Origin of the sequence: Janthinobacterium sp. OK676 (assembly GCF_900103595.1) — a bacterium.
Classification (GTDB): domain Bacteria; phylum Pseudomonadota; class Gammaproteobacteria; order Burkholderiales; family Burkholderiaceae_D; genus Janthinobacterium.
In genome coordinates, this window is record NZ_FNHA01000008.1 from 1 (window position 1) to 56299 (window position 56299).

Annotated in this window: 52 protein-coding genes (1 of these 52 cut by a window edge); 31 read left to right on the forward strand and 21 right to left on the reverse strand. The window is 63.3% G+C overall.

Annotated features, from left to right (window positions below):
* Positions 1-424 precede the first annotated feature (424 nt).
* Positions 425-2476, reverse strand: coding sequence for a TonB-dependent receptor domain-containing protein (locus BLU39_RS16350; RefSeq protein WP_175539339.1), 2052 nt, complete (start codon positions 2474-2476; stop codon positions 425-427).
* Positions 2477-2634: 158 nt separating this feature from the next.
* Here BLU39_RS16350 and BLU39_RS16355 point away from each other — a divergent pair, with 158 nt between their 5' ends.
* From BLU39_RS16355 to BLU39_RS16380, 6 genes are all read left to right on the forward strand, one after another.
* Positions 2635-3075, forward strand: coding sequence for a Fur family transcriptional regulator (locus BLU39_RS16355; protein ID WP_092714770.1), 441 nt, complete (start codon positions 2635-2637; stop codon positions 3073-3075).
* 121 nt (positions 3076-3196) lie between these two features.
* Positions 3197-5806, forward strand: coding sequence for an alanine--tRNA ligase (alaS, locus tag BLU39_RS16360; protein ID WP_092714772.1), 2610 nt, complete (start codon positions 3197-3199; stop codon positions 5804-5806).
* Between the two features lie 238 nt (positions 5807-6044).
* Positions 6045-6272, forward strand: a complete 228-nt coding sequence (locus tag BLU39_RS16365; protein WP_010395510.1) for a sulfurtransferase TusA family protein — start codon at positions 6045-6047, stop codon at positions 6270-6272.
* A 243-nt stretch (positions 6273-6515) separates the two neighbouring features.
* Positions 6516-7265: an electron transfer flavoprotein subunit beta/FixA family protein gene (locus BLU39_RS16370; protein WP_092714774.1), complete on the forward strand. Its 750-nt coding sequence runs from the start codon at positions 6516-6518 to the stop codon at positions 7263-7265.
* Positions 7266-7386: 121 nt separating this feature from the next.
* Positions 7387-8319: an electron transfer flavoprotein subunit alpha/FixB family protein gene (locus BLU39_RS16375; RefSeq protein WP_092714776.1), complete on the forward strand. Its 933-nt coding sequence runs from the start codon at positions 7387-7389 to the stop codon at positions 8317-8319.
* A 92-nt stretch (positions 8320-8411) separates the two neighbouring features.
* Positions 8412-10202 carry an acyl-CoA dehydrogenase gene (locus BLU39_RS16380; RefSeq protein WP_092714778.1) on the forward strand — a complete coding sequence of 597 codons (1791 nt, stop codon included), beginning with the start codon at positions 8412-8414 and terminating at the stop codon, positions 10200-10202.
* A gap of 199 nt (positions 10203-10401) precedes the next feature.
* Here the strand turns inward: BLU39_RS16380 and BLU39_RS16385 are convergent, their stop codons facing one another.
* Both BLU39_RS16385 and BLU39_RS16390 read right to left on the reverse strand, forming a co-directional pair.
* Complete coding sequence (locus BLU39_RS16385) at positions 10402-11028, reverse strand: glycine zipper 2TM domain-containing protein (RefSeq protein ID WP_092714780.1); 627 nt, start codon at positions 11026-11028, stop codon at positions 10402-10404.
* A 125-nt stretch (positions 11029-11153) separates the two neighbouring features.
* Positions 11154-11588, reverse strand: a complete 435-nt coding sequence (locus BLU39_RS16390) for an NINE protein (protein ID WP_092714782.1) — start codon at positions 11586-11588, stop codon at positions 11154-11156.
* A 299-nt stretch (positions 11589-11887) separates the two neighbouring features.
* Here BLU39_RS16390 and rpsP point away from each other — a divergent pair, with 299 nt between their 5' ends.
* The 10 genes from rpsP to BLU39_RS16440 all read left to right on the forward strand — a co-directional run bounded on the left by rpsP (position 11888) and on the right by BLU39_RS16440 (position 19249).
* Entirely contained in the window at positions 11888-12139 is a 252-nt protein-coding gene (gene rpsP, locus BLU39_RS16395) for a 30S ribosomal protein S16 (protein WP_076567307.1), read from the forward strand.
* A 13-nt stretch (positions 12140-12152) separates the two neighbouring features.
* Positions 12153-12710, forward strand: a complete 558-nt coding sequence (gene rimM, locus BLU39_RS16400) for a ribosome maturation factor RimM (RefSeq protein ID WP_034759867.1) — start codon at positions 12153-12155, stop codon at positions 12708-12710.
* Between the two features lie 50 nt (positions 12711-12760).
* Positions 12761-13507, forward strand: coding sequence for a tRNA (guanosine(37)-N1)-methyltransferase TrmD (gene trmD, locus BLU39_RS16405; RefSeq protein WP_092714785.1), 747 nt, complete (start codon positions 12761-12763; stop codon positions 13505-13507).
* A gap of 132 nt (positions 13508-13639) precedes the next feature.
* Entirely contained in the window at positions 13640-14023 is a 384-nt protein-coding gene (gene rplS / locus BLU39_RS16410) for a 50S ribosomal protein L19 (RefSeq protein ID WP_035825414.1), read from the forward strand.
* Positions 14024-14104: 81 nt separating this feature from the next.
* Entirely contained in the window at positions 14105-14764 is a 660-nt protein-coding gene (locus tag BLU39_RS16415) for a CoA pyrophosphatase (RefSeq protein WP_092714787.1), read from the forward strand.
* 97 nt (positions 14765-14861) lie between these two features.
* Complete coding sequence (locus BLU39_RS16420) at positions 14862-15821, forward strand: CobD/CbiB family protein (protein ID WP_092714789.1); 960 nt, start codon at positions 14862-14864, stop codon at positions 15819-15821.
* Positions 15822-16025: 204 nt separating this feature from the next.
* Complete coding sequence (locus BLU39_RS16425) at positions 16026-16361, forward strand: DUF3579 domain-containing protein (RefSeq protein WP_092714791.1); 336 nt, start codon at positions 16026-16028, stop codon at positions 16359-16361.
* Positions 16362-16442: 81 nt separating this feature from the next.
* Positions 16443-16892: a CBS domain-containing protein gene (locus BLU39_RS16430; RefSeq protein WP_092714793.1), complete on the forward strand. Its 450-nt coding sequence runs from the start codon at positions 16443-16445 to the stop codon at positions 16890-16892.
* A 78-nt stretch (positions 16893-16970) separates the two neighbouring features.
* The gene (locus tag BLU39_RS16435) at positions 16971-17789 is read left to right on the forward strand and encodes an AraC family transcriptional regulator (RefSeq protein WP_092714795.1); all 819 of its coding nucleotides are present in this window, start codon (positions 16971-16973) and stop codon (positions 17787-17789) included.
* A complete protein-coding gene (locus tag BLU39_RS16440; RefSeq protein WP_092714797.1) occupies positions 17786-19249 on the forward strand; it encodes a carbon-nitrogen hydrolase family protein in 1464 nt (487 codons plus the stop codon). The genes BLU39_RS16435 and BLU39_RS16440 overlap by 4 nt, the downstream gene beginning before the upstream one ends.
* A 190-nt stretch (positions 19250-19439) precedes the next feature.
* Here the strand turns inward: BLU39_RS16440 and BLU39_RS16445 are convergent, their stop codons facing one another.
* Positions 19440-20180, reverse strand: a complete 741-nt coding sequence (locus tag BLU39_RS16445; RefSeq protein WP_034759852.1) for a GntR family transcriptional regulator — start codon at positions 20178-20180, stop codon at positions 19440-19442.
* 388 nt (positions 20181-20568) lie between these two features.
* Here BLU39_RS16445 and BLU39_RS16450 point away from each other — a divergent pair, with 388 nt between their 5' ends.
* The 3 genes from BLU39_RS16450 (at position 20569) to BLU39_RS16460 (ending at position 27317) form a co-directional block, all read left to right on the forward strand.
* Positions 20569-23253 (forward strand): TonB-dependent receptor, encoded by a 2685-nt coding sequence (locus tag BLU39_RS16450; RefSeq protein WP_092714799.1) that lies wholly within the window; start codon positions 20569-20571, stop codon positions 23251-23253.
* A gap of 177 nt (positions 23254-23430) precedes the next feature.
* Positions 23431-26130 carry a TonB-dependent receptor gene (locus BLU39_RS16455; RefSeq protein WP_175539340.1) on the forward strand — a complete coding sequence of 900 codons (2700 nt, stop codon included), beginning with the start codon at positions 23431-23433 and terminating at the stop codon, positions 26128-26130.
* A gap of 65 nt (positions 26131-26195) precedes the next feature.
* On the forward strand, positions 26196-27317 hold the full coding sequence (locus tag BLU39_RS16460; protein WP_092714801.1) for an acyltransferase family protein: 1122 nt from the start codon (positions 26196-26198) through the stop codon (positions 27315-27317).
* On the opposite strand, the gene BLU39_RS16465 is transcribed toward BLU39_RS16460, so the two are convergent.
* From BLU39_RS16465 to BLU39_RS16515, 11 genes are all read right to left on the reverse strand, one after another.
* Complete coding sequence (locus BLU39_RS16465; protein ID WP_157808891.1) at positions 27314-28507, reverse strand: DUF5009 domain-containing protein; 1194 nt, start codon at positions 28505-28507, stop codon at positions 27314-27316. The two genes, BLU39_RS16460 and BLU39_RS16465, sit on opposite strands and share 4 nt — an antisense overlap.
* 80 nt (positions 28508-28587) lie before the next feature.
* On the reverse strand, positions 28588-29904 hold the full coding sequence (locus BLU39_RS16470; protein ID WP_092714805.1) for a tetratricopeptide repeat protein: 1317 nt from the start codon (positions 29902-29904) through the stop codon (positions 28588-28590).
* Positions 29905-30065: 161 nt separating this feature from the next.
* Positions 30066-31199, reverse strand: coding sequence for an ABC transporter ATP-binding protein (locus BLU39_RS16475; protein ID WP_092714807.1), 1134 nt, complete (start codon positions 31197-31199; stop codon positions 30066-30068).
* 14 nt (positions 31200-31213) lie between these two features.
* Positions 31214-32542: an MFS transporter gene (locus BLU39_RS16480; RefSeq protein WP_092714809.1), complete on the reverse strand. Its 1329-nt coding sequence runs from the start codon at positions 32540-32542 to the stop codon at positions 31214-31216.
* Positions 32543-32568: 26 nt separating this feature from the next.
* Complete coding sequence (locus tag BLU39_RS16485) at positions 32569-33405, reverse strand: carbohydrate ABC transporter permease (protein WP_046685314.1); 837 nt, start codon at positions 33403-33405, stop codon at positions 32569-32571.
* Positions 33406-33407: 2 nt separating this feature from the next.
* Positions 33408-34277: a carbohydrate ABC transporter permease gene (locus tag BLU39_RS16490; RefSeq protein WP_092714812.1), complete on the reverse strand. Its 870-nt coding sequence runs from the start codon at positions 34275-34277 to the stop codon at positions 33408-33410.
* Positions 34278-34284: 7 nt separating this feature from the next.
* Positions 34285-35544: an ABC transporter substrate-binding protein gene (locus BLU39_RS16495; RefSeq protein WP_092714814.1), complete on the reverse strand. Its 1260-nt coding sequence runs from the start codon at positions 35542-35544 to the stop codon at positions 34285-34287.
* A 131-nt stretch (positions 35545-35675) separates the two neighbouring features.
* The gene (locus BLU39_RS16500; RefSeq protein WP_092714816.1) at positions 35676-36689 is read right to left on the reverse strand and encodes an SIS domain-containing protein; all 1014 of its coding nucleotides are present in this window, start codon (positions 36687-36689) and stop codon (positions 35676-35678) included.
* Complete coding sequence (gene nagA, locus BLU39_RS16505) at positions 36679-37791, reverse strand: N-acetylglucosamine-6-phosphate deacetylase (RefSeq protein WP_092714818.1); 1113 nt, start codon at positions 37789-37791, stop codon at positions 36679-36681. The genes BLU39_RS16500 and nagA overlap by 11 nt, the downstream gene beginning before the upstream one ends.
* Positions 37788-38522: a GntR family transcriptional regulator gene (locus tag BLU39_RS16510; protein ID WP_052140116.1), complete on the reverse strand. Its 735-nt coding sequence runs from the start codon at positions 38520-38522 to the stop codon at positions 37788-37790. The genes nagA and BLU39_RS16510 overlap by 4 nt, the downstream gene beginning before the upstream one ends.
* A 2-nt stretch (positions 38523-38524) precedes the next feature.
* A complete protein-coding gene (locus BLU39_RS16515) occupies positions 38525-39397 on the reverse strand; it encodes a glucosamine kinase nucleotide-binding domain-containing protein (RefSeq protein WP_092714820.1) in 873 nt (290 codons plus the stop codon).
* A 336-nt stretch (positions 39398-39733) separates the two neighbouring features.
* Between BLU39_RS16515 and BLU39_RS16520 the strand changes: the two genes are divergently transcribed.
* On the forward strand, positions 39734-40021 hold the full coding sequence (locus BLU39_RS16520; RefSeq protein WP_092714822.1) for a hypothetical protein: 288 nt from the start codon (positions 39734-39736) through the stop codon (positions 40019-40021).
* A 51-nt stretch (positions 40022-40072) separates the two neighbouring features.
* Here the strand turns inward: BLU39_RS16520 and BLU39_RS16525 are convergent, their stop codons facing one another.
* Positions 40073-40351, reverse strand: coding sequence for a hypothetical protein (locus BLU39_RS16525; protein WP_139178316.1), 279 nt, complete (start codon positions 40349-40351; stop codon positions 40073-40075).
* Between the two features lie 423 nt (positions 40352-40774).
* Here BLU39_RS16525 and BLU39_RS16530 point away from each other — a divergent pair, with 423 nt between their 5' ends.
* The 8 genes from BLU39_RS16530 to BLU39_RS16565 all read left to right on the forward strand — a co-directional run bounded on the left by BLU39_RS16530 (position 40775) and on the right by BLU39_RS16565 (position 48289).
* Positions 40775-41299, forward strand: coding sequence for a hypothetical protein (locus BLU39_RS16530; protein ID WP_092714827.1), 525 nt, complete (start codon positions 40775-40777; stop codon positions 41297-41299).
* Between the two features lie 51 nt (positions 41300-41350).
* Positions 41351-42994, forward strand: coding sequence for an ExeA family protein (locus BLU39_RS16535; RefSeq protein WP_092714829.1), 1644 nt, complete (start codon positions 41351-41353; stop codon positions 42992-42994).
* A 1-nt stretch (position 42995) separates the two neighbouring features.
* Complete coding sequence (locus tag BLU39_RS29190; RefSeq protein ID WP_092714831.1) at positions 42996-43658, forward strand: general secretion pathway protein GspB; 663 nt, start codon at positions 42996-42998, stop codon at positions 43656-43658.
* A 100-nt stretch (positions 43659-43758) separates the two neighbouring features.
* Positions 43759-45219, forward strand: coding sequence for an alkaline phosphatase family protein (locus BLU39_RS16545; protein WP_092714834.1), 1461 nt, complete (start codon positions 43759-43761; stop codon positions 45217-45219).
* 95 nt (positions 45220-45314) lie between these two features.
* Complete coding sequence (mobB, locus tag BLU39_RS16550) at positions 45315-45851, forward strand: molybdopterin-guanine dinucleotide biosynthesis protein B (protein WP_092714836.1); 537 nt, start codon at positions 45315-45317, stop codon at positions 45849-45851.
* Positions 45852-45908: 57 nt separating this feature from the next.
* Positions 45909-46109, forward strand: a complete 201-nt coding sequence (locus BLU39_RS16555; RefSeq protein ID WP_034781856.1) for a YjfB family protein — start codon at positions 45909-45911, stop codon at positions 46107-46109.
* Between the two features lie 237 nt (positions 46110-46346).
* Entirely contained in the window at positions 46347-46649 is a 303-nt protein-coding gene (locus BLU39_RS16560; protein WP_092714838.1) for a BufA1 family periplasmic bufferin-type metallophore, read from the forward strand.
* A gap of 17 nt (positions 46650-46666) precedes the next feature.
* Positions 46667-48289, forward strand: coding sequence for an MNIO family bufferin maturase (locus tag BLU39_RS16565; RefSeq protein WP_092714840.1), 1623 nt, complete (start codon positions 46667-46669; stop codon positions 48287-48289).
* A gap of 4 nt (positions 48290-48293) precedes the next feature.
* Here the strand turns inward: BLU39_RS16565 and BLU39_RS16570 are convergent, their stop codons facing one another.
* The 3 genes from BLU39_RS16570 to fumC all read right to left on the reverse strand — a co-directional run bounded on the left by BLU39_RS16570 (position 48294) and on the right by fumC (position 50394).
* Positions 48294-48578 carry a hypothetical protein gene (locus BLU39_RS16570; protein WP_092714842.1) on the reverse strand — a complete coding sequence of 95 codons (285 nt, stop codon included), beginning with the start codon at positions 48576-48578 and terminating at the stop codon, positions 48294-48296.
* Positions 48579-48683: 105 nt separating this feature from the next.
* Positions 48684-48905, reverse strand: a complete 222-nt coding sequence (locus BLU39_RS16575; protein WP_035825476.1) for an RNA-binding S4 domain-containing protein — start codon at positions 48903-48905, stop codon at positions 48684-48686.
* Between the two features lie 94 nt (positions 48906-48999).
* A complete protein-coding gene (gene fumC / locus BLU39_RS16580; protein ID WP_092714844.1) occupies positions 49000-50394 on the reverse strand; it encodes a class II fumarate hydratase in 1395 nt (464 codons plus the stop codon).
* A 172-nt stretch (positions 50395-50566) separates the two neighbouring features.
* On the opposite strand from fumC, the gene BLU39_RS16585 reads away from it, so the two are divergent.
* Entirely contained in the window at positions 50567-51700 is a 1134-nt protein-coding gene (locus BLU39_RS16585; RefSeq protein ID WP_092714846.1) for a type IV pilus assembly protein FimV, read from the forward strand.
* A 415-nt stretch (positions 51701-52115) separates the two neighbouring features.
* On the opposite strand, the gene BLU39_RS16590 is transcribed toward BLU39_RS16585, so the two are convergent.
* Together BLU39_RS16590 and BLU39_RS16595 are read right to left on the reverse strand one after the other, a co-directional pair.
* Positions 52116-52367: a flagellar protein FliT gene (locus BLU39_RS16590; protein WP_314607443.1), complete on the reverse strand. Its 252-nt coding sequence runs from the start codon at positions 52365-52367 to the stop codon at positions 52116-52118.
* Positions 52368-52589: 222 nt separating this feature from the next.
* Entirely contained in the window at positions 52590-53417 is an 828-nt protein-coding gene (locus BLU39_RS16595; RefSeq protein ID WP_092715282.1) for an HDOD domain-containing protein, read from the reverse strand.
* Between the two features lie 138 nt (positions 53418-53555).
* Here BLU39_RS16595 and BLU39_RS16600 point away from each other — a divergent pair, with 138 nt between their 5' ends.
* Together BLU39_RS16600 and BLU39_RS16605 are read left to right on the forward strand one after the other, a co-directional pair.
* Entirely contained in the window at positions 53556-55631 is a 2076-nt protein-coding gene (locus BLU39_RS16600; protein WP_092715284.1) for a M13 family metallopeptidase, read from the forward strand.
* A gap of 70 nt (positions 55632-55701) precedes the next feature.
* Positions 55702-56299, forward strand: the 5' portion of a protein-coding gene (locus tag BLU39_RS16605) for a class I SAM-dependent methyltransferase (protein ID WP_092715286.1). Its footprint extends 47 nt past the window's final position; 598 of the gene's 645 nt are visible here — the first part of the coding sequence; it begins with the start codon at positions 55702-55704; the stop codon falls past the right edge of the window.

Here is a 56299-nt window from a genome sequence, read left to right on the forward strand (position 1 = left end):
TACCTTGTTACGATGCTTGCCATTGGGCAGGCGCAGCGCGCAGTCGAGCTTTGCCTTGGCAACGTCGATTCCCAGATTAAACATGCTGTGCTCCTCTTGCGATCTACCTTGTGAATGCGGGCTAACCGGCATGCCGGTGCCAAAGATACTGTCCGATCTTGACATTGAGGATGGGTAACTGGTGCGAGATCTACGAAACTGGCTCGGAGCCTAAGGGCGGATACGGCATCCAGTTACCCGGTCTTGATATGCCTACCAAGATTTTGACAGCGGTCGATACCGTTCGCAATATCACGAACGGCATGAAGGGAATAATACAAGGTCGGATTAGGCGCGCAGCGCCGTAATCCGACAACATTGTTGGCGCCGCTGGTGTTGTCGGCTTACGCGCTTGCGCGCTAAGCCGACCTACGTTTCAAACAGCTTAGAAAGTTACACGCATGCCGACCGTCAAGTTGCGCCCCGTCAACGGCGCCGCATTCTTGATGAACGAAGTGTGACTGTACGCCAGTTCATTCGTCAGGTTATTCGCCTTGATGTAGAACTGCGCCGGCGTCGTGCCGATGCGCGTGTCGTAGTTGGCGGACAGGTTCAGCATGTTGTAGCCCGGCGTTGCCGTTTCGAATGCCGCCACTTTATCCTGCTTGCCCACGCGGTGGAACTCCGCCACGCCGCTCCATGCCTGCCAGTTGGCGTCGAACTTCACGCCGAAACGCTGTGCCGGGATGCGTGGCAAGTTGCCACCGCCGTCGGCCAGCTTGGCCCGCACGTAGTCGCCGAACACGCTGGCGCCGAACATGGGGTTCAGTTGCTGGCGGATCTGCCCTTCGACGCCCGTAAACGTGGCGTCGCGCTGGGCGTACTGGATCAGCTGGAAGCCTTCGTGGTTGTCCAGGGTGGAACCGAAAATATAATTGTCCACCTTGTTGCGGTAGGCGCTGGCCGAGAAGGTCGTGGCGCCCGCATATTTGCGCAAGGTCAAGTCGATATTGTTCGACGTTTCCTTGCCCAGGTTTTGATTGCCCAGTTCATAGGTCGCCGTGGCCATGTGCACACCGTGCGCATACAGTTCCTCGGCGCTCGGCAAACGGTGCGTGCGCGAAATGGTCGAACCGAGCGAATACTGGGGCGCGAATTTCCACACGGCGCCCAGCGAGACCGAGGTGCCCTTGGCGCTGCGGTCCTGCAAGGTGGCGCTGTCGACCGTGATGTCTTGCCATTCGTGGCGCAAGCCCGCTTCGAAGCGCCATTGGTCGAGCTTGTATTCCTCGACCAGGAAGGCCGCGTGTTTCTTGGTGACCGTCGGCGCCACGTACGCTTCTTCGCCCAGGGCGGAGAAATCGCGCTTCGACGTTTGCAGGCCGACCACGCCGCGCCAGCCGAAGACGGGATGGTGTTCCATTTCCAGGCGCGCGTCGTGGCCCTTGTTCTTGAAGGTAGTGGCGATTTGCCTGCCTTCGATTTCATCGTGCTTGTAGTCGGTGAACGCGGCGCGCAGGCGCAGCTTGGCGAAGCCGGGCACGGGATCTCGCAACTCGCCGCGCACGTCCCAGCGCTCGCTCTTCAGCTTCACGTAGGGCACGCTTTCGTGTGCATGGTCGTGTTCCTCTTCATCACCGTGATCGTGGCCTTCGTGGCCGCCGCAATGCAGGTGCGTGCCGTGCGGGTGGCAGCTTTCGAATTCGTGGTTGTGGCCGGGCAAGCCGTATTCCGCGTGCTGGCTGGTGAAGGCCAGGCCCAGGAAGCCGCGCTGACCTACCCACGACACGCCCACGCTGCCCGTGTCCGTCTTGTTGTAGCTGCCGGCCACCCTGGAACCGCCTTCCCAGCCGCTGCCGACCTTGTATTCCTTGGCGTCGCGCTTGACGCCTTCCGCGTGAAAGGCGATGTTGCCGGAGCCGCCGGTCACTTCAAAGGCGCCCGCCTTTTCGCGCGCGGCCGAATTGGCGCGCACTTCGGCGCTGCCTTCAAAGCCTTTCGCCGGCACGCGCGTGGGGATTTTCTTGTCGATCACATTGACGACGCCGCCGACGGCGCCGCCGCCATAGGCCAGGGCGGACGGACCGCGCAAGACTTCAATCTGTTCCGACAGCATCGGCTCGGCCGCGACAGCATGGTCGGGGCTGATGGTTGACGCATCCTGCACTTCGGCGCCATCGGACAGCACCTTGACGCGCGGGCCATCCATGCCGCGGATGATGGGGCGGCTGGCGCCGGCGCCGAAATGGCTGGACGTGATGCCGGGCTGGCCCGCCAGGGTTTCACCGAGGGTCGCCTCGCGGGCGCGCACCAGTTCCTCGCCTTCCAGTACGGTGACGGGCGTGCTCATGTCGTCGCTGCCCAGGGCCAGCGCGCTGGCCGAGACGGTGACGGCAGGCAAGGTTGTCGCCTGCTGCGCCAGCGCGCTGGCGGGAGCGGCAAAGGCCAGCATGATGGCCAGCGCGAGGGGAGTGGGTTGCTGTGGACGTACGGACATGGGCAGGAATTCCTTATTCGCTATCGGTGTTGGCAGGGTTGGGGCAGTGCGTTGACGTGAAATGGCCTGCCCTAAGTTGATAATGATAACCCATTATCATTACTGTGTGACAGTTTTTCCGGCAGGGAGATACAGGCGGATGGTGTATTCTGTTGGCTATGGAACGCACAACACGTCAAAAAACCGCCATTCAAGCCGCCATCGAGTCGGCCCAGCGCCCCTTGTCGGCGCAGGAAATCCTCGAACAGGCCAGCTTGCAAGTGACGCAGCTGGGCATCGCCACCGTTTACCGCAACTTGAAGTCGCTGGTGCTGGAAGAAAAGGTGCACGTGGTGACCTTGCCGGGCGAAAACCCGCGCTACGAGTCGAACACGGTTGCCAATCACCACCACCACCACTTCCAGTGCACCACGTGCCAGCGCGTGTTCGACGTGCATGATTGCCCGGGCGACTTGAAGCGCATGGCGCCGCAAGGCTTTGTTGTCGAGCGCCACGAACTGACCCTGTACGGCCGCTGCGCCGACTGCAATGCGGCCGCCGGCGCCAGTGTGGCTGGCACAGCCCCGCACGCCTGCGCCAGTCACCACGACCCGGCGTGAACGGACAGGGGGGCATTGCCGGGCAGGCTTGCAACAATGCTGCCCGCCCGGCGCCAATTCCCGTACCTAGATCACGTATAATCTTCCCTTTAAAGCTGCCGCCACTCTTTGCCAAAAAAACATGAAATCAACTGAAATCCGCGACAAGTTCCTCAAATTTTTCGAGTCCAAGGGCCATTCCATCGTCCGTTCCAGCTCCCTGGTGCCAGGCAACGATCCGACCTTGCTGTTGACGAACAGCGGCATGGTGCAGTTCAAGGATGTGTTTACGGGCACGGACAGCCGCCCGTACACGCGCGCTACTTCCGTGCAGCGCTGCGTGCGCGCCGGCGGCAAGCACAACGACCTGGAAAACGTCGGCTACACGGCGCGCCACCATACTTTCTTTGAAATGCTGGGCAACTTCAGCTTTGGCGACTATTTCAAGCGCGATGCGATTCAATACGCGTGGGAACTGCTGACCAAGGTGTATGGCTTGCCGGCTGACAAGCTGACCGTCACCGTCTATATCGAAGATGACGAAGCCTACGATATCTGGGCAAAGGAAATCGGCGTGCCTGTCGAGCGCATCATCCGCATCGGCGACAACAAGGGTTCGCGTTACGCTTCGGACAATTTCTGGCAGATGGCGGACACGGGCCCATGCGGTCCATGCACGGAAATCTTCTACGACCATGGCGCCGACATTCCTGGCGGCCCGCCGGGCTCGCCTGACGAAGACGGCGACCGCTTCATTGAAATCTGGAACCTCGTGTTCATGCAGTTCAATCGCGACGAAGCCGGTGTCATGCACAAGCTGCCGAAGCCATGCGTCGATACGGGCATGGGCATGGAGCGCCTGGCCGCCGTGCTGCAGCACGTGCATTCGAACTATGAAATCGACCTGTTCCAGCATCTGATCCGCGCCGCCGCGCGCGAAACGGGCGCCACGGACCTGGAAAACAAGTCGCTGCGCGTGATCGCCGACCACATCCGCGCCGCCGCCTTCATGATCGTCGACGGCATCATCCCGGGCAGCGAAGGCCGCGCGTATGTGCTGCGCCGCATCATCCGCCGCGCCTTGCGCCACGGTCACAAGCTGGGCCAGACGAAACCGTTCTTCTACAAGCTGGTGGCCGACCTGGCCATCGAGATGGGCGGCGCCTATCCGGAGCTGGAAGAAGCGAAAGACAACGTCGCCAACATGCTCAAAGCCGAGGAAGAGCGTTTCGGCGAAACCCTGGAAACGGGCATGAAAGTGCTGGAAGCGCAGCTGGCCAAGGATGCCACGGGCATCGACGGCGCCACCGCTTTTACTTTGTACGAAACCTACGGCTTCCCGCCGGACCTGACGGCCGATATCTGCCGCGAACGCAATATCACGTTCGACCAGGCCGGCTATGACGCGGCCCTGAAGGAAAGCCAGGAGCTGTCGCGCAAGGGCGGCAAGACGCACAAGGACAGCAAGGTCGAGTACACGGGCGAGAAAAACACCTTCGTCGGCTACGATCAACTGACGTTCAGCAGCAAGGTCGTCGCGCTGTACGCGGCCGGCACCTCTGTGCAGGAACTGAAGGCGGGCCAGGATGGCATCGTCGTGCTCGACACGACGCCGTTCTACGCGGAATCGGGCGGCCAGGTGGGCGACCAGGGCGTGATCGCCTCGGGCGCCGGCAGCTTTGCCGTCAGCGACACCCTGAAAATCCAGGCCGACGTGTTCGGCCACCACGGCGTGCTCGAGTCGGGCGTGCTGAAGGTGGGCGACGCCGTCTCGGCGCAAGTCGACACGGCCAAGCGCGCGCGCACGATCCGCAACCACTCGGCCACGCATTTGATGCACAAGGCCTTGCGCGAAGTGCTGGGCAGCCACGTGGCGCAAAAGGGTTCGCTGGTCGATCCGGACAAGACCCGTTTCGACTTCAGCCACAATGCGCCGATGACGGCCGAGCAGATCGCCGCCGTGGAAACCATCGTCAATAAAGAGATCCTGGAAAACCGCGCCACGCAAGCGCACCTGATGTCGTTTGACGATGCCGTCAAGCATGGCGCGATGGCCCTGTTCGGCGAGAAATACGGCGACGAAGTGCGCGTGCTCGACATCGGCAGCTCGAAAGAGCTGTGCGGCGGCGTCCACGTGCAGCGCACGGGCGACATCGGCCTGTTCAAGATCACGGGCGAAAGCGGCGTTGCCGCCGGTATCCGCCGCGTGGAAGCGGTGACGGGCGAGGGCGCGCTGGCGCTGGTGCAAACCATCAACCGCCGTCTGGTCGAAGCGGCCAACGCGCTGAAGGCGCAGCCGGAAGAACTGACTGCCCGCATCGGGCAAGTGCAGGACCACGTGAAGGCGCTGGAGAAGGAACTGGCCGCGCTGAAATCGAAACTGGCCTCGGGCCAGGGCGATGAACTGGTCACGCAAGCCGTCGACGTCAACGGCATCAAGGTGCTCGCCGCCGTGCTGGACGGCGCGGACGTGGCCCGCTTGCGCGAAACCATGGACAAGCTGAAGGACAAGCTGAAAACGGCCGCCATCGTGCTGGCCAGCGTGGCGGACGGCAAGGTCAGCCTGATCGCCGGCGTGACGGCGGACGCGACTGCCAAGGTCAAGGCCGGCGAGCTGGTGAACTTCGTTGCACGGCAAGTGGGCGGAAAAGGCGGCGGACGCCCCGATATGGCGCAGGCCGGCGGCACCGATCCGAGCGGCCTAGCGAACGCCCTGGCCGGTGTCCCGGCCTGGGTCGGCGAACGCGCGTAATAAGGCGTAAGCTAGAGGGCATGCGGGGTTTTCGCCCCACAGCCCCTTGAAAACGGCCCGCAGACGGTGTTTGCGGGCCGTTTTGCCGTGTGGAATCTCGTTGTGACACCACAACAGCCGATGAACTATTTTGGTGCAGCGCGTCAATGCCCCCGATTTAGAGTAGTATGTCGAAAATCAGTACAACAAATATGGTGGGATATTGATGATGAGCGACACACTACTTGATACCGAGATTATGGAATTTCACAAAGAACTCGACGCGCGGGGCTTGAATTGCCCCTTGCCGATTCTGAAGGCGAAAAAGGCTTTGTCAGAGCTGCAAAGCGGCGAAGTGCTGCGCATCATGGCAACCGATCCCGGTTCCGTGCGCGACTTCCAGGCTTTCGCCAAGCAAACGGGCAATGCCCTGCTGTCGCATGTGCAGACGGGTACCGAATTCGTCTTCCTGATGCAACGCAAATAATTCTGCCAGCCGGGGCCGCCGTGGCGCGGCCTGGTTTTCCTTCCCGCGCCAGCCCTTTTGCTGCCTTGCAGCGTAGCGGCGCACTCCCCTGAAATCCCCGAAGCTGGACAGTTTAGATGGATTGCTCTAACAAAAAATCGCACGATCGTGCTTAAATTCGGTCCAGGATTCAAATTTCTCTTATAATCGAACGCACAATCAGCACTTGATCCGTCATTTTTATAATTTCCCAAAGGCATAGCTATGAAAGTCTTGGTACCCGTCAAACGCGTGGTCGACTATAACGTCAAAGTCCGCGTCAAGAGTGACGGCACTGGCGTCGATACCGCCAACGTCAAAATGTCGATGAACCCTTTCGATGAGATCGCGCTGGAAGAAGCGATGCGCCTGAAAGAAGCCGGCAAGGTCACTGAAGTGGTCGCCATCTCCTGTGGCGTGACGCAGTGCCAGGAAACCCTGCGCACGGCCATGGCCATCGGCGCCGACCGCGGCATCCTGGTGGAAACGACGACCGAACTGGAACCGCTGGCCGTGGCCAAGCTGGTGAAATCCCTGGCCGAGAAAGAACAGCCGCAACTGATCATCCTGGGCAAGCAAGCCATCGATGACGACAGCAACCAGACCGGCCAGATGCTGGCAGCCCTGCTGGGTTGGCCGCAAGCCACGTTCGCCTCGAAAGTCGTGCTGGAAGACGGCAAAGTCACCGTCACCCGCGAAGTCGACGGCGGCCTGGAAACCCTGGCATTGACCTTGCCAGCCATCGTCACCACCGACCTGCGCTTGAACGAGCCACGCTACGTGACCTTGCCGAACATCATGAAGGCAAAGAAAAAGCCGCTCGAGACCGTCAAGCCGGAAGACCTGGGCGTCGACGTTGCGCCACGCCTGAAGACCCTGAAAGTCGTCGAGCCAGCCAAGCGCTCGGCCGGCATCAAGGTCCCGGACGTCGCTACCCTGGTCGCCAAGCTGCGTACCGAAGCCAAGGTTATCTGAGCGGTTTTGCCGCCAAAACATAAAATCTGGGGTCAGACCCGACGGGGGTATCAGTTCCAATGGAACTGATACCGATCTCGAAGAGACTGACCCCGGCACTTGCTAACTATTAGGAATAATCATGGTCGCATTAGTTATTGCTGAACACGACAACGCTACCTTAAAGGGCAGCACCCACCACACCGTGACCGCGGCTGCCCAGTGCGGCGGCGACGTGCACGTGCTGGTCGCAGGTTCGAACGCCTCGGCCGCTGCCGCTGCCGCCGCGCAAATCGCCGGCGTGACGAAAGTCATCGTCGCCGACGCGCCATACTTTGCCGACGGCCTGGCCGAAAACGTGGCCGAGCAAGTGCTGGCCATCGCCGGCAACTACAGCCACATCCTGGCGCCAGCCACCGCCTACGGCAAGAACATCCTGCCGCGCGTGGCCGCCAAGCTGGACGTGGCGCAAATCTCGGAAATCACCAAGGTCGATTCCCCTGACACCTTCGAGCGCCCGATCTACGCCGGTAACGCGATTGCCACCGTGCAATCTAGCGACAAGGTCAAGGTCATCACCGTGCGCACCACCGGTTTCGACGCCGCTGCCGCCACCGGCGGTTCGGCTGCCACGGAAACCGTTGCCGCCGTTGCCGACGCGGGCAAATCGGCCTTCGTGGGCCGCGAACTGGCCAAGTCCGACCGTCCTGAACTGACCGCCGCGAAAATCATCGTGTCGGGCGGCCGTGGCATGGGTTCGGCCGAGAACTTCCACATCCTGGAGCCGCTGGCCGACAAGCTGGGCGCCGCCATGGGTGCCTCGCGCGCCGCCGTCGACGCCGGCTTCGTGCCGAACGACTGGCAAGTGGGCCAGACGGGCAAGATCGTCGCGCCATCGCTGTACATCGCCGTCGGTATCTCGGGCGCGATCCAGCATCTGGCCGGCATGAAAGACTCGAAAACCATCGTCGCCATCAACAAGGATCCGGAAGCGCCGATCTTTGCCGTGGCCGACTACGGCATCGTGGGCGATCTGTTCGAGATCGTGCCGCAACTGGTCAAAGAACTGGGTTAAGTCACACCCCTTCCGGTTTTGTTACTGACAAAGCCACGCCGGCCCGCCCCACACGGCGAGCCGCGCGTGGCTTTTTTCTTGGAGAAAAGAAGATGAGCTATCAAGCCCCGCTGAAAGACATGTTGTTCGTGATGAACGAACTGGCCGGCCTGGCCGAAATCCACACTTTGCCCGGCTGCGAAGACGCCACGCCCGACACGGCCGAAGCCGTGCTGGAAGAGAACGCCAAGTTCTGCGGCGGCGTGGTGGCCCCCTTGAACGGCCCCAGCGACAAGGAACCGAGCTTCTGGCACGACGGGCAAGTGACGACCTCGAAAGGCTTCAAGGAAGCGTTCAAGGCGTATGGCGAAGCGGGCTGGCAAGGCGTGCAGCATCCGACTGAATTTGGCGGCCAGGGCTTGCCCAAGCTCCTGGCCACGCCCTGCATTGAAATGCTCAACTCGGCCAGCATCTCGTTCGCCCTCGTGGCCCTGCTGTCGGACGGCGCCATCGAAGCGCTGTTGACGGCCGGCAGTGACGAACAGAAAGCCGTCTACCTGGAAAACCTGGTGTCGGGCAAATGGACGGGCACCATGAACTTGACGGAGCCGCAGGCCGGCTCCGACCTGGCCGCCGTGCGCACGCGCGCCGTGCCGCAGGAAGACGGCACCTATAAAGTGTTCGGCACGAAGATTTTCATCACCTACGGCGAGCACGACATGGCGGAAAACATCGTCCACCTGGTGCTGGCCCGCACGCCGGACGCGCCCGCCGGCGTGAAAGGCATTTCGCTGTTCATCGTGCCGAAATTCCTCGTCAATGCGGACGGCAGCCTGGGCGCGCGCAACGATGCCCATTGCGTGTCCATCGAGCACAAGCTGGGCATCAAGGCCAGCCCGACGGCGGTATTGCAGTTTGGCGATCACGGCGGCGCCATCGGCACCCTCGTGGGCGAGGAAAACCGCGGCCTCGAATACATGTTCATCATGATGAACGCGGCCCGCTTCGGCGTGGGCCTGCAAGGCATTGGCCTGGCCGAGCGCGCCTACCAGCAGGCCGTGGCGTTCGCGAAAGACCGCGTGCAGTCGCGCGACCTGGCCGGTTCGCCCGGCCCCGTGTCCATCATCCACCACCCGGACGTGCGCCGCATGCTCATGTCCATGCGTTCGCAAACGGAGGCGGCGCGCGCGCTGGCCTACGTGGGCGCGGCCATCAGCGACGTGGCGCACCACCATCCGGACGCGGACGTGCGCGCGGAAAGCCTGGCGACGTATGAATATCTGGTGCCCGTCATCAAGGGCTGGTCCACGGAAATGTCGCAGGACGTCACGCGCGACGGCGTGCAAGTGCATGGCGGCATGGGTTTCATTGAGGAAACGGGCGCCGCCCAGCATTACCGCGACGCCAAGATTCTGACCATCTACGAAGGCACGACAGCCATCCAGGCGAACGACCTCGTGGGTCGCAAGACGGTGCGCGACGGAGGCGCCGTGGCGAAAGCCATCATTGCCCAGGTGCGCGCCACGGAAGCCCAGCTGGGCGAGCTGACCGGCGCCGACTTCCAGGCCATGCAGCGCCACCTGGCCGAAGGCAGCGCCGCGCTGGAAGCCGTGGTGGAATACGTGGTGGCGAACATGAAGTCGGACATCAAGGCCGTGTTTGCGGGCAGCGTGCCGTATCTGAAACTGGCCGGCATCGTGCTGGGCGGCTGGCAAATGGCCCGCGCGGCCGTGGCTGCGCAGCAAAAGCTGGGCGAGGGCAGCGGCGACGCGGCGTTCTATAATGCAAAAATCGCCACGGCCCGCTTCTTTGCCGACCACATCCTGTCGCAAGCGCCGGGCTTGCGCGCCACCATCATCGACGGCAGCGCCGGCGTGATGGCGCTGTCGGAAGAGCAGTTTTAACCGGGGTTAGACCCCTCGTCCGCTAACGCCGAGCTTCGATGTTAGCGTTGGCGAGGGTCTGACCCCAGCAGTTTGCTGAAGGCAGTCTGAATGCAAAAAAGCGCTGGAGATCACTCTCCAGCGCTTTTTTTAACCCCAAACGTAAGTGCCGGGGTCGGACCCTGAGGGTCCGACCCCAGTCCTTGCTCTTGGGTTCAGCTTACCTTCTGGCAATACCATTACCCGAATTGCGCACCAAGTCGCCAGCAGCCAGCCCTGGATCCTGGTCAAACGCGAAGTCGGCCTTGGCGCCCGTTTCGTATTGCACGGTCACGGTCCACGTCTTGGCGTTCTTCATGTGGCCTTCAACTTGCTTGCCGGCATATGCGCCGCCAGCGGCGCCGGCCAGGGTGGCCAGATCCTTGCCGCGTCCGCCGCCGACCTGGCGGCCCAGCAGGGCGCCGGCCACGCCGCCGCCGATCATGCCCAGCGCGCCGCCTTCACCGGCTTTTTCGGTGACGTTCACTGCCAGCACCTTGCCGCATTCGGCGCAGATCTGGTGTTGCGGCTGTTTGTTTTGCTGGGCAACACCGGAGTTGCCGGCCTTTTGCGCGGCCTTGGCGTTGATGATGGCCTGGTCGTATTCGCCCTTGGCGTCGCGCAGGCATTGCATGCGGGCTTTCGAGCTGCTTTCTTCGGCGCACAGTTTCTTGTCGTCCGCATAGCGCGTGTTGGCTTGTTTCGTGTCGTACGCGTATTGCGCCTTCGGCGACAGGTTCTGTGCAAAGGCGGAGGTGCTGAACAGGGCCGTGATGGCGACTGCGAGGATGAGTGGGCGACGAATCATGATCTTCTCCTGTGGGGTGTTAAATGTGCCAGTAATGTCGACATTGTGAATGCAGTATAGAGGAAAATCATGATTGCTTACCAACACTTACATGTGCGCGCGTTGCGTTGATTCCCGCGCGGGAGTTAACCGTAGGCGCCGCCCGTGTACAGCAAGTCGAACAGGCGCGCCATGGTGGCGATCAGCACGCCCGCGCCTAGCATCAAGGTAGCGACCAGCACGACGGCCAGAGGCCAGCCCGTGTCCGACTGGCGGCTTGATGCGGCGTTGTAGCGCGCGTCCCATTTGTCGTCCGGCATCAGTCCCAGTACCAGCGCTTCCAGGAAACCGCCCAGGGCGGACAGGGTCAGCGGCAATATTTGATAAAACCAGTCGGCGTCTGGAAACAGCTGGCGCAGCAGCAGGCTGGCGGGCAGGGCGGCCAGATGTAGCCAGCCCCAGCGGTCCTTGGCGCCGTGCAGGTAGAAGCGGTGCGCGCCCAGCATGCCCAGCAAAAAGGCCAGCAGGCTGGTGAATGCCTTGTTCTTGTGCGACTGTTGCAAAATGGTAGCGGTGGTCATGGGACTCCAGAGTTGCTCATCGGTAAAGATTGCCAGTATCGGTCATTGCCTGCCGCAACGATAGCACTTTCGTGCCGTGTTCAGGCGATGCTGTCGCGCAATATCATGGCCTGGTCGCCGCCTGGGCGTGGCATCGGCGGCACGATAGACGCACGCGCCTATTGCGTCTTCGGCCATGACTGGTCATAATGTTTGATTAGCCCAAATTACACGCCCGTCATCATAACGCTTGCTGCATGGCGGTAAAGCGCGCTATAATTTGCGGCTTTTTCCGCCTCAGCACACTTTTTGGAAATATTATGGTCGTTATTCGTTTAGCTCGTGGAGGCGCCAAGAAGCGCCCGTTCTTCAACATCGTCGCTACTGATTCGCGCAATCGCCGCGATGGTCGCTTCATTGAGCGTATCGGTTTTTACAACCCGATGGCGCAAGGTGGCGAAGTTCCACTGCGTATCACCGCAGACCGTCTGGCCTACTGGCAAGGCGTTGGCGCACAATTGTCGCCAACCGTTGCTCGTCTGGTTGCCAGCAACGGCAAAGCAGCAGCTTAATTAGATCACTGGTTTGACGGTCAAGACTGCATCCGGGGTGAAAGTCCCCGATGACCTGGTACAGGTAGGCTATGTCTCCGGTGCCTATGGCATTGCTGGCGGAGTCAGGATCACTCCTTTCTCCGACGACGCGGATGCATTATTAAGCGTCAAAACCTGGTGGTTTGATAAACCGACCTTGCATGATGTTCAAGTCAGGCAAGCGAAGTTACACGGCGGCGACGTCGTGGCCCAGCTGGTGGGTGTGGTCGGGCGGGATGCCGCAGAAGCGCTGAAAGGCGTCTCTGTGCAAATTCCGCGTAGCCATTTCCCGACGCTGACGGCCGATGAATTTTATTGGTCCGATCTGATCGGACTGACAGTCGAGAATTTGCAAGGCGAGTGCCTCGGCACAGTGCACGACATGATGAGCAACGGTCCGCAGTCGATCTTGCGCGTTACGCCCGTCGCCACTGCCGATGAGACCGTTGAAAAGGCGCCTGAGCGCCTGATCCCGTTTGTCGGCCAGTTTGTCATTAACGTTGACAAGGCTGCCAGCAAGATCACGGTCGACTGGGGCCTCGATTATTAAACCGCCTGCGCTTAATTTTGCGCCGGGCAATGTTTTCAGGATGGTGAGCGATGCAATTTGATGTCGTGACCCTGTTCCCGGAAATGTTTGCCGCGCTGACGCAGTCGGGTGTGACCCGGCGCGCCTTCGAGCAGGGGAAATGTGGCTTGTCGCTGTGGAATCCCCGTGATTTCACGACCGACAATCACCGTACCGTGGATGACCGCCCCTATGGCGGCGGCCCTGGCATGGTGATGATGGCCCGTCCCCTCGAAGCGACAATTAATGCCGCGAAGCAACGCCAGACCGATCTCGGCCTGGTGGCGCCCCGCGTGGTGTTCATGTCGCCGCAAGGCCGTCCGTTGACGCACGAGCGCGTCACGCAGCTGAAAGCCGAACCTGGTCTGGTGATCCTGTGCGGCCGCTATGAAGCCGTGGACCAGCGTTTGCTGGACCGTTGCGTCGACGAGGAAATCAGCGTCGGCGACTTCGTCCTGTCGGGCGGTGAATTGCCTGCCATGGCGCTGATGGATGCGGTGATCCGCCTGTTGCCGGGTGTCTTGAACACCGAGGCATCGGCCATCGAGGACAGCTTCGTCAATGGCTTGCTCGATTCGCCGCACTACACGCGGCCGGAAACATATGAAGGCATGGCCGTGCCGCCCGTCTTGATGGGCGGCAATCATGCCGAGATCGTCAAGTGGCGCCGCCAGCGCATGCTGGAAGCGACCGCGACAAAGCGGCCTGACCTCTTGCTCAGTGCGCGCGCCGCCGGCTTGCTTAGCAAGGCCGACGAACAATTCTTGGCCAGCCTGTAGGCCGTCTTCGGACGGCCGGCAGGGTGGCCAGTAGTGCCGGGCATGTTGCCCAAATTGGTAATACCCATCCTCTACCGGGCGGATACTTGCTATCCACAGTGCGCCGGCATGATGGTTTTCGGAGTGTTAAAAATGGACTTGATTCAACAATTAGAGCAAGAAGAGATCGCCCGTCTGGGTAAATCGATTCCTGACTTCGCACCAGGCGATACCGTTATCGTCAGCGTCAACGTAGTCGAAGGTACGCGCAAGCGCGCCCAGGCTTACGAAGGCGTCGTTATCTCCCGTCGTAACCGTGGCCTGAACTCGAACTTCATCGTTCGCAAGATCTCGTCCGGCGAAGGCGTTGAGCGTACGTTCCAACTGTACTCGCCGCTGATCGCTTCGATCGAAGTGAAACGCCGTGGTGACGTTCGCCGCGCCAAGCTGTACTATCTGCGTGAGCGTTCGGGTAAATCGGCGCGTATCAAAGAAAAATTGCCAAATCGCCGCGTTGTGGCGAAAGCAAGCGCGTAATATCAGCGTCTGCGTTGGAAAAAGGGGTGCCTCTGATGGTGCCCCTTTTTTTATTCTGAATTGCTATTGAGGCAAGCTGCCATGGCCACCATTGCATTTGATCCAAAACAATTAGCCATCGATTCGATCGCCGGCGAAGCGGCGCTGGACGCCGCGCGCCTGACGCCCGAGTGGCTGCGCCAGCGCCTGGCCGAACAGCCCGACTGGCAGCCCGAGATTACCCAGGATTTTCTTTCCGCCCGCGCCGTGCCCGTGCGCGCCGCCGTGCTCATTCCGCTCGTGCAGCGCCCGGACGGCCTGACCATCTTGCTGACCCTGCGCACCGACCACCTGAGCAGCCATGCGGGCCAGGTCAGCTTTCCCGGCGGGCGCAGCGAAGCTTTCGATGCGTCGCCCGTCGCCACGGCCCTGCGCGAAACGGAAGAAGAGGTGGGCCTGGCGCGCGAGCACATCGAGGTGCTCGGTTGCCTGCCCGATTACCTGACGGGCACCGGCTACCAGGTCACGCCCGTGGTGGGCCTGGTGACGCCGCCGTTCGAGCTGCGCGCCGACCCGTCCGAAGTGGCGGAAATCTTCGAAGTGCCGCTGGCCTTCCTCATGGATGGTCTCAACCATCAGCGCCTGTCGGTGGAATTGCCCGGCGGGCGGCGCTCGTTCTACGCCATGCCCTACGAACGCTTCTATATCTGGGGCGCCACCGCCGGCATGCTGCGCAATCTGTTTCACCTCTTGCGCGCGTAAAATGGCGCCCCGCACGTAATAAGTTTGATTCCAGCACTGCACTGCGCTATCGTAGCGGGCATTGCGGTATTGCTGAAAAAGACAAAAAGGACGTTTGATGACATTTCTCTCCATACTTTGCGCATTGCTGATCGAGCAGCTCAAACCTTTGCGCGCGGACAATCCGATCTACGCCGAAATCAAGAGCCTGGCAATGCGCATGGAGACCTGGTTCAATGCCGGCCACGCCAACCACGGCCGCATGGGCTGGTTCCTCATGATCGGCGTGCTGATGGTGCCGACGGCAGGCATCTACTGGCTCTTGCTGCATTATCAGCTGACCCTGCTGGCCTTTGCCTGGAACGTCCTCATCGTCTACCTGACCCTGGGCTTCCGTCACTACAGCCATTACTTTACCTCCATCCAGCTGGCCCTGAGCGCCGGCGACGAAGCGACCGCGCGCACCTTGCTGGCCGACTGGACCAAGCTCGACACGGTGGGCATGGAAGCGAGCGAAATCGCCCGCATCGCCGTGGAAAAAGCCCTGGTCACCACGCACCGCAATGTCTTTGGCGTGTTTTTCTGGTTCCTCATGCCGCTGGGCCCTGCCTGCGCCGTGATGTACCGCGTGGCCGAATACCTGGCGCGCGCCTGGAACGAACCCGAGCACATGCGCAATGAAGCGTTCGGCCAGTTCGCCGCGCGCGCCTTTTACTGGATCGACTGGATTCCCGTGCGCCTGACGGCCGTGGCATTTGCCGTGGTCGGCAATTTCGAGGACGCCATCTATGCCTGGCGCAATTTCGCCCAGCGCTGGCAGGACGAGGCCATCGGCATCATCCTGACGGCCGGCGGCGGCGCCATGGGCGTACGCCTGGGCACGCCAGCGGAAACGGCGGCCCGCGTGCTCGTCACGCCGGACATGGCCGTCGATGACAGCGACAGCGAAAGCGATATCCTGCCCGGCGAAGAGCCGGGCGCGCGCGCCTTGCAGAGCACGGTCGGCCTTGTGTGGCGCGCCTTGCTGCTGTGGATGCTGCTGCTGTTGCTGATGTCGGGCGCCGTTTTCCTCGGCTGACGCGGGGCCTGGCGCGTGGAACAGGGTTAAAATAGGGGCTGGCGCGCAAGCGTGCCGGCCCCTGTTTGCATCGTCAGGGCAGATCGAGGTAGAACCCAAGTCTTCTATAAGATATAATACTGGCTTACCGCAGCAAACGTAGTTGAATTACCAGCCCGGCCTACCCGCCGGGGCCATTCACGCAATCCAGTCCCGACAAGCCACATGGCCGAGTTATCTCAAAAAACAGGGGAACTCTCAGACGAGTTCTTCATCCTTGGTCTCACCAGCAATGGCAAGCAATTCCGACCCAGCGATTGGGCCGAGCGCCTTTGTGGAGTGATGTCCTGTTTCAATCCCGAAGGCGGCGGGCGCAATGCGCACCTCCAGTATTCGCCCTACGTGCGCCCGACCGTCGTCAATGGCGTCAAGTCGGTGGTGGTCAACACCAAGCTGCGCGAGATCGAGCCGATGGCGTTTCACTTCGTGCGCGAATTTGCCAAGGATAACGACCTGCAGATCGTCGAAGCCTGCTTCCTGCCGCCCCCCGAAGATAAGTAAGATCGTTTCAATTGATTTGCCTCAAACCCGCCACGGCGGACTGGCGTAGCGTGGACACTCTGCCTCTAACGGAGTGGCGACATGCGCATCGGCGACATCTGTACCCTGCATACCATCCATTGCCAGCGTGACACCAGCGTGCAAGACGCGGCGCTGCTGATGCGCCAGCACCACGTGGGCGACCTGATCGTGGCCGAACAGCCGAACGGCGAGCGCGTCCCCATCGGCATCCTCACCGACCGCGACATCGTCATTTCCGTCATCGCCCTGGGCCTCGACCCCGCCAGCCTGCTGGTGGGCGACATCATGAGCGAGCAGCTGCTCACGGCCAGCGAAGACGAAGACGTCTACGACATCATCGAACGCATGCGCGTTAACGGCATCCGCCGCCTGCCCGTCGTCAATAGCCTGGGCGCGCTTTCCGGCGTCGTCAGCATCGACGACCTGCTTGCCTTCCTGGCCCAGGAAATGGCCGAACTGGCACGCATCAGCAGCGGCCAGCTCGTACATGAAAAGCGCACCAGAAAGTAGGCCTGCATTGCGCAATTCCGGTCAAGTCACGCCTGCCTGAAAATGCTACAGTCGCTGCTCGTTCAACGGGAAGCGTTCATGCACACTCTGGCCAAGGCACTCTGGTATATCGAATCGCATTATGCGGAGAATATCTCGCTCGGCGATATCGCCCGCGTGGGCGGCGCTTCACCGTGTCACCTGACGCGCGCGTTCGGCCTGGCCACGGGCCACTCCGTGATGCGCTATGTGCGGGCGCGCCGGCTCAGCGAGGCGGCCCGCGCGCTGGCCCAGGGCGCGCAAGACATCCTCGCCGTCGCGCTGCAGGCCGGCTACAGTTCCCATGAAGCATTTACGCGGGCCTTTCGCGACCAGTTCCAGGTCACGCCGGAAAAGGTGCGGGCCCGGCGCCACGTCGCCAACCTCGCGCTGGTCGACGCCATCAAGATGGATGTGGCGCGGGGTATGCCTTTGGAAGCGCCCCGTTTCGAACAGGGACCCGCCTTGCTCGTGGCGGGCCTCGTCGAACGGTATCGCGCAGAAACGGCCGCCGGCATTCCCGCCCTGTGGCAACGCTTCCTGCCCCATGTGGCGCCCGGCCAGCTGGTGTATGGCGTGTGCTGCAACAATGACGACGCAGGCAATTTCGATTACCTTTGCGCCATGCCGGTGAGCGACTTCTCCCAGGCGCCCGACGACTGGATGCGGCTGCGCATCGTCCCGCAGCGCTATGCCGTGTTCCAGCACCGCGGGCATATTTCCACCATCCGCACCACCTGGCATGCGGTGTGGAACGAGTGGCTGCCCCAGTCGGGCCTGGAAGTGGCCGACGCGCCCGACTTCGAACGCTACGACCGGCATTTCGATCCCACCAGCGGCAACGGCGGCGTGGAAATCTGGCTCCCCTTGAAAGCATGAGCATGCTCAATACCTTGTCTGCACCAGCCCTGTTCGCCGGTGGCGCCGCGCTGCGCCAGCGTCTGTTGCAAATTGCCGCCGCGCTGGCGGCGGGCTTGCCCCTGTACTGGGTGCTGGGGCCGCAGCCGCTGGGCCCGCTGGCCTGGTGCGCGCCGCTGCCCGTGCTGTGGCTGGCCCTGCGTTCGTCGCGCCGCGATGCGGCCTGGATGACGTTGCTGGCCGCCATGCTGGGCTTGTCATCGAACTTTACTTATTTCCGCCTGCTCATGCCCTTGCCGGCCGTGCTGGTCGTGATGCTCGTCAAGGCACTGTTGTGGATGCTGGTGGTGCTGGCCACGCGGCGCCTCGTGCTGCGCTACCGGGCACCCTGGACGGTGCTGGCCTATCCCGTGCTGTGGGTGGCCATCGATACCCTGATGGCGACCCTGCTGCCGGACGGTAACTGGGGCAGTCTTGCGTATTCGCAAGCCGATAACGTTGCCGTGCTGCAGGTGACGGCCCTGGCGGGCGTGCCTGGCCTGCTGTTTTTGCTGTGCCTGGCGCCCTCCGCGCTGGCCTTGCTGCTGGCGGGAGGCCGCGCGTATGCGCCAGCGGCGGGCATGACCGTGTTGCTGCTGGCGGCCGCGTTCGCCGGCGGCGCCTGGCGCGTGCACGGTGCGCCGGCGCCAACCGGCCCGCTGGCAGGGCTCGTGGCCATCGATGACTTTATCGGTCCGGCCACGCCGCCGGCGCGCGCGCAAGCCATCTGGGACCAGTACGCGCGCCATGTCGAACGATTGGCGGGGCAGGGCGCCAGGCTGGTGCTGCTGCCGGAAAAGATCGCCGTGCTGGCGCCCGCGCAGGCGGACGCCGTGCGGCGGCGTTTCCAGGCGCTGGCACGCGACACGGGCGCGTGGATCACCGTGGGTATCGGCGTGCAGGACGCTGCCGGCCGGCGCAATCTGGCCTGGCTGTTCGCGCCCGATGGGAGCGCGCCCGTCAGCTACCAAAAACACCATCTGGCGCCGCCCGAGCGCGAGTTTCTTGCCGGCAGCACGTATGCCGTGCAGCCGGTGGAGGGGCTGGCCATGGGCCTGGCCATCTGCAAGGACATGCATTTCGCTGCCCTGGGGCAGGCGTATGGCGCGGCCGGCGCGCAAACGATGCTGGTACCGGCTTGGGATTTCCAGCTCGACGCCTGGATGGGGGCGCGCATGACGGTGGTGCGTGGCGTGGAAAACGGTTATGCCGTGCTGCGCGCGGCGCGCGAGGGCGTGCTGACGGTCAGCGATGCGTATGGACGGGTGCTGGCGGAGCGGGCCAGCAGCGCCATGCCGGGCGGCACCTTGCTGGCGCCGCTGCCGGCACACCCGTCCGTCGCCACCCGGGCAGGATGGCTGGGGCCGCTGTTCGGCTGGTCGTGCGTGGCGCTGGGCGTGCTTTTGCTGTGCGTCGGCCGCCGCGCCGCGCCCGCCACCTGACGAGATTATCTATTTTGCTGCGGAGCACAAAAAACAGCTGGCGCGTGCATTTTCATATTATTCGCAGCGCAGCCATATAATGGCCGATCACCATTTCACCATTGCAGTGCATATACAGGCGCGATGCCCGTTATATATTGCACTGCAATAAGTGGTTTTCTCTGGTATTGAGAAATGCGTGAAACTGGTATTAATTGGTACTTAATTCCGCCACGAAGTCATACATATCGCCGCGGAAGTAGGAGCGGCAAAATTCCACGGCGCGTCCATCGCGCAAAAAGCCCAGCCTTTCCACCGACAAGCCCGCGTCGCCTTCCTCCGCCTGCAGCAGGCTGGCCTGCTCCCCCGTCAATAAAAGCGCGCTGAGCCGCTGCAAGGCGCGCACGGGCCGGTTGCCCGCCTGTTCCAGCGCGTCATACATCGATACGTCGACGGCGTCGAGTGCCGGCAGGCAGCTGGCGACGATGGTCGCGTACTCGAGGCACATCGGCACCTCGTCCGCATAGCGGATACGGTGGAAGCGGTACACGGGCGCGCCCGGCGACAGCCGCAGGCGCAGGGCCTCTTCCGGCGTCACGGTGCCCTCCGCGCGCTTGAGCCACACGCTGCGCGGCGTGCGTCCGCGCGCCCGCATGTCCTCGGAAAACGACGTCAGTTTGGCGAAGTTTTTCTCGATGCGCGTATTGATGAAATTGCCCGAGCCGGGACGGCGCACCAGCAAACCCTCGTTGACGAGGCCATCGATGGCCTTGCGCACGGTGATGCGCGAGACGGCCAGGTCGCTGGCCAGCTGGCGTTCGGCCGGCAGGGCTTCGTCGGGGCCGAGGATGCGCTTGTCGATCGCTTCGCGCAGCGCGCGCTGCAGTTGCTGGTACAGGGGCAGACTGCTCGTCTGCCCCAGGCCTTGCATGATGTGAGCCAGGGTTGTCATACGCTGAGGGTCTCCGTTACGGCGCGTTGCAGACGCGCTCTGTATCTGTTTTGTGTCGCTGGATAATACCAAAAAAGACCGTTGTAAAACCAATTTGAATTATCAGGCCGGCAATTTATACCTGCCCTCGCTGGTATTTACCCCGGCCATACGGGCTATAGATTGATTCAGCTGAAGTGGTCTGTGTGATTCAAACAACGTTATAAAAAAAAAGTTGCAACTGGTAGTATTCTGGTATTGGATAGTAGTATATTGGCGTTGAATTGGTTTTGTAAGTGGTTGTGCCGAAGGGTCTGCAGCGTGCTGGCAAGAATGGGCGGGCTGGAAAGAAGACCTACGTTAAAAATGAAAAGGTTCCAATCCTGGAGCCTAAATCAAGGGGGAGTACATGAAACGCAATTTGACACCTGCAGCTGCCGTCGTGAAATCGGGCTCGCGTAGCCGTACGCCGATCGCTGCGGCCGTTGCCGTGATGGTCGCCGGTCTGTCCTTTTCGGCACAGGCGCAGCAAGCAGCCGCCGAAGACGTGGCCACCGTGGTGACGGTGACCGGCGTGCGTGCCTCGCTGGAAAAATCGCTGAAGCAAAAACGTAATGCGGATTCCGTGGTGGAAGTGGTCACCGCCGAAGATATCGGCAAGATGCCAGACCGTAACGTGGCTGACGCGATCCAGCGCCTGCCAGGTGTGAATACCCAATCGTCCGCCGGTGGCGAAGGCGGCTTCGGCGAAAACGACCGCGTCAGCCTGCGCGGCACCAGCCCCAGCTTCCAGCAAACCTTGTTCAACGGCCACGCCATCAGCACGGGCGACTGGTTCGTGCTGAACCAGTTCGGCGGCAACGTCGGCCGCAGCAGCAGCTTTTCCCTGCTGCCATCGGAACTGGTGAGTTCCGTTGTCGTGCACAAGAGCGCCACGGCGGACCTGCCTGAAGGCGGTGTCTCGGGCGTGATCGACGTGATCACCCGCCGTCCGCTGGAATTCAAGAACCAGATCACGGCGGAAGGTTCGATCCAGGCTTTCCACAACGACCTGGCCGGCAAGACCGATCCGCAGTTCTCCGGCCTGGTGAACTGGAAGAATGACACGAATACCCTGGGCATCATGGTGCAGGGTTTCTCGCAAAAATCGACCGTGCGCCGCGATGGCCAGGAAATCCTCGGCTACACGCCGATCGCCGCAGGCAGCAACGCGGCCAAGGCCCATCCTGAACTGGCCGGCGTGAAAGTGCCGACCTTTATCGGCGCCAGCCTGTTCGAGCAAAAGAAAACCCGCGAAGGCGGCGCGTTCGACGTCGAATTCAAGCCCAGCAAGGACTTGACCCTGGACGTGAACGGCTTCTACTCGCAACTGAAGGCGCCGCATCAAAATACCAACTGGCTGGCCGCGCCTGCCAACTCGATCAACAGCACGGACGACAAAGGCGTGTCGACGGGCCAGGTGCCGACCAACTACACGGTCAAGAATGGCACGCTGACCGGCGCCACCTTCGCCAAGAACGCAGGCGAGGTCGATAATATCTACCGTCCTGATGCTGGCGGCGAATCCTACTATCTCGATTTCAACTTCAAGTACCGTGCCACCAAGGACCTGACACTGACGGGTAAACTGGGCAAGACCCACGGCGTCGGCTATGACCGCGACGATGTGTACTACCAGAACAACGTCGATGGCGGCATGGTGTATCAACTGAATGGCTTGAGCCCTGCCAGCGTTTCCTATCCGGGCGGCACCACCACCAAGCCAGGTTCGACGGCATGGGCCGGCGGCGGCGAATCGCGTTCCGTCGATCAGGAAAAATATGCGCAGATCGATGCCGAGCTGCGCCTGTCTTCCGGTATCTGGGATTCGGTCAAGTTCGGTGGCCGTCTGACCGATCACAAGCGCGATGCCGAGCATCCGTTTGAAACCCGTCCGGGCGCCCTGGGCTTCTCCAATCCTGGCCCTGCCTGGAATGGCACGATGTACCCGAGCGACTTCGCCAAGGACCTGGGCGGCAACCTGTCGAGCAACTACTTCAAGTACGACGGTTCAGCACTGGGTGCCTGGGGCGCCGCACCGGGCAACCGCCTGTTCGACTACGTGCGCCGCCATAACTGGACCGACGAGTTCAAGTTGAAGGAAAAAACTTCGGCCATCTATGCCATGGCCAACCTGACGGGCGACAACTGGAGCGGTAACTTCGGCCTGCGCGCCGTCCACACCAAGCAGTCGACCCTGGTGAACCAGGCCGGCGGTCCGATCACCGGTTCCGACTGGGGTGCGTACTCGCAGCATCTGTACGAGCGCAGCTACAACGACTACCTGCCGAGCGCCAACATCAAGTTCGACGTGCGCAACGACCTGGTCGTGCGCGCCGCCGTGGCCCGCACCATCGCCCGTCCCGACTACAGCGCGCTGGGCGGTTCGGTATCGCTGAACGACGACGCCTTGAGCGGCAGCGGCGGCAACGTCAACTTGAACCCGGTCAAGTCGGACAACGCCGAAGTCAGCGCCGAATGGTATTTCGCACCGAAGTCGGCTTTCTCGGTGGGCCTGTTCTACATGGACCTGAAATCGGTCGTGTCGAACGGTACCGTCAACGCCACGTACTTCAACAGCAAGCGTAATGCCAATGCCGTGTACCAGATCACGTCGCCATTCAATACCAGCGGCAAGAACAAGGGCGCGGAATTCAGCTACCAGCAACCGCTGTTCGGCGACTTCGGCATCCTGGCCAACTACACCTATGCCGACGGCAAGCTGGACAATGGTGATGAACTGGTCAATGCATCGCGCAGCACGTACAACCTGACGGCCTTCTACGAAGCCAACGCCCTCAGCGCACGCCTGGCCTACAACTACCGTTCCGCTTACAAGGCGGGCGTGGACCGTGGCGCCAGCCAGCACGTTGCCGGCGCGGGCGGCCTGGCCGGTTCGCTCAACTACAAGATCAACGAACACTTCACGATCACGTTCGATGCGCTTAACTTGACGAACACGACCATCAAGATGTACGCGGAAAACAAGGATCAGCCACGCGCTTTCTATAGCAACGGCCGTACCTTCTACCTGGGCCTGCGCGCCAAACTGTAAGCACGACGATCAGGCCTGATGCGCCCGCGTCAGGCCCGGTCTTCCTCGGTCTTTTCAAGGCAAGTTCCTGTTACGGGAGCTTGCCTTTTTTTTCGACGCCCGCTGACTGGGCGCCTGCCGTCTGTACTCATATAAAACCGTCCCGCCACCGTGTCGGACATCTATAACGAGGAGTCTATGAACAGTCGTTTGCACCCCGTACTACACCCCATCGCCGCCGCTGCGGCCTTGCTGTCCATGAGCATGGCGGCCCAGGCGCAGCAATCCCCCATGCAGGAAGTGGTCGTCACCGGCATCCGCGCCTCGCTGGAACAGTCGCTGAGCCAGAAGCGCAACAGCGATTCCGTGATCGACGTCGTCAGCGCGGAAGACATCGGCAAGCTGCCCGACAAGAACGTGGCCGACGCCGTGCAGCGCGTGCCGGGCGTGAACATTTCCTCGTCGGCCGGCGGCGAGGGCGGCTTCTCGGAAAATGACCGGGTCAGCATCCGCGGCACCAGCCCCAGCCTGACGCAAACCCTGATCAATGGCCACGCCGTGGGCACGGGCGACTGGTTCGTCACGGACCAGGTGGGCACCGTGGGGCGCAGCGTCAGCTTTGCCTTGCTGCCGTCGGAAATCGTCAGCCGGGTCACCGTGCAAAAGAGCGCCCAGGCGGACCTGGTGGAAGGGGGCGTGGCCGGCTCCATCAATATCGAGACGCGCAAGCCGCTCAGTTTCAAGCAGCCGTTTACGGCCGAGCTGGCCGTGCAGGCCATCTATGCGGACTTGCCGGGCAAGACCGATCCGCAAATGAATGCCTTGTTCAACTGGAAGAACGAAGCGAAGACCATGGGCGTGCTGTTCCAGGTGTTTTCCGAAAAACGCCACGAGCGCCGCGATGGCCAGGAATTCTTCGGCTATGGCGCCATCGACGCCAACAGCCCGGCCGCGCAGAAATATCCGGAACTGGCCGGCGTGCTGGCGCCGCTGGGCATCAACTCGGCCCTGTTCGAGCAAGTGCGCAAGCGCCAGGGCGGCAGCGTCGACCTGCAATTCAAACCGACTTCCGACCTGATGCTCGACGTCAACGGCTTCTATTCCAAGCTGGACGCGGCCAATTACAACCGCAGCTTTTATAATCAGCCGGGCGCCAACCTGAATGCCGTCGACAATGACGGCAAGCACGTGGGCGTGATTCCCAGTATGTTTACGGTCAAGAACAATACCCTGGTGGCGGCCGATTTTCCCGCGTCGCAGTTTCCTGCGGCCAACGCCACCACGCCGTACAACGGCCAGCTGTATCCGGCCCTGGTCGACCAGATCTACCGTCCCGGTTCGAACTCGTCGACCGCCTACATCGATGTCAACGGCAGCTACCGCGCCAGCGAGCGCCTGCGTATCACGGGCAGCCTCGGCTACACGCGGGGCATCGGCGAGACGCCCGTCGACCTCGGCTATGAGGCGGGCTTGACGGGCGTCGGCGTGTCCTACCAGCTGAACGGCCTGTCGCCGGCCAGGCTGAATTTCCCGGGTCTCGATATTTCCAGGTTCTCCAACGCGGTCACGGCATCGGCCTGGGGTTCGCATGTGGAAACCCTGGATACGGAAAAATATGGCCAGGCCGATAGCGAGCTGAGCATGGATTACGGCGTGCTGGAGTCGTTGAAATTCGGCGCGCGCTACGCGGAACACCACCGCAATGTGTCCTGGCCGGAAAACCGCAGCTGTGCCGTGTGCGACGGCACGACGAATGCGCCCTTGCCGAAGTGGAATGGCGGCACCTATCCCGGCGATTACGGCAAGGGCCTGGGCGGCAGCGCGCAGGGCCGCTACTGGCAGCTCGATCCGGCCGACCTGGTGGCGTGGGCCAACAAATACGACAATTCGGGTGGGCCGAATTCGCGCAACTGGCCGGCCGAACTGGACGTGAAGGAAAAGGATAGCGCGGCCTACCTCATGGCCAACCTGGCAGGCAACAAGTGGCGCGGCAATGTGGGTGTGCGCGTCGTGCGCACGCAGCAGACGACGGTGACGAACGTGCCGGGCGGCGAAAATCCGATCGGCCAGGAGAATATTTTCGGCACCTACACGCCCACCGTCGTCAAGCACAGTTACACGGATGTGCTGCCCAGCGCGAACATCAAATTCGACTTGAGCAAGGACTTGGTGGCCCGCGCGGCTGTGGCGAAAACCATGGCGCGCGCCGACTACAGCGCACTGGTGGGCGCCGTCAACCTGAATGACCAGTTGCTGACGGGCACGGGCGGTAATCCGGATTTGAAACCGATACGCTCGACCAACTACGACGCCACCCTGGAATGGTATTTCGCACCGAAGGCCATGCTGTCGGTGGGCGCCTTCTATATGGACATGAAATCGTACGTGACGTTTGGTACGGCGCCCGTGAGCTACTACAATAATACCTTCAAGAAATTCAACACCTACGTGATCCAGTCGCCGACGAATATCGGCGCCAAGAACAAGGGTGTGGAACTCAGTTACCAGCAGGGCTTGTGGGGCGGTTTCGGCGTGGTGGGCAATTACACCTATACGAATGGCAAGGCCGACGATGGCGCCGCAGTCGTGGGCAGCTCGCGCGGCACCTACAACCTGGAAGGCTATTACGAGGACGCGCGCCTGAGTGCGCGCCTGGCCTATACCTACCGCTCCAGCTTCCTGGCCGGCCTGTTCAGCAGCTCGCCCCAGTACGTGCACGGCGTGGGCAACCTGGCCGCGTCGATCAACTACAAGATCGACGAGCGCTATTCGCTGACCTTCGATGTGCTGAACCTGAATAACCCGGTGCTCAAGTATTACGGCGCCAACCAGGACCAGCCGACGGCCCTGTATTCGAACGGCCGTCAGTTCTACTTTGGCCTGCGCGCCAAGTTATAGGTTTTTTTTACCGGCTTTCCGCCACAAGCGGGGAGCCGGCTTTTATCTTTTGGAATTGCTTGACCATGACTATTGCTTCCCAACGCTACCTCGCCCTCGACGTCCTGCGCGGCCTGACCGTCGCCCTGATGATCGTTGTCAATACCCCTGGCGACTGGGGCAGCGTGTATGCGCCGTTTTTACATGCCGAATGGCATGGCTTTACCCTCACGGACCTCGTGTTTCCCAGTTTTCTGTTTGTCGTCGGCAATGCGCTGGCCTTTGCGCTGGGCAAGTATGAAAATCTGGGCCATGGCGCCGTGCTGGCCAAGCTGTGCAAGCGCAGCGCGCTGATCTTTTTGCTGGGCTTCCTGCTGTACTGGTTTCCCTTCTTCAAGATCGACGACGCGGGCCAGTTCGCCTGGTCGCCGCTGTCGCACACGCGCATTCCCGGCGTGCTGCAGCGCATCGCCGTGTGCTACCTGGCCGCCGCCCTGATCCTCCACTACTGGAAGACGCGCGGCGCGCTCGTCTTCAGCGCCTGCGCCTTGCTCGGTTACTGGGCCATCCTCGCGACCTGGGGCGACTACAGCTTGCACGGCAACGCGCCGGCCAAACTCGATTTGATCTTGCTGGGCGACAGCCATCTGTACCACGGCGAAGGCATCGCCTTCGATCCGGAAGGCATCCTCGGCACCTTGCCAGCGATCGTCAATGTGATTGCCGGCTACCTGGCGGGCAGTTTCGTGCGCCGCACGGCACCGGCGCAGCTGCGTGCCGCGCTGTATCGGCTGGTGGCGGCCGGCATCATCTGCGTGGCCGTGGCCCTGTGCTGGAACGAGGTATTCCCGATCAACAAGAAGCTGTGGACCAGCTCGTACGTAATGCTCGGCATCGGCCTGGACTTGCTGCTGCTGGCGCTGCTGATGTTCGTCATCGACGTGCGCAAGATCACGGGCTGGACCTACTTTTTTGAAGTCTTCGGCAAGAACACGCTCTTCATTTACCTGGTGTCGGAAGTACTGGTGATCATCGCGTTTACCGTGCGCATCGGAGGCGGCAATCTGTACCAGTGGCTGTACCAGCACTGGTTTACGGGCTGGGTGCCGGCGCGCGTGGCTTCCTTGCTGTTTGCCGTCAGCTTCATGCTGCTGTGCTGGCTGATCGCCTACGTCATGGACAAGCGCAAGATCTACATCAAGGTCTAGAATTTCAATTTCAGGCCGTAGCGCGTGGCCAGTGCGGTGAAGAGCAGCATCAGGGCGGTGACGGCCGCCGCATTCCACAGGCCGGCCGCGCCGCCCGTTTCCCAGTACGGCCACCAGAAGCGCGGCAAGTGCAGCACGGCCGCCAGTTGCTGCCACAGGTCGGGCACGATGTAGGCGAACAGGGCATTGGTGCCAGCGGGCAAGAGCACGACGGCCCAGGCGCGCCAACGCCACACGTCGATGACGACGTAAAACACGAGGAAGAGGGCCAGGATGAGGGCGCCGCACACGAGCGTGTAGGATTCCGTCGCCGCGATCTTGTTGATGTGGTGATACGGCCGCAACAGCATGCCGGCCGCGAACATGCCCAGCGCAAACCACGCCATGAAGCGGATGCGCTGCCCATGGTCCAGGGCGGCGCCGCGCAGGAAGAGCTGGCCCACCAGCGTGCCGGCCAGCACATTGGCCGTCGTCGAACCGAGCACTTGCGGCACGTTGACGATGGCGTTGATGCCTGCAGGCAGGAAATCGAGGCTGCCCGCCGTGCCGCCCATGTACAGCACGAGCAGCAGGGCAAACATACCCATCAGCGCCGTGCCGCTGCCCCGGCACGCCAGGTACAGCAGGCTGCACAGCAAATAGGACCAGCCTATCATGCCGAGGATGCCCCACCACGACGGTTGCAGCCAGGTACTGGAAAATTCCGCATTCAATTCGCCACGGAACGTCGCCAGCAGGAACAGCATCAGCGCGCCGCCGGCGGCCAGTTCCAGCTTGCCCGCGCCCTGGCGCCACAGCAGTATCATGGCCACATAAAAGAGCAGGAAGTACACAGCCTGCGGCAGCGGCGCCGCCTGCGCATCGTAGCGGTAGGCATTGGCCATTACCACGCCGGCCAGCATCAGGCTCGCGGAGCGCCACAGCAGGCGCCCCAGCAAGGCTGGCGTGACGTGGCCGCAATGGCGTTGCAAGGCCAGCGGTATGGCCATGCCGACCATGAACAGGAAGCCGGGAAAGACCAGGTCGGGCAAGGTGATGCCGTCGGCGCGAGGCCCCGCATGCTCGAGCCACCAGGCGATGCGGGGCATGCCGGCCAGGTAGTTGACCCAGATCATGATGACGATCACGCAGCCGCGGAAGGCGTCCAGGCTGGTCAATCGTTCGGCGGTGGCGGTGGTGGCTGGCGGCATGGGACAATGGCAAAGGTCGAAAAAAAAGCAGCCCCGGCGTGAGCCGGGAACTGCCTTGCGCATGCTGGCGGGAGCGGGAATTACTGTGCCGCTGCTGCCGGTGCCGCCGCTGGGGTGGCAGGACGGTTCAGCCACAGTATCCAGTAGCGGGCCAGGTCGCCCACGCCGTCGCCGCCCTTGACCGTTTCCAGTACCTTGATGGCTTCATCTTTCTTGCCGGCCATGGCGTAGGAATAACCGAGGCGCAGCTTGGCGTCTTCTGGACGCTTCAGGCCGCCCTTGGCGATGCCTTTCTGGATCAGGTCGATACCTTTGTCGAACTGGTCCATCGTGACGAAAGCGTAGCCGAGGTTGATCAAGCCCGTGCCATCCTTGCTCTTCATGGCCGATGCTTCGCCGCTGGCAATGTTTTTCGCATCGTCGGCGGCACCCTTGTTGGCCTGGTCGCGCAGTTTCTTGTGCTTGGCGGCATTCGCGCCCGTGCCCAGCACGCCTTTGGCAAAGCCCGCGTCGAGGACTTTTTTCGCTTCCGTCGGGAAGGCGTTCTGCAGGGCGATTTCAGCCATGTCGCTGTAATCTTGCGGCGGCATCGTGCCCACGGCCTTGAATTGCAGGCGCAGCACGTCCAGGGCGAAACGGTCGGAATAGCCGGCCTTGCCTTGCGTGCGGCTCAGCAGATCGCTCCAGTAGTCATCGGATGGGTAGTAGCGCACCAGGTTTTCCATGGCGACCAGGTAGGTGGCCGGATCCTTGCTTTTCGAACCCGTGTTGGCCAGCAATTGCAGTTCTTCGATCGTCGGCGTCTTGCCGGCCGCTTGCTTGGCCGTCAGGTCGGCCATCAGTTCCTGTTTCGCGCGCGCGAAATCATTGCTGAAGTAGTAGGCGCGGATGATGTACTGGCGCACGCCAGCGACGTCACCGGTTTCCGTCTGGTAACGGGTGAACCATTTGATGGCGTTCGGATAATCCTTGGCGTTGTAGTGGTAGTTGGCCAGCGCCTGGATGAAATCGCCTTGTACCTTTTTTTCCAGCTTGCCCGATTCGATGACCGCTTCCAGCGCCGTCATGGCCATCGGCGCATTGTTGGTGGTCGACGCCAGCGCCACGCGCAGGCGGTTCAGCACGAACAGTTCGTACGGTGTCAGGGCGGGAATGGCGGCAGCCTGGTCGATGCGGCTTTGCACGTCGGCGTAGTTTTTCGCATCCATCGACGCTTTCACGGCGTCCGGATCGAGCAGTTTGAACACTTCAGGACGCACCGTGTCGGCAGGTACGGCGGCGGGCGCACCGGCGGCAGCGGCCGGCTTGGCATCCTGCGCGTGCGACACGGCTGGCAGGACATTGAGGCCGATGGCGGCCAGGAGCAGGCTAAGGCGTGCAAGACGGAATTGGGACATGGGTTACCCTTCAATCAATAACAAAAATACGCACCGGCACTGGCAGCCGCAACAATCGTGCAGTGGCATTGCCAGAGGGGCAAGGAAGCTCGAAAAAACATCATTCTGCCAGTCTGCCTGCACAAGTCAAACAGAAGCGGCATGATACAAAACGGCTATTGTCACATAAACGGCTGAGCGGGTGCGGCAAACGTGCGCGCCAGGGCTCGCCCTTTGGCATCGAACAGCAGGCAGCGCTGCGGCGGCAGATGCAACCGCATGGCGTCGCCCGCGTGGCGCAAGCCTTCCTCGGCCGGCAGCTTGACTGCCAGCATATCGTTCACCCCCGGCATGCTGGCGTAAACGATGGCCACGTCGCCCAGGTATTCCACATGGCTGACGGCCGCGTCGACCACGTTGTCGCCCCCATTGGCACCGTGCCGCAGGCTGACGTGCTCGGCGCGCACGCCCAGGGTCAGCGGGTCGCCGGGCGTCACGCCATCACCCTGCGCCTCGACGTCGATGACGGTGCCGCCGGGCAGGCGCACGGCTACGGAGCCGGGACCACAGGCGACGGCCTCGCAAGCGACGAAGTTCATCTTCGGCGCGCCAAGGAAGCCGGCCACGAACAGGTTGCCGGGATTGTTGTACAACTCGTGCGGACTGCCTACCTGCTCGATGCGCCCGCCGTTGAAGACGACGATGCGCTCGCCCAGGGTCATGGCCTCGACCTGGTCGTGCGTGACGTAGATCATGGTCGTCTTCAATTCCTGGTGCAGGCGCGAGATTTCCACGCGCATCTGCACGCGCAGCGAGGCGTCGAGGTTCGACAGCGGTTCGTCGAAGAGAAAAACCTTGGGTTTGCGCACGATGGCGCGGCCGATGGCCACGCGCTGGCGCTGGCCGCCCGACAGGTCCTTCGGCTTGCGTTTCAACAGGGGCGTGATCTGCAGGATGTCGGCCGCGCGTTCGACGGCGGCGCGCACCTCGGCCTTTTTATGTCCGGCCAGCGAGAGGGCAAAGGCCATGTTCTCGTACACCGTCATGTGCGGATACAGGGCGTAGCTCTGGAAGACCATGGCCAGGCCACGTTCGGCCGGCGCGACGTCGTTGGCCAGCTGGCCGCCGATATGCAGCTCGCCGTCCGTGATGTCTTCCAGGCCGGCGATCATGCGCAGCAGGGTCGATTTGCCGCAGCCGGACGGCCCGACGAAGACGACGAATTCGCCGTCGCGGATATCGAGGTCGATGCCGTGGATGACGGGGTGCTTGTCGTCGTACAGCTTGACGATATTTTTTAAAACGATATGTGCCATGGCTTGTGCGATTCCTAGCTGGCGCTGGCCGGCGCGGATGTGGCGCCGGCGTCAGATGGGTCGGAGGTATCCTTCGGGCCGATGCGCATGAAGCGCGACAGGATCAATACGGGCACGGCCGACACCAGCACCCACAGGAAGAAGGTCTTGTAGCCGAGCGCCGTCTGGATGTCGCCGCTGATCATCTTGAACAGCACGAAGCCCAGCTGCATCACGCCGGTGGCGAACGCATAGTGGGCCGTCTGGTATTTGCCGACGGAGACCACCTGCATCATGAACAGGATCAGGCCGACGAAGCCGAAGCCATAGCCGAACATCTCCACGCTGAGCGCGGCCGTGATCAGGGTCAGGTCGGTGGGCATGCTGTGGCTCAGGTAGTAGAACACCAGGTTCGGCAAGTTCATGGCCAGGATCAGGAAGAACATGGCGCGCTTGAGGCCCAGCCACGACGTGAAGTAGCCGCCGCCGATGCTGCCCAGCAGGAAGGCGACGGTGCCGGCCGTGCCGTACACGGCGCCCACTTCCGTCGTCGACAGGCCCAGGCCGCCCAGTTCGCGCGCTTCGCGCAGGAACAGCGGGCCGATGGTCTGCACTTGCGCCTCGCCCGCGCGGAACAGGATGATGAAGGCGATCATGCCCCAGATGCCGGGCTTTTTCAGGAAGTCGACCAGCACGTCCCACAGGGTGCGGCTGATGCCCGCGACACTCTTGTCGGCCACGGCCGCATTGCGCACCTGCGGCAGCGCCCACAGGTGGTAGGCGGCCAGCGACAGCATCATGGCGCCGATGATCAGGAAGATGACCGACCATGCCGGCTTGATGCCGATTTTTTTCTCCAGGTAGCCGGCCAGGATCACCAGGCCGCCCAGCGAGATGAATTTTCCGGCATTGAAAAAGGCGCCTTGCCAGCCCGCGTAGGCCGCCTGCTGCTTGTCCGACAGGCTGGCGATATACAGGCCGTCGCAGACGATGTCGTGCGTGGACGAGGCCAGCGCGGCGACGAACAGCACGGCGATGCAGGCGGCGAACCACAGCGGCGTTTGCAGGGCCAGCGCGATCAGGCCCAGGCTCAGGCCGCCAAGGAACTGGAACAGCACCACCATGGTCTTCTTGCTCGACGCCAGTTCCAGGAAGGGGCTCCACAGCGACTTGAAGACCCAGGCAAAGCCGATCAGGCCCGTCCAGCGGGCGATCAGGTCGTTCGGCACGCCCATGCTCTTGAACATCAGGCCGGCCACCAGGGCCACGGCGTAGAACGGCAAGCCCTGGGCGAAGTACAAGGTGGGCACCCAGGTGATCGGGCTGCGGACTTTCTTGCTGATGCTGATGCGCTGGTCGTGCATGGGGGCTTCCTTATCGAGAGACGTTTTCATTTGACTGCGCCGTCCATGCCGCGCATGAAGAAGCGTTGGGTAAACAGGAAGGCGAGCAGGGTCGGCACGATGGTGATCAGGGTGCCGGCCGCGATCACGCGCGTGCTGCTGCCGAAGGTGCCGCGCAAGTACAGCACGCCCACCGACAGGGGAAATTCATCGGGCTTGCTCATGACGATGGAGGGCCAGATGTATTCGTTCCACGACTCGACGGCCGTGAGGATGCCGACGGTGGCCAGCCATGGCGTAATCAGCGGCAGCATGATGCGGCTGAAGATCACCCACTCGGACGCGCCATCGACACGCGCCGCGTCGATCAGGTCTTGCGGCACTTCCTCGAACGCCTGCTTGAGCAGCAAGATGGCCACGGCCGTCACCACGTTGGGCAGGATCACGCCCGTGTAGGTGTCGACCAGGCTCATTTGCGTAATGGTGATGAAGTTGACGAGGAAGTTGACCTCGGACGGCAGCACCAGGGTGGCCAGGATCAGGCCGAACACGAGCTTGCGGCCGCGGAACTTCAGGCGCGCCAGCGGATACGCGGCCAGTGAACACAGCAGCAGTTTCCAGAACACGGTGAACACGGCGATCAGCACGGAATTCTTGAAGAACGACCAGATCGGGATCGCCTTGAACACTTCGATGAAGTTGTCGAATGAGGGCGCCTTGGGCCAGAAGGTGGGCGGGAAGGCGAAGATATTGCCTTCCGTGGAAATGGCCGTCACCAGTGTCCACCAGAACGGGAAGACGCAGACGACGGCGATCGCGCACAGCACGGCGTAGTGGCCCAGGATGTGCAGGCGCGTTGTCAGGGGACGGGATCGTTTTTTCATGGTCAGCGGTGCTTCGGTTTCAGATAGCGCAGGCACAGCAGGGCGATGGCTATGCAGAACAGCGAGACGACGAAGCTGGCCGCCAGCGCGCGCGGCAGTTTCAAGTGTTTCAGGCCCTGGTCATACGCGTAGTACAGCGCCGTGAAGGTGGAATTCATCGGCCCGCCCTGGGTCAGCACGTCGACTTCCTGGTACGCCTTCAAAGCCGCCAGCACGGACAGGATGGAGCACAGCATGATGGTGGGGCGCAGCATCGGCACGGTGATCTTCCAGAAGCGCTGCCAGCGGTTGGCGCCATCGAGCATGGCCGCTTCCTGCATGTCCGAGGGGATAGCCTGCAGGGCCGCCAGGTACATCACCATGTACCAGCCCAGGCCGCGCCACAGGGTGACGAACATCACGGCAAACAGGGCCAGGCTGTCGTTCGACAGCCAGCCCACGGGCGCGTTCACGAGTTTCAGGGTCATCATCACGTAGTTGAGCGCGCCCTGTTCGTGGAACATGAAGCCCCACATGATGCCGACCACGGACACGGTGGTGACCACGGGCACGTAGAAGGCGGCGCGGAACAGGCGGATGCCGGGCAGGCGGTTGTTCACCAGCACGGCCAGCACGATGGCGCCCACCTGCACGAAGGGCACCATCAGCAGGAACATCAGCGAGTTTTTCAGGCCCGAGACGAACATCTCGTTGTTGAAGATGTAGCGGAAGTTGTCGAGGCCGACGAAGCGCGTCTCGCGTATCAGGCTGTAGTCGGTGAAGGCCAGCACGGAGCCGTAGCCGACGGGCCAGAAGGAAAATGCGGCCAGCAGCAGCAGGGCGGGAGTCAGGAACAGCCAGGCTTGCACGGTATGGCGGTGGGCGAGTTTCATGGTGTCCTCAGTGACGCGGCAGGGTGGCCAGCTTGCGGTTCCAGATGGCGACGGCCTGGTCCAGCGCCTGCTTGACGTCCTGCTTGCCCGTGACCCCGGCCTCGACGGCCTTCACGAGCGAGCGGCGCAGCTCGTCGTAGTCGTCGATGCCGGCCACGTACAGGGTGCGCGCGTGGCCCATCGACAGGGCGCCGGCGGCCACCGCCTTTTCGGCCGCGCCCGCGTTTGCTGGCGTGGCGAGAAAGAACGGGTCGGCCGCCGCCTTCACGGTGGTGGGAAAGACGCTGGCCTGTTTGGCGAAGGCCAGCTGGTTCTCGTCGTTCGTCAGGAAGCGCGCGAACTTGCCGACCGCCGGCAGCTGGCGCGCCGGCACGCCTTTCGGAATGGCGAAGTGCACGAGCCAGCCGCCATCGGCGATGCCGGTCGGGCCCAGCGGCGCGGGCGCCACGTCGGTGATGGCGTAGATGTCTTTCGCATCGCCGCAGATGCGCTGCATGGCCGTCGGCGGCGCCAGCAGCATGCCCAGGCGACCGCCCTTGTAGGCGTCGATCACGGCCGGGAAATTGTCTTCGGCGAACAGGCTTTCTTTCAACAGGCCTCCCACCTTGTAGGTGTCGGCCAGTTTCTGCACCAGCGCCACGTGCTGCGGCGAATTGAAGACGGCGCGGTTGTCGGTGATGACGGCCAGGCCCTGTTGCATGAACAGGCCGTCGATCTTGGACAAGGCGGGGGCGATGCCGGCCTTGCCCGTGCGTTGCGCGATCTGGCGCGCGTACGCCAGCTGTTCATCGAGGCTGGCGGGGCCGCGCGTGAGGCCCGCCTGCTTGAAGATGGCGGTATTGAAGGCGATCACCGCGACATTGCTGTACATGGGAAAACCGTAGGTGCGGCCCTTGAAGCGCAAGTCGTCCAGGGCGCTGGGAATGTAGCTGGCGCGCGCTTCCCCGATCAGTCCATCGACGGGGCTGAGCAGGCCGTCGCGCGCGAATTCGTCGGCCCAGGGCACGTTCAGGCTGACCAGCGCGGGCGGCGTGCCGGCCACGATGCGCGTGACCAGCTTGGTCTGGATGACGTCCCACGGGAAGTCGATCCATTCGATCTTGACGCCGGGATTCTGCGCCTCATAGCGCGCCACCACCGCATTGAAATACGGCGTGAACTTGGGCTTCATGCTGAAGGTCCAGAATTCGATTTTCTCGGCAGCCCATGCCTGCGGCGCGAGCAGGCCCGCGCAGGCAACAACCGCCAACAGTCTCTTGATCGTCATTTTTATCCTGGAGCGCGAAGCTCCAATGTCCATGAGTCCGCGGCGCGGGTACATGCCCTTGCCGTCGCTTATATGCGTGCTGCTGCCGGCAGCCGCGCCCCATGTGGGGGGGCGCAGCTGCCGGGTAGTGCTTAATTGGTCTTGGTGACCTTGCTCAAGTGACGCGGCGCATCCGGGTCCATGCCGCGCGCGGCCGACAGTTTTGCCGCCATCACGTAGAAGGACTGGATGGCGACGATCGGATCGAGGTCCGGCGTGGCCGCCACGGGCAGGGTCAGGTCGCGCTCGGCCACGTCGGCGGGCGCCGCCAGCAAGACCTTGGCGCCGCGGCCGCGCATTTCGCTGGCCAGTTGCAGCAGGCCGGCCTGGGTCGGCCCGCGGGTGGCGAAAATCAGCAGCGGGTAGCCTTCTTCGATCAGGGCCATCGGGCCGTGCTTGATTTCGGCGCCGCTGAACGCCTCCGCCTGCAGGGCCGACGTTTCCTTGAATTTCAGGGCCGATTCCAGCGCCACGGGGAAGCTGATGCCGCGTCCGACGACCATGATGTTGCGGGCCGGGGCCAGCACGTCGATGGCCGGCGACCAGTCGACGCGGGTCGCTTCGAGCAGCGCCTCCGGCAGCGCTTCCAGGCCGCCCAGCAGCTCGGGGTCGTTCTGCCACTGTGCCACCATGCGCGCACCGGCGACCAGGCTGGTAATAAAACTTTTGGTGGCGGCGACGCTTTGCTCCTTGCCGGCGCGCAGGGGCATGGCCCACTCGGCGGCGTGCGCCAGCGGCGAATCGATGTCGTTGACGAGGGCCACGGTGGTGGCGCCGCCGTCGCGGAAATAGCGGATCGGCTCGACCACGTCCGGGCTCTGGCCCGATTGCGAGATCGAGATGGCCAGGGTGTCGCGCGTCACCAGCGGCGATTTGTTCAGGGTCACCAGCGACATCGGCAGCGATGCCACGACACGGCCCAGGCGCGCCATGATCAGGTAGGCGACGTAGTTGCAGGCGTGGTCGGAGCTGCCGCGCGCGATGGTCAGCGCGGTCGAGAATGAGGTGCTCCTCAATTTGCGGCCCAGTTCCGCGTAGCGTTCCGTGTCGCTGGCCAGTTGCAGGGCGACGCATTCGGCGGCGGAAATGGCTTCTTTAAGCATCATTGAGGTCACAGATTTCTCCTTCTATATACACAGCTTTGAGTTTGAGATCGCGATCGAGTACCACCAGATCGGCGTAAGTGCCGGGGGCCAGCCGGCCGCGTTCTTCCAGGCCCAGGTAATCGGCGGCGTTGGTTGACACGCGCTTGGACGCGTCGGCCAGGTCCAGTCCCAGTCCCACCAGGTTGCGCAGCGCCTGGTCCAGGGTCAGGGTGCTGCCCGCCAGCGTGCCGTCGGGCAGGCGCACGCCGCCCATGCATTTCTGCACGGCGTGGCGGCCCAGCATGTATTCGCCGTCCGGCATGCCGGTGGCGGCCGTCGAATCGGTAACGCAGTACAGGCGCGGGATGGCGCGCAGGGCCACCTTGATGGCGCCCGGGTGCACGTGCAGCAGGTCGGGAATCAGCTCCGCATATTCGGCGTGCGCCAGGGCGGCGCCGACCATGCCCGGCTCGCGGTGGTGCAGGCCGCTCATGGCGTTGAACAGATGCGTGAAACCCATGGCGCCGTGCTCCAGCGCGGCCACGCCGTCTTCGTAGGAGCCGAGCGTGTGGCCGATCTGCACGCGCACGCCGGCGTCGGCCAGCGCCCGCACCAGGTCCAGGTGGCCGGCGATTTCCGGCGCCACGGTGATGACGCGCAGCTTGGCCAGTGTTTGCAGGCGTTCGATTTCAGCCAGCGTGGCGGCGCGCGCGAAGTTCGGCTGCGCCCCGAGCTTGCCGGAATTGATGTACGGGCCTTCCAGGTGGGCGCCCAGCACGCGCGCCGTGTTCGGGCGGCGGTGGTTGGCGGCGATGCCGATGGCCGTCAAGGCCATGTCGATGTCTTCCGGCGGCGCCGTCATGGTGGTGGCCAGCAGGCTGGTCGTGCCGTGGCGCGCATGGATGGCCGCGATGGCATAGACGGCGTCGCCGCCTTCCATGATGTCCTTGCCGGCGCCGCCGTGCACGTGCAGGTCGATGAAGCCGGGCAGAATATAGTCGTCGCTGTTGTTCGACGGGTGAAGGGAATCGCCCGTGATGCTGTCGACGCGCTCGCCGAAGGCGATGGCGCCGTGGATCCAGCCGCCGGGGGTAAGGATATTGCCTTTGATAGTGCTGCTCATCTGCGCGACTCCGCTACGAATTCATAATAATCACTGCGGCAATACGAGTGGGTCAGTTCCACCGCTGCGCCGTTGTCGAGATAACTGACACGGGTGATGTGCAGCATGGCTTCACCCGTCTTGATGTTGGCCAGCTTGGCCTGTTCCGCCGTGGCGTTGACGGCGCGGATATGCTGCAGCGCGCGCATCGGGATGGTGCCGCGCGACTCCAGGTAGCCGTACAGCGAATCGGTCACCTGCTGCGGGTCCGGCATATACAGGGCGGGGATGGTGGTCGTTTCGATCGCCATCACCACTTCATCGGCCGTGCGCAGGCGGCGCAGGCGCGCCACCGGCATGTGCGGCGACAGGCCCAGCGACAGCAGTTCCAGCGGCGCGGCCGAGCCGATGTCGCGCTGCAGCCAGCGCGAGCCGGCCGTGAAACCGCGCTGGCGCAATTCTTCCGAAAAGCTCGTCAGGCGCGACAGCGGCTGTTCCAGCTTGGGCGTGATGTAGGTGCCCGAGCCGCGCTTGCGCGTCAGCATGCCCCGGTCGCACAGCATGTCGATGGCCTTGCGCGCCGTGACGCGCGAAATTTCCAGGATGTCCGACAGTACGCGCTCGGAGGGCAAGGCCTGGTTGGCGCGCCAGTCGCCGCTGGCGATGCCGTCCGACAGCATGTTCGCCAACTGCATGTAGAGCGGCGTGTCGCTGGCCGGATTGGGTTTGAAGGCGGACAGTTTGGCCAGCATGGTCATTGCTCCTGCAAGTGCTTGCGGATCAGGCGCAGACCGCCTGCGGCCGAGTCGCCCTGTGCCGGCACGACCAGTTTCAACAGTTCCGCCGGCAGGTAGCCCGACAAGGGCGCCGCCAGGCCGCCGCAGAGGGCCACGGGCAAGGCGCCGGCCGGGTCGAGCGCCCTGGCGATCAGCGCGATCTGCCGGCCCGCGTCGACCAGGATGGTGTGCGCCACGGCATTGCTGGCCGCGTGTTCGAGCACCAGGCGCGCCAGTTGCGCGAAATTGGTCTGGCTGGCGGCGGCCAGCCACACTTGCATGGCGTCGCGCTGGCCGCCGCATGCGTCGATGATGGCCGTGGCGAAGGCGCTGCCGGGCACGCGGCCGTCGACCACTTGCTGCGCGTGGTTGATGGCGCGCATGCCGATCCAGGCGCCGCCGGCCTCGTCGCCGGATGGGAAGCCCCAGCCGCCCACTTCGTGGCGGCTGCCGTCCGCGTGCAGCACTTCGCCCACGCTGCCCGTGCCGATGGCAACGATGGCGCCCGGCTGGCCCGCATGCGCGCCCAGCAGGGTGGTCAGGGCATCCGATTCCAGCGCCACATGGGCATAGCCGGGATTGTGTTCGACGAAGCTGGCGGCCCACTGCTTGTTGTGCACGCCGGCCAGGCCCAGGCCGATGGCCATGCGCTGCAGCGACGGCTGTTCCAGGCCGGCCGCGCGGAAGGCCAGGGTGACGGCGTGCGCGACGGAGGTCCACGCCCGTTCGATGCCCAGTCCCAGGCCCGATGGGCCGCTTTGTCCCTGCGCCAGTTCCTGGCCGTCCAGGCGCGCCAGGCGTACGCGGGTACCGCTTCCCCCGCCGTCGACGCCGATTATGTATTCGATCATGTTGTGCAGTCCCGCGTTTGGTTGAGTGCGCCTGTCTCGGTTCTTTTATTTGTCGGGCGGCGAAAAAGCTGAAGGCACTATATTGTCGCCCCGAGGGCTTGTCAACAGGTATTTAAGTGGTATTAAAAAATGCATGGCGCGGTGTTGCGCCGAGCCCGAGAGGCATATTGCAAGTGTTTGTTAATAAAGGAGTTTTTGCGGATGGTGAATGGTATTGAAATTGGCCTTGTTTAATGCCAATTTTTCGCCACTGGTCTGCGCCGCGCGCCATAGTATTGCTTGGCAAGGGACGCCATGAAGAGTAAAGTCCGCCTTTTACACCTGAGTTGGAAGAGCATGATGAACGACAAGGCAGCAAAGAGCGAGTACTGGGACGACTGGCAGCAGGAGGCGCTGGCCGCCGGTGTGTCGGCGCCGCTGGCCGCGCTGGGCATGGAAATGATGCGCACGCACCGCAAGAACCGCTGGCCGAAGGATTTCCTGGGCCGCGAAAGCGATGGCCCCGTCATGATCGAGATGTGCCTGGAAGACGAGGCGGAAACGGAACTGTTCTTTATAGAGAACCTGTATCCCTACGATACGGCGCTGATCGAAAAGACGCGCCGCCGTCTGTGCCTGCACTGAATGTGCGCTGACGCGTGACTGGAGCGGCCGCCTTGCGCGGCCGTTTTCACGTCAGGTGCTGAATTTTTCGCTGTTGGTGGTGGCGCTGGCGCGCATGCGCAGGCTCAGCAGCACGATGGTGACCAGCAGCAGTGAATGCGCGCCCGGTTCATGCTGGGCCGGGGCGCGCAGGCTGGCGTCCTGCGACTGGAGGCTGGCCAGCTGCATGGCCAGGGTGACGGGCGCCGCCCGGTAGGTGGCCGCCTGCATCGGCTGTGTATCCGCCGCATAGGTGTTGCCAGCGGCCCAGAGCGACAGGGCCGCGCCCAGCAAGATCATTGTTCTCATCATATTGTCTGTTTCCGTCTATTTCCGCCGAGGGCTGCAAGTCGATTTGCCATGGTCCGCCGCATGCCGGCCATGTCCTGTCCCCAGTTTGTATGCTTGTTTCCGTGCTGGTCACGCCGCACCGAAATGATATCTATTTATAAAGTCCGTGTATTAAAACACAATAGAATAAAAATGCAAACGTCTTTTTTCAAATAAACGCATGCGCTGCCTGTGCTTGCCGGGCGGGATCAATTGCATAGGGGAAATGATGTGGCATTTTCATGGGGGAGTGTCATAATGGCTCAGGCATTTCCGCCCAGGCATGGAGTAGATGATGAGCAAGGCACAGGACAGCAAGAAGGAAGCCAAGAAGGAACCGGCCAAGACCATGAAGGAAAAGAAGGAAGCCAAGAAGGTCAAGAAAGAAGAGCGCAAGCGCTGATCATGCGCGTGCGCCGTTCATTGATGCGCCCGTGGCGTGCGCCGGCCCGGCTGGCGGTGTTCGCCCTGCTGGCCTGCGGCGTGCCCGTGTCCGGCGTGCTGGCGCAGCAGAAGCCGCCGCCATCCACGTTCGGGCAAGTGGTGGGCAATGCCGTGCTGTGCATCGACCAGATCGACAACAAGGCTTTTTATGCCTATCTGCTGACGGCCTTCGGCCCCGCCTACAAGCATGAAGGGGGCGCCTACTGGTTCCGCACGGACGCGACCTTGTGGGGCGCGCCGATTACCGACGTGATCGTCAGCGACGACACCAGCCCCCTCGTGTTCATGGGCGTGGTGGCGGACTCGACGCCGGAAAAACTGGAGCCGGCCATCCGCGGCGCCTCGGGTCTGCGTTTCAATAAACTCGACAATTCCGCCTTTCCCGTCCGTGGTTCCGTGCCTGGCAGTAAAATCGTCTACTTCCGCAGCAAGGCAAAAGTCTATTGCGCCAAATACAAGCCGTTGCCGCCCGCCCGCACCCGATGAGGGTATCGGCTTGCCGCCGCGCATTTTGATCGTTTCATCCGCAGGGTCTCCATGTACACGCATTATTTCCAGCTCAAGCAATCGCCGTTTTCGATCGCCCCCGATCCGCGCTACCTGTTCATGAGCGAACGCCACCGCGAAGCGCTGGCGCACCTGCTGTATGGCGTGGGCAGCGGCGGCGGCTTCGTGCTGCTGACGGGCGAAATCGGCGCCGGCAAGACCACCGTGTGCCGCTGCTTCATGGAGCAGATTCCGGAAAACTGCCAGCTCGCGTATATCTTCAATCCGAAATTGTCCGTCGAGGAACTGCTGCTGTCGATCTGCGAGGAATTCCGCATCGCCCCGGCGCCTGGCGTGGCCAGCGTGAAAGGCTATGTCGACGCCATCAATACGCACTTGCTGGCCAGCCATGCGCAGGGCAAGAACAATGTGCTGATCATCGACGAAGCGCAAAACCTGTCTGCCGCCGTGCTGGAACAGTTGCGCTTGCTGACGAACCTGGAGACGAGCGAGCGCAAGCTGCTGCAGATCATCCTCATCGGCCAGCCGGAATTGCGCGCCATGCTGGCCCGGCCGGAACTGGAGCAGCTGGCGCAGCGCGTGATCGCCCGCTATCACCTGGGGTCGCTGACGGCGGACGAAACGGCCAGCTATGTCCGCCACCGCCTGGCTGTGGCGGGCAGTACGGCGCAGACGCCGTTTGCCCCCCGTTTGATGGCGCAAATCCACGCCTTGAGCAAGGGAGTGCCGCGCCGCATCAATCTGCTGTGCGACCGCGCGCTGCTGGGCGCCTACGTGGAAAACCAGCCGCAGGTGACGCGCCAGATCTTGCGCCGCGCCGCCGAGGAAGTGTTTGCGGAAGAGGGCAAGCCGGCTACTGGACGGGGCTTGCGCTGGCCCCATGTGGCGGGCGGGGTCTTGGCCGGCGCCGTGGTCACGGCCGCGCTGGCCTGGCATTTCATGCCGCGCCCATCCGCTGTGCCTGCGGCTCCTGCCGTGGCCGCCTCTGTGCCTGCCGCGTCCGCCGTGGCGGCTGCCGCCGCATCGGCACCTGCACCCGCCAAGGTGCCGGACCGCAACGCCGTGCTGCGCCAGCTGGCCGCCCTGTGGGGCGAGCAGTTGCCGGCCGGCGATGCTTGCCAGGCGGGCGCCCGCGCCGGCCTGCGCTGCCTGCACAGCCGGGGCGGCATCGCCGAGCTGCGCGTGCTGGACCGTCCCGCCATGCTGGCCTTGCGCGATGCACAGGGGATGGAACAGCTGGCGCTGCTGACGCGCCTGCAGGACGAGAGCGCCACCTTGATGCTCGACGGCAAGCAGCAAAGCTTGCCGCTGGCCCAGCTGGCCCAGCTGGCGCAGCGCAGCGATGGCAGTTTCACGACCTTCTGGCGCGCTCCGCGCAGCTGGCGCGACGAAGTGCCGCTGGGCGCCCGCGGCGTCGACGTGGACTGGCTGGCGCAGCGCCTGGCGCAACAGCAGGGCTTGCCGGCACCGGCCGCCAATCTGCCGCTCGATGCCGAGATGCAAGGCCTGCTGCGTGCTTTCCAGCAGCGCCAGAACTTGCGGGCCGATGGCCTGGCCGGCCCGAAAACGTTCATACGCCTGATGCAGCTGGGTGACAATGCGGAGCCGCGCCTGAGCAGCGCAGCTCCTGCCGTGGCAGCGCCCGCTGCGACGGCGATGGTGGCGGGGAAATAAGATGTCCTACATACTTGAAGCACTGAAAAAATCGCAAGCCGAGCGCCAGCTGGGCGAGTTGCCGTCAATCCACGCACCGCAAGTGCAGCTGCACGATGGCGCCGCGTCCGGCGCGGCGCGGCGCGCGCCCGTCTGGCTGGCGTTGGGCGGCGTGACGGTGGCCGTGGCTGCCGCCCTGCTGTTCTGGCAGCCTTGGCAGGCGGGCACGGCTGCACCTGCGGCCGCTCCTGCCGTCTTGGCCCAGGCCGTGCCCGCGCCGGTGCCGGCAGTCGTCCCATCCGTCGTCCCGGCGCCTGTGCCGGTGGCTGTGACGGTGCCGCCAGCAGCCACCGCCGCGCCCGTGCACCATGCCCGGCCCGTGGCGGAACCGAAGCAGGAGTCGCCATCCCCCGCTCCTACGCCGGCCGTGCCCGTACCTGCGCCTGCCGCCGAAGAGGCCGTGCCCGGCATGCGCGACCTGCCCGAGCCGATACAGCGGCAAATCCCTCCGGTCGCCATCGGCGGCTATATCTATTCGAAGAATCCGGCCGACCGCCTGTTGCTGGTCGATAAGGTCCTGCGCCACGAAGGCGAGGAACTGGCGCCCGGTCTGGTGCTGGAAAAATTGCAGCCGAAGGCGGCCATCTTCAGTTTCAAGGGCTACCGCTACCGCGTGCCATACTGAGTTGTTGTGCATCAAGGCCGGGCCGCCATAGCTGAACCATACTGGCCTGGCCTGGTCGAACCAGGGTCGCTGCGCCCGTGTGCGCGGCCGGGGAGGTCAGATGATTGCTGCCGCAGCTGGTGAGGGTGTTCTTGACGCGCATGGCCTGGGTAATCTGGCGCGCATCGACCATATCGTCGTGCTGATGATGGAAAACCGATCGTTCGATCACATGCTCGGCTACCTGAGCCTGGAAGGCGGGCGCGCCGACATCGACGGCTTGCAGGCCGGCCATGCCAACGTGCATGCGGGGGTGTCCTACCCCGTGCACCATTTGCGGCGCACGGCCTTCGGCCCGCAGCAAGATCCGTCGCATACGGGCATGTCGGTGGCGCAGCAATTGCAGAATAATAATGGCGGCTTTGTCGACGACTATGCGCAAACGCATCCGGGCGACCCCGACATCGATCTGGTGATGGGTTATTACAATGCAGCCGACTTGCCCATGTACGATTTCCTGGCGCAGCAATTTTGTGTCTGCGACCGCTGCTACAGTTCCGTGCCGGGCGCCACCTGGCCCAACCGCCTGTATGCGGTCAGCGGCAAGGCGGCCGGCAGCCACGACAGCAAGCGCGTGCCCCTGTACACGAACAAATCGTTCGTGCGCCACCTCGAGCGGGCCCAGGTCAGCTGGAAATTTTATTCCGCCTGGAAGCCCTGGAGCCTGGCCCTGACGGACGACCATTACCGCTCGTCCGAGTGGTACGAACCGTTCGGTTCCAGCGCGCGCCGCTATGGCTTCATCGGCGATGCGCTGGCGGGCACCTTGCCCTCGGTCAGCTGGATCGATCCGCATTTTTTTGACAATGACGACCACCCGCCGGCCGATATCCGCGCCGGCCAGGCGCTGGTGGCGCAGGTCTACCAGGCTTTGTCGCGCGGCCCCGCCTGGGCGCGCACCTTGCTCATCCTCAGCTATGACGAGCACGGCGGCTTTTTCGACCATGTGCCGCCTGGCCCTGCCATTGACGACGATCCCGCGTTTCGCCAGTACGGCGTGCGCGTGCCCATGCTGCTCGTGTCGCCGCTGATTGCGCCCGGCAGCGTCAGCCACGAGGTGGTCGACCACACGTCGATCATCAAAACCATCCTGCAGCGCTTTTGCCGCGCCGCCGATGGCGGCTTGCCCCAGATGGGCGCGCGCGTGGCGGCCGCCAGCGGCCTGGGCGCCGTGCTGACCCTGGCGCAACCGCGCGCGGCGCCCGCCGTGCCTGCCGCCGTGCTGGCGCAGCGCGCCGCATGGGACGCGGATGTGCGGGCGCGGGACTTCGCCACGCTGGCGCCGGCCAGCCTGCCTGATGGCGAACTGGGTACCGTTGCCGGCGTACCGATCCAGTCCGATGCCGAGGCGGGCGCGATCGCTGCCCACCGGCAATTGGCGCGCAAGGCCAGGAATGCGCAGGCGATGAGTGGTAAAACAGCGAGTAAAACGGCGGGCGCGGCAGCGCCGAAGCCGGCGGGCAGGCGCCGGCGTCACGTGCCCGCCGGCGCGAAGAATGGCGGAAAACCGGGAGTTGCTTGACCTCGGTGTTAACTTGGGCAATGCGCGACGCCTGTGCCGGATGGCCGCGCCCGTGGCGCTGCGTATAATCATTCCTTCTCAATCAAGGAGTGACCATGCACGATGCGATGCCCGCACACCCGGTACTCGGTGTGATCGGCCGTTCCGGTAGCGGCAAGACGACCCTGCTGGAATTTGTGGTGAAGGAAATGGCGGCGCGCGGCTTGCGCGTCAACCTGGTCAAGCACAGCCACCATGACCTGGCGCTGGAGCCGCCGCAAAAGGATAGCGCCCGCCTGCGCCTGGCCGGGGCGGCGGAAGTGCTGGTGGCGTCGCCGTACCGTTTTGCCATCGTGCATGAGCTGCGCGGCGCGCCCGAGCCCAGTCTTGCACAGCAATTGGCCCGCATGGGGCCGGCAGACCTGACCCTGGTCGAGGGTTTCAAGACGGACCCCATCCCCAAGCTGGAAGTGTTCCGCCCGGAAGTGGGGCAATCGCCTTTGTATCCGCACGACCCGCACGTGATCGCCGTGGCCTCCGACAGCCCGGCGCCGGCCGACCTGCGCGAGGGCGTGCAATGGCTGGACTTGAATGCGCGCGAGCACGTGCTGGCCTGGCTGCTGCTGCAGTTGGAAAATAAGCTGGAAAAATAAGCTAAAGGTTTGCCGGCGACATCCGTTAACAAGGGTAGAACCTCATTGGAGAAATGTATGGACGTCGGAAGCATTGCTCAACTGTCAACCACGATGGCGGAGACGGGCACGCGGCAAGCCGTCGGCTTGACTGTCCTGAAAAAAGCCCAGGATATCCAGAGCTCGACTGCCACGGCCTTGCTGGCAGCATTGCCGCCGGTACAGTCGGCGCCTAGCCTGCCGGCTCACCTCGGTAACCGCATCAACACGACTGCCTGAGCGCGGTCCGCGGCGCCAGCCTGGCGCCCGCTATATTTACGCCCACACTACCGTCATCGACGGTGGCGCGTGGGCGTTTTTGTCTGCCTTCCTGTCCCTGTGAAATGAAGTAATTGAGCCTGGTTCGCCATGGCACGGCCGATTCAGTAGAATGACGTCCATCGCCTCGTGTTGCTCATGGTGCAGCCCGGGGCGTGCCCACTTATCGATTACTTTGACCCATGCAAGAGGAATTCCATGAATAAACGTCAAGCTCTCATCGCCGCCGCCCTCGCGGGTCTCTGCGCCGGCACTTCCGTCAACGCGGCCGCGCACGATGGTCCCGCCCCTGGCGACAAGGAAAAATGCTATGGCGTGGCCAAGGCGGGGCAGAACGATTGCGCCTCGTCCGACGGCGCGCATTCCTGCGCGGGCCAGGCGGAGGCGGACAATCTGCCCACGGAATGGTCCTATGTTGCCAAGGGCACGTGCGAACAGGCGGGCGGCTCCGTCAAACCCATCAAGGCCGGCAAGGCTGCAAAACCGGCTACCCAGCCCTAAGCGTCCGCCGCCTGCCCATGCCGCCGCCCATCCAGGCGCTTGCCGGCGTCGGCTTGCGCGCCGCGCATTACCGCGACTTCCTGGCGCGCCGGCCCACGGTGGGCTGGCTGGAAGTGCACACTGAAAATTATCTGCAGCCCTCGGGCTGGGATCATCACGTGCTGCAGACCCTGCGCGAGGAATACCCGATCAGTCTGCATGGCGTGGGCCTGGGCCTGGGTTCCGCGCGCGGTTTTTCCGAAGCGCACCTGCAGCGCGTGCGCGCCGTGGTCGAGCGCATCGAACCGGTCCTCGTGTCGGAACACTTGAGCTGGGGCGCCGTGGCGCGGCAGCAACTCAACGATCTGTTGCCGCTGGCCTTGAACGGCGCCGCCCTCGATTTGCTATGCGCCAGAGTGGGGCGGGTGCAGGATGTGCTGAAAAGACCGATCTTGCTGGAGAATGTTTCCACTTACCTGCGTTTTGCCGACGATGCCATGAGCGAAGCACAATTCCTGGCGGAGCTGGCGCGCCGCAGCGGCTGCGGCTTGCTGCTCGATATCAATAATCTGTACGTGAACCAGTGCAACCACGGCGAAGACGCCTTGACGGCCATGCAGTCGATCGCGCCGGGCAGCGTGGGCGAGCTGCATCTGGGCGGCCACTTGCTGACGCCGCACGCCGTGATCGACCACCATGGCGCTACCGTTGTCGAGCCCGTCTGGGACTTGTATGCGGCCGCCTTGCGGCGTTTTGGCGCCGTGCCCACCCTCGTCGAATGGGATACGGATTTGCCGCCGCTCGATATCCTGCTGGGCGAGGCGCACAAGGCGCAGGCCATGCTGGCGCGCCTTGCGCCGCAAACGCCCTGGCAGGGAGAGGCGCTGCCATCGACGCCAACGCCCGCGCCGCTTGACGCGCTGGTAGCCGGCCAGCAAGCGTTTGCCACGGCCTTGCTCGATACCGCGGCTGCCCTGCCATCGTTCGCGGGAGCGGCGGTATTGGAGCGTTTTTCACTGTACCGCGGCAACTTGAGCGCCACGTGGCGCCGCACCCTGGGCCATGCCTACCCCGTCGTGCTGGCGCTGGTGGGCGAGGAATTCTTTGGCGGCCTGGCGCGCGCGTATGGTCGGCAGTATCCGTCAGATAACGCCGATTTGAACCAGTTTGGCGAGCGTTTCGCCGATTTTCTCGCTGTTTTTCCGCCTGTGGCTGACTTGCCCTATCTGCCCGACATGGCGCGCCTGGAATGGGCCGTGCACCTGGCCCATTACGCGGCCGATGCGCAAGGCATGGCGCCCGAGTCGCTGGCCGCCATGCATCCCGACCAACTGGAAGCGCGGCGTTTTAGCTTGCATCCCGCTTGCGCCTTGCTGGCCTCCAACTGGCAAGTGGCGGTCCTGTGGCAGGCGCATCAGGATGGTGAAGGGCAGGGGATGTTTCCGCAGGATATGCAGGTGGCCAGTTGCGCGCTCGTATGCCGACCGCGCTGGAAGGCGCAGGTGCTGGTAGTGGATGCGGCTGCGCATGCAGCCTTGCTGGCCTTGCGGCAGGGGCAGACGTTTGGCGCCGCACTCGATGCGGCGTTCGAGCTGGACCCGGCATTCGACCTGCCCGCACGCTTGCGCCAGTGGCTGGCGCACGCGGTGTTGACGGCGTAACGGTTTATTCGAAGGCCCGCAGCAGGCGCGCTTCGCCCGTCTGATCGCGGTACAGGGCATTCGCCGCCAGGGTGGCGTCCATCATGCGCGTCACTTGCTCTTCTTCAAAGCGGGCCAGTTCGGCCGTGGCCGCGACGAGGGCCAGTTCCAGCCGGGCGCGCGCGCTCTGGTACAGGCTGCTGGTATATTTGTCTGTGTTGCGCAGTAATTCTTCCGCGTTTTCTATGACCTGGCGCAAGTCGCCGATCAGGCGCTCCTGGCTGCGCGTACCTTGTGCGGGATGTTCCATGGTGCTTCCCTTCTGCAATCGATATTCATCTGGCAATAACGACGTGTTGCAGCTTGATCCAGGCACCCGGCTGGCATGGGGCTGCTTTAGCGCCCCATGCCGACATCACACGGGAGCGACGACCGTGATACGGATATCGCCCACGCTGACGACCTGGCCTGCGCGGATCTTGGCGGTCTTGCGCAATTCCTTCTTGCCATCGACCTTCACCACGCCGCTATCGACCATGACCTTGCCTGCGCCACCGCTGTCGCACAGGCCGACCAGCTTCAACAGCTGGTTCAGCTCGACGAACTCGGATGTTAAATCAAAGCTTACTTTTTGCATTGTATCCCTTATTGCAATGATGTGTTTTCAACACTTGATGACGACCTCAACTAACTCGTAGTTTACCTGAAGCCGCCAGCAATGCAGGGGGAAGTCAGCTTTTGTTGGGCCGCGTCATCTCCAGCGGCACGATCCACGCACTGAATTGCTCTTCCGTCACAAAGCCCAGGGTCAGCGCCGCTTCCTTCAGGGTTGTGCCTTCGTGCTGGGCCTGTTTGGCGATTTGTGCCGCCTTGTCATAGCCGATGTGCGGCGCCAGCGCCGTGACCAGCATCAGGGAACGCTCCATCAGTTCGGCGATGCGCGCGCGGTTCGGCGCGATGCCGTGCGCACAATGCTCGTCGAAGCTGCGCATGCCGTCGCCCAGCAGGCGCGCGCTTTGCAGGAAGTTGTGTGCAATCAGGGGCTTGAAGACGTTCAGCTCGAAATTGCCCGAGGCGCCGCCCACCGTGATGGCCACGTCGTTGCCGAACACCTGGCAGCACAGCATGGTCAGCGCTTCGCACTGGGTAGGATTGACCTTGCCCGGCATGATGGAGCTGCCCGGCTCGTTTTCCGGGATCGTGATTTCGCCGAGGCCGGAGCGGGGGCCGGACGCCATCCAGCGCACGTCGTTGGCGATTTTCATCAGGGCCGTGGCCAGTGTTTTCAGCGCGCCATGGGCCGCGACGAGGGCGTCGTGGGCGGCCAGGGCGGCAAACTTGTTGCTGGCCGACTCAAACGGCTGGCCCGTCAGGCGCGCCAGTTCTGTCGCGATGCGGCCGGCAAATTCCACGTTGGCATTCAAGCCCGTGCCGACGGCCGTGCCGCCGGCGGCCAGCTGCAGCAGCGGCGGCAACGATGCCGTGATGATGTGCTCGGCAAAGTCCAGCTGCGCCACGTAGCCGGAAAATTCCTGGCCCAGGGTCAGCGGCGTCGCATCCTGCAAATGGGTGCGGCCGATCTTGACGATGTCGGCAAATTCCGTGGCCTTGGCGTCCAGGGTGGCGCGCAGCTGGCGCAGCGGCGGCAAGACCGTGTTGGCGACGGCCAGGGCGGCCGCCACGTGGATTGCGGTGGGAAAGATGTCGTTCGAGGACTGGCCCAGGTTGACGTCGTCGTTCGGGTGCAGCAGTCGCTCGGCGCCCCGCAAGCCACCGATCAGCTCGGAGCCGCGGTTGGCCAGCACTTCGTTCATGTTCATATTGCTTTGAGTACCCGAGCCCGTCTGCCAGACGGCCAGCGGGAATTCCGCGTCGTGCTTGCCTGCCAGCACTTCGTCGGCAGCCTGCGTGATGGCAACGGCTTTCTTGCCATCCAATAAGCCCAAGTCCAGGTTGACGTGGGCGGCCGCGCGCTTGACGGTGGCCAGGGCGGCGATCAGTTCGGGCGGCATCTTTTCCGTGGAGATATGGAAGTGCTCGAGCGAGCGCTGCGTTTGCGCTCCCCACAGCCGGTCGGCGGGCACGTCGATCGGGCCGAAACTGTCGCGTTCGATTCTGCTACTCATGGCATCCCTTTCATCGATAGAGGTGGATCGAGTGTACTCCAGGCGCCAAAAAGGCACAGGACGATGCTGTATTGCATCATTTTTGCCATGACCCATCTATATTTTTGCGATTTCCTGCCGTTAAAGACAGGCGAGTTCCCCTTATTTATCTTGTTATCAAAGCGATCAGTCCATGCAGAGCAGCATCTTTTCCCGTTGGTCCCTGATCGCGTGCGCCGCCGCCAGCCTGGCTTTGCCGTCTGTGGCGGGCGCGGCCGAACTGGGCGAGATGGCGGTGCTGTCGCACGTGGGCCAGCCCCTGCTGGCCGAAATCGAATTGACGGCCCTGGCGCCCGACGAAGCCAGCGGAGTGGCCGTGCGCCTGGCCTCGTCCGATGTGTACCGGGGCGGCGGCATCGGCATGGACCCGGCCCTGCAAACCTTGACGATCAGCCCGCTGGAGCGTGGGGGACGCCACTATGTGCGCGTGAGCACCCGGCAGGCCATCCAGGCGGGGCATGTGCATTTGTATTTATTGCTGGGCAATGGCAATGGCGCCGTCGTGCGCCTGGCTACCTTGTGGCTGACACCGGCGCCGCCCGCTGCCGTCAGTGCGCCAGTCCGGCCCGCCGTTCCCGCGCCCGCGCCTGTCTCCACGCCTGTGCCGTTGCCACGCGCCGTACCCGTCGCGCCATCGCCCGACGCCGCCGCGCTGGCGGCCCGCGCCCGTGCCGAGGGCCTGGTGCGTCCGCCGCGCGTGTTCGTGCCGCCGCCCGCCATGCCCATGCAGATGGCTCCCGCGCCGCGTCCGCCGCGCCGCGCCACGGCGCCCGTGGCCGCTTGCGCGCCGCAAGCCGATATGGAGCAGGCGCAAGCATGTGTGGCGCTCGATGAGAAAAACACGGCCCTCAATGCCAGGCTTGGCGAACTGGAAGGCAAGCTCGGCGCTTTGCAAAAGGCGCTGGCGCTGCCTGCCGCCGCCGTCGCTGTAGCGCCAGTCGCCGCGCCCGCCGAGGCGCAGGCGCAGGCGCCCCATGCCAAGCCCAAGCCGCTGCACGCGGCGCCCGCCGCCGACAAGGAAAAGAAGGGGGGCGGCAACGGCATGCTGTGGCTCGGTCTCGGCACCCTGGTCTTCCTGCTGCTGACTGCCCTCATCGTGTATGTGGTGCGCAAGCGCAGGCAGGCGACGGGGCCGCGCGCACCGTCGAAATACTGGGTTCTGCTGCGCAAGCCGTTTGGCCGCAAGAAAAAAGATGTGCCCGTGCTGACGGAAGCCGTGGAAGAGGGCGCGGTGGCCGAAGCGGAGCCTGAGCCGTTCTCGCGTTGACGAGGTGGCAAATCCAGGCCGAAATTTGATGTAAAAAAAGATATTGAAAAAATACAGGAAAACGCCGGCCAATCGCGTTGCCTTTTTTTTAAAGATGGTGATATGATGAATTCAGTGGACTTGCTCTACGACAAAACAGCCCCAGCCTGGCGCAGCCACCAACGATAGTGTGGCGCGGCAAACAGGTGTAGCGTTGCATAAACGCCTGGGTCTGGAAGCGGTTCGCGATGCCAACGATGTGCTCGCGAACGCCGGATGCAACCGGCAGCGAGGCGACGCCAGGAGATACCTGGGGCTCGCCTTCCACATTCCCCTCCTTGCTTCCCGGGCGCCGCAGATGGCGCGCTCGCTGCGAAGGCGGCAGATGTAAAAAAAGCACCCTCGGGTGCTTTTGTGTTTTCTGGCGCGGCAAGTTTCACATGCGTGCGCGCGCACCTTGCATGGCGTTCGGCAGCTGCGTCATCCACGGTTCCGTGATGGCGCGGATTTCGCGGTCATTGGCCAGGATTTGCTTGAGCAAGTCAATCTTGCGCAGGCGCGAGGCGCCGGCCAGGGCAGGGGCCTTGCCCGTCATGGTCGCGCTGGCGGCGCTGGCGCACTGGTTTTCCAGGGTATCCAGGCCATCCCAGTCGCTCGAACGTGCGGCCACGACCATTTTATTGGTCATTCCTGCAATATTTTCGTACATCGAAAGAACGTCGTTGGAGGTCATGAGCACACCCGTAACTAGTGAATGGATTACCGCTTGTCAAGATTAACGGCAGGTCCAGCAGGAACTTGAGGGTGTTTTTGAAAAAAAATGAAAATAATTTAGATGATTGCCTGCCTGCTGCCGGAATCGCCCGCCAAGCCGCATGGATGCAGGGGGAGAATTCCGGCAGCGGCGGACTTATTTGACGAGTTCTTCCAGTCCCGCGCTCAGTTCGGCCGGCGGCGGCATCTTGTCGATCAGTACCGAGGGCGGCAAACCGAGCGCTTCGGCCACGTCGCCGGGGTAGCAGGCGATGATTTCTTCATTGCTCAGTGCGTTCTCCTCGATGCGGGCGCGCCAGGCGGCCAGGTGGATGATGGCGGCCAGGCGATTCAACGGTGTCTTGGCCAGCGGATCGGGAAAGGCGGCGATGGCGTCGGCAAAGGCGGCGGGGAACTTCCAGCGGCGCGCCAGTTCGGCGCCCACCTGCGCATAGTCATAGCCCAGCGACACCCGCTCGGCGTCGAGCCGGCGCGCGTCGAGCGGCGGGGCGATCTTGTCGAGCTGCATGGCTTGCTCGGGCATGGCGGCATGGATCACCAGTTGACCGATCGCATGCATCATGCCGACCGTGAACGCCAGGTCCTGGTTGTCGCCCGTCTGTCTGGCGATCCAGCGGGCCGACACGGCGCTGTGCAGGCTGTAGCGCCAGAACTGGGGCAGGTTCAGCCCGGGCACGGTCTTGTAGCCGCTGACCAGGCCCGAACTGATGACGAGCGTGCGCACGGTTACAAAGCCGAGCATCAGCACGGCGTCTTCCACCGTGCCGATGCTGCGCGAGACGTGGTAATACGCCGAGTTTGCCAAGCGCAGCAGCTTGGCGCTCAAGGCCGGGTCCGCTCCCAGCTGGCGCGCGATGTCTTCGGTGGAGCTGGCGGGGTTGTCGAAACTGCGCACCAGTTCATCGACGATCTTCGGGGCGGCAGGCAGGGCGTGGGGTTGCTGGAACAGCGCTTCCAGTTGCATGGCAATCTCCTTGGCGTTCGCGCGGCATGGGGTCGTGAAACTATATGCCGATTTTTTATGCGCATGCAAAAAAATTGCGGGATGCTCTTTTCATGGGAAACAGGCTATGATTTTGACTATTCCATCGAAAGGATCGCCATGCACGGTTTGTGTTTTTCCTGGGCCCGGACGCCAGTCCAGGCTGCCATCGTCCTCGCCCTGGCCGGCGTCTCGCTGATCGGTTTGCCGGTCCAGGCGCATGGCCAGCAAGCGGCGGCCGCCGCGGTGCCTGCTGTCCCCGCTGCCGCCACGGTCTTGCCCGGCGACGATTTCTACGATTATGTGAATGGCGACTGGCTGCGCAATACGGAGATTCCCGCCGACCGCAGCAGTTGGGGCTCGTTTGCCATCCTCGCCAACGCCACCAACGAGCGCATCATTGCCCTCGTCGAAGGCCTGGCGGCGGCGCCGCAGGCCGATGCCTCCGCGCGCCAGGTCAGCGATTTTTACCGTTCCTGGATGGATGAATCGGCTATCGAAGCGAAAGGCTGGGCGCCGATCAAGCCGCTGCTGAAGAAGATCGATGGCATACGCGACCAGGCGGGACTGGCCCGCGCGCTGGGCGAAAGTCTGCGCGCCGATGTCGATCCGCTCAATGCCACCAATTTTTATACGGAAAATCTGTTCGGCCTGTGGGTGGCGCAAGACTTGAACGACACCACGCGCAATGTGGCTTATTTGCTGCAGGGCGGACTGGGCTTGCCCGACCGCGCCTTTTACCAGAGCGACAGCGCCCGCATGCAGAGCTTGCGCGCGGGCTACCAGGCGCATATCGCCGCCATGCTCAAGCAGGCAGGCTACAGCGATGCGCCGGCCCGCGCCGCGCGCGTGTTTGCGCTCGAGCAGCAAATTGCCGCCAGCCACGCCAGCCGCGAGGATTCGGCCGATGTCGCCAAGGGCAATAATGCGTGGCGCGCCGCCGACTTCGCCAGCAAGGCGCCCGGCCTGGACTGGAAAACCTTCTTCCAGTCGGCCGGCCTCGGCAAGCAGGCGGATTTCATCGTCTGGCATCCGACGGCCATGACGGGCAGCGCGGCCCTGGTAGGTAGCGTGCCGCTGGCCACGTGGAAGGATTTCCTGGCCTTCCACGCGATCAACCATTTCAGCACGACCTTGCCGAAGGCGGCCGCCGACCAGCGCTTTGCCTTCTATGGCAGCGCCCTGAGCGGCACGCCGCAGCAGTCGCTGCGCAGCAAGCGCGCGCTGGCCGCGACGAATGCGGCCTTGAGCGACGCCGTCGGCAAGCTGTATGTGGAGCGCTATTTCCCGCCTGAATCGAAAGCGCGCGTGCAAGACATGGTGACGAATATCGTCGCCGCCTTCTCGCGCCGCATCGACAAGCTGGACTGGATGGCGCCGGCTACCAAGGCGCAGGCGCAGGAAAAACTCAAGACCCTGTACGTGGGCGTCGGCTATCCGGAGCGCTGGGAAAATTATGCGGGCTTGCGCGTCGTGCGCGGCGATGCGCTGGGCAATGTGCAGCGGGCGGAACAGTTCCATTACCGGCAGGAACTGGCCAAGCTGGGCCAGTCTCCCGACCGCAAGTCCTGGGCCATGCCGGCGCAGCTGGTCAATGCCGTCAACCTGCCGCTGCAAAATGCGCTGAATTTCCCGGCCGCCATCCTGCAGCCGCCGTTCTTCGATCCGACAGCGTCCGACGCGGCCAACTATGGCGGCATCGGCGCCACCATCGGCCACGAGATCAGCCACAGTTTTGACGACCAGGGCGCCCAGTTCGACGCCCAGGGCAAGCTGCGCGACTGGTGGACGCCGGCCGACCTGGCGCATTTCCAGGCAGCCTCGAAGCAATTGGTGGCGCAGTTCGCGGCCTACAAGCCGTTCCCCGACCTGGCCGTGAATGGCCAGCTGACCCTGAGCGAAAACCTGGCCGACCTGGCCGGCGTGGCGGCCGCGCATGACGCGTTCACCCTGTCGCAGCAGGGCAAGCCGGCGCAGCCGGGCGCGGACCGTGATTTCTTCATCGGCTACGGCGTCAGCTGGCGCAGCAAGGCGCGCGAAGCGGCGGCGCGCCAGCAAATCCTCACGGATGGCCACGCGCCTGCGCAATACCGCGCCGCCACCGTGCGCAACCTCGACGCCTGGTACCCGGCCTTCGACGTCAAGCCGGGGCAGCAGCTGTACCTGGCGCCGGAACAGCGCGTGCGCGTCTGGTAGCAGATGTGGACGGTGCCGGCACGCAGCGCGCCGGCACCGTAAAATGGCGGAACATATCGACAGGACCGCCATGAAGCCGACCCCACCGCAAGACCCGCAAGACCCCATCCACGCCATCACCGGGCGCACCCTGGCCCATTACGACGCCAGCGCCGAGCAGTTTTTCGAAGGCACGCGCGACCACGACGTCAGCCAGAACATCAGCGCGCTGCTGAATGCCATCGGCAAGCCGGCGCCTTTGGCGATCCTCGACCTCGGTTGCGGCCCCGGCCGCGACCTGAAAGCGTTCACGGCCATGGGTCACCACGCCACCGGCGTCGATGGCAGCGCCCGCTTCGTCGAGATGGCGCGCGCCTACAGCGGCTGCACCGTGTGGCAGCAGGATTTCGTCGACCTCGACTTGCCAGCCGCGCACTTCGACGGCGTGTTCGCCAATGCCGTGCTGTTCCACGTGCCCAGCGCCGTCCTGCCCGGCGTGCTGCGCGCCTTGTACGCGTGCCTGAAGGAGGGCGGCGTGCTGTTCAGCTCGAACCCGCGCGGACACAACCAGGAAGGCTGGAACGGCGCGCGCTACGGCAGCTACCACGACGAAGCGACATGGGCCGCGTACGTGCAGGCGGCCGGTTTCAGCCTGGTCGAGCAGTATTACCGTCCGTCCGGCCTGCCGC

Coding starts and splice junctions, on each gene's coding strand:
- BLU39_RS16370 (WP_092714774.1), top strand. CDS start 6,516: ATGAAAGTCTTGGTACCCGTCAAACGCGTGGTCGACTATAACGTCAAA.
- alaS (WP_092714772.1), top strand. CDS start 3,197: ATGAAATCAACTGAAATCCGCGACAAGTTCCTCAAATTTTTCGAGTCC.
- mobB (WP_092714836.1), top strand. CDS start 45,315: ATGCACGATGCGATGCCCGCACACCCGGTACTCGGTGTGATCGGCCGT.
- BLU39_RS16495 (WP_092714814.1), bottom strand. CDS start 35,544: ATGACGATCAAGAGACTGTTGGCGGTTGTTGCCTGCGCGGGCCTGCTC.
- BLU39_RS16530 (WP_092714827.1), top strand. CDS start 40,775: ATGCGCGTGCGCCGTTCATTGATGCGCCCGTGGCGTGCGCCGGCCCGG.
- BLU39_RS16375 (WP_092714776.1), top strand. CDS start 7,387: ATGGTCGCATTAGTTATTGCTGAACACGACAACGCTACCTTAAAGGGC.
- BLU39_RS16560 (WP_092714838.1), top strand. CDS start 46,347: ATGAATAAACGTCAAGCTCTCATCGCCGCCGCCCTCGCGGGTCTCTGC.
- BLU39_RS16420 (WP_092714789.1), top strand. CDS start 14,862: ATGACATTTCTCTCCATACTTTGCGCATTGCTGATCGAGCAGCTCAAA.
- trmD (WP_092714785.1), top strand. CDS start 12,761: ATGCAATTTGATGTCGTGACCCTGTTCCCGGAAATGTTTGCCGCGCTG.
- BLU39_RS16415 (WP_092714787.1), top strand. CDS start 14,105: ATGGCCACCATTGCATTTGATCCAAAACAATTAGCCATCGATTCGATC.
- BLU39_RS16465 (WP_157808891.1), bottom strand. CDS start 28,507: ATGCCGCCAGCCACCACCGCCACCGCCGAACGATTGACCAGCCTGGAC.
- rpsP (WP_076567307.1), top strand. CDS start 11,888: ATGGTCGTTATTCGTTTAGCTCGTGGAGGCGCCAAGAAGCGCCCGTTC.
- nagA (WP_092714818.1), bottom strand. CDS start 37,791: ATGAGCAGCACTATCAAAGGCAATATCCTTACCCCCGGCGGCTGGATC.
- BLU39_RS16570 (WP_092714842.1), bottom strand. CDS start 48,578: ATGGAACATCCCGCACAAGGTACGCGCAGCCAGGAGCGCCTGATCGGC.
- BLU39_RS16470 (WP_092714805.1), bottom strand. CDS start 29,904: ATGTCCCAATTCCGTCTTGCACGCCTTAGCCTGCTCCTGGCCGCCATC.
- BLU39_RS16545 (WP_092714834.1), top strand. CDS start 43,759: ATGATTGCTGCCGCAGCTGGTGAGGGTGTTCTTGACGCGCATGGCCTG.
- BLU39_RS16440 (WP_092714797.1), top strand. CDS start 17,786: ATGAGCATGCTCAATACCTTGTCTGCACCAGCCCTGTTCGCCGGTGGC.
- BLU39_RS16510 (WP_052140116.1), bottom strand. CDS start 38,522: ATGCTGGCCAAACTGTCCGCCTTCAAACCCAATCCGGCCAGCGACACG.
- BLU39_RS16450 (WP_092714799.1), top strand. CDS start 20,569: ATGAAACGCAATTTGACACCTGCAGCTGCCGTCGTGAAATCGGGCTCG.
- BLU39_RS16485 (WP_046685314.1), bottom strand. CDS start 33,405: ATGAAAAAACGATCCCGTCCCCTGACAACGCGCCTGCACATCCTGGGC.
- BLU39_RS16445 (WP_034759852.1), bottom strand. CDS start 20,180: ATGACAACCCTGGCTCACATCATGCAAGGCCTGGGGCAGACGAGCAGT.
- BLU39_RS16500 (WP_092714816.1), bottom strand. CDS start 36,689: ATGATGCTTAAAGAAGCCATTTCCGCCGCCGAATGCGTCGCCCTGCAA.
- BLU39_RS16565 (WP_092714840.1), top strand. CDS start 46,667: ATGCCGCCGCCCATCCAGGCGCTTGCCGGCGTCGGCTTGCGCGCCGCG.
- BLU39_RS16590 (WP_314607443.1), bottom strand. CDS start 52,367: ATGACCAATAAAATGGTCGTGGCCGCACGTTCGAGCGACTGGGATGGC.
- rplS (WP_035825414.1), top strand. CDS start 13,640: ATGGACTTGATTCAACAATTAGAGCAAGAAGAGATCGCCCGTCTGGGT.
- BLU39_RS16520 (WP_092714822.1), top strand. CDS start 39,734: ATGATGAACGACAAGGCAGCAAAGAGCGAGTACTGGGACGACTGGCAG.
- BLU39_RS16380 (WP_092714778.1), top strand. CDS start 8,412: ATGAGCTATCAAGCCCCGCTGAAAGACATGTTGTTCGTGATGAACGAA.
- BLU39_RS16575 (WP_035825476.1), bottom strand. CDS start 48,905: ATGCAAAAAGTAAGCTTTGATTTAACATCCGAGTTCGTCGAGCTGAAC.
- BLU39_RS16390 (WP_092714782.1), bottom strand. CDS start 11,588: ATGACCACCGCTACCATTTTGCAACAGTCGCACAAGAACAAGGCATTC.
- BLU39_RS16355 (WP_092714770.1), top strand. CDS start 2,635: ATGGAACGCACAACACGTCAAAAAACCGCCATTCAAGCCGCCATCGAG.
- BLU39_RS16490 (WP_092714812.1), bottom strand. CDS start 34,277: ATGAAACTCGCCCACCGCCATACCGTGCAAGCCTGGCTGTTCCTGACT.
- BLU39_RS16525 (WP_139178316.1), bottom strand. CDS start 40,351: ATGATGAGAACAATGATCTTGCTGGGCGCGGCCCTGTCGCTCTGGGCC.
- BLU39_RS16350 (WP_175539339.1), bottom strand. CDS start 2,476: ATGTCCGTACGTCCACAGCAACCCACTCCCCTCGCGCTGGCCATCATG.
- BLU39_RS16535 (WP_092714829.1), top strand. CDS start 41,351: ATGTACACGCATTATTTCCAGCTCAAGCAATCGCCGTTTTCGATCGCC.
- BLU39_RS16460 (WP_092714801.1), top strand. CDS start 26,196: ATGACTATTGCTTCCCAACGCTACCTCGCCCTCGACGTCCTGCGCGGC.
- BLU39_RS16515 (WP_092714820.1), bottom strand. CDS start 39,397: ATGATCGAATACATAATCGGCGTCGACGGCGGGGGAAGCGGTACCCGC.
- BLU39_RS16600 (WP_092715284.1), top strand. CDS start 53,556: ATGCACGGTTTGTGTTTTTCCTGGGCCCGGACGCCAGTCCAGGCTGCC.
- BLU39_RS16455 (WP_175539340.1), top strand. CDS start 23,431: ATGAACAGTCGTTTGCACCCCGTACTACACCCCATCGCCGCCGCTGCG.
- BLU39_RS16435 (WP_092714795.1), top strand. CDS start 16,971: ATGCACACTCTGGCCAAGGCACTCTGGTATATCGAATCGCATTATGCG.
- BLU39_RS16585 (WP_092714846.1), top strand. CDS start 50,567: ATGCAGAGCAGCATCTTTTCCCGTTGGTCCCTGATCGCGTGCGCCGCC.
- BLU39_RS16475 (WP_092714807.1), bottom strand. CDS start 31,199: ATGGCACATATCGTTTTAAAAAATATCGTCAAGCTGTACGACGACAAG.
- BLU39_RS16480 (WP_092714809.1), bottom strand. CDS start 32,542: ATGCACGACCAGCGCATCAGCATCAGCAAGAAAGTCCGCAGCCCGATC.
- BLU39_RS29190 (WP_092714831.1), top strand. CDS start 42,996: ATGTCCTACATACTTGAAGCACTGAAAAAATCGCAAGCCGAGCGCCAG.
- BLU39_RS16555 (WP_034781856.1), top strand. CDS start 45,909: ATGGACGTCGGAAGCATTGCTCAACTGTCAACCACGATGGCGGAGACG.
- BLU39_RS16425 (WP_092714791.1), top strand. CDS start 16,026: ATGGCCGAGTTATCTCAAAAAACAGGGGAACTCTCAGACGAGTTCTTC.
- fumC (WP_092714844.1), bottom strand. CDS start 50,394: ATGAGTAGCAGAATCGAACGCGACAGTTTCGGCCCGATCGACGTGCCC.
- BLU39_RS16595 (WP_092715282.1), bottom strand. CDS start 53,417: ATGCAACTGGAAGCGCTGTTCCAGCAACCCCACGCCCTGCCTGCCGCC.
- BLU39_RS16365 (WP_010395510.1), top strand. CDS start 6,045: ATGGAATTTCACAAAGAACTCGACGCGCGGGGCTTGAATTGCCCCTTG.
- BLU39_RS16430 (WP_092714793.1), top strand. CDS start 16,443: ATGCGCATCGGCGACATCTGTACCCTGCATACCATCCATTGCCAGCGT.
- BLU39_RS16385 (WP_092714780.1), bottom strand. CDS start 11,028: ATGATTCGTCGCCCACTCATCCTCGCAGTCGCCATCACGGCCCTGTTC.